This window comes from Sporichthyaceae bacterium (assembly GCA_036493475.1).
In the GTDB taxonomy this organism is placed as follows: Bacteria; Actinomycetota; Actinomycetes; order Sporichthyales; family Sporichthyaceae; genus DASQPJ01.
The window spans coordinates 1-48,466 of record DASXPS010000187.1; the positions used below are offsets into that span (position 1 = coordinate 1).

The 48,466-nt window shown below is 69.7% G+C and carries 43 protein-coding genes; 22 read left to right on the forward strand and 21 right to left on the reverse strand.

Annotated features, from left to right (window positions below):
* Positions 1-165: 165 nt before the first annotated feature.
* The 5 genes from VGJ14_18185 to VGJ14_18205 all read right to left on the reverse strand — a co-directional run bounded on the left by VGJ14_18185 (position 166) and on the right by VGJ14_18205 (position 4,487).
* Complete coding sequence (locus tag VGJ14_18185) at positions 166-333, reverse strand: hypothetical protein (GenBank protein ID HEY2834356.1); 168 nt, start codon at positions 331-333, stop codon at positions 166-168.
* Positions 334-549: 216 nt separating this feature from the next.
* Positions 550-1,812, reverse strand: coding sequence for a hypothetical protein (locus VGJ14_18190; protein ID HEY2834357.1), 1,263 nt, complete (start codon positions 1,810-1,812; stop codon positions 550-552).
* The gene (locus VGJ14_18195) at positions 1,809-2,033 is read right to left on the reverse strand and encodes a helix-turn-helix domain-containing protein (protein HEY2834358.1); all 225 of its coding nucleotides are present in this window, start codon (positions 2,031-2,033) and stop codon (positions 1,809-1,811) included. The genes VGJ14_18190 and VGJ14_18195 overlap by 4 nt, the downstream gene beginning before the upstream one ends.
* Positions 2,034-2,327: 294 nt before the next feature.
* On the reverse strand, positions 2,328-3,770 hold the full coding sequence (locus tag VGJ14_18200; protein HEY2834359.1) for a recombinase family protein: 1,443 nt from the start codon (positions 3,768-3,770) through the stop codon (positions 2,328-2,330).
* A 150-nt stretch (positions 3,771-3,920) separates the two neighbouring features.
* The gene (locus VGJ14_18205; protein ID HEY2834360.1) at positions 3,921-4,487 is read right to left on the reverse strand and encodes a thioredoxin family protein; all 567 of its coding nucleotides are present in this window, start codon (positions 4,485-4,487) and stop codon (positions 3,921-3,923) included.
* Positions 4,488-4,532: 45 nt separating this feature from the next.
* Between VGJ14_18205 and VGJ14_18210 the strand changes: the two genes are divergently transcribed.
* From VGJ14_18210 to VGJ14_18225, 4 genes are all read left to right on the forward strand, one after another.
* Positions 4,533-5,591, forward strand: a complete 1,059-nt coding sequence (locus tag VGJ14_18210) for a 2Fe-2S iron-sulfur cluster binding domain-containing protein (protein HEY2834361.1) — start codon at positions 4,533-4,535, stop codon at positions 5,589-5,591.
* Between the two features lie 78 nt (positions 5,592-5,669).
* The gene (locus tag VGJ14_18215) at positions 5,670-7,244 is read left to right on the forward strand and encodes a hypothetical protein (GenBank protein ID HEY2834362.1); all 1,575 of its coding nucleotides are present in this window, start codon (positions 5,670-5,672) and stop codon (positions 7,242-7,244) included.
* On the forward strand, positions 7,241-8,275 hold the full coding sequence (locus VGJ14_18220; protein HEY2834363.1) for a hypothetical protein: 1,035 nt from the start codon (positions 7,241-7,243) through the stop codon (positions 8,273-8,275). Before VGJ14_18215 ends, VGJ14_18220 begins: the two co-directional genes overlap by 4 nt.
* Entirely contained in the window at positions 8,272-8,550 is a 279-nt protein-coding gene (locus VGJ14_18225) for an MmoB/DmpM family protein (protein HEY2834364.1), read from the forward strand. Before VGJ14_18220 ends, VGJ14_18225 begins: the two co-directional genes overlap by 4 nt.
* On the opposite strand, the gene VGJ14_18230 is transcribed toward VGJ14_18225, so the two are convergent.
* Positions 8,531-10,270: a PEP-utilizing enzyme gene (locus tag VGJ14_18230; GenBank protein ID HEY2834365.1), complete on the reverse strand. Its 1,740-nt coding sequence runs from the start codon at positions 10,268-10,270 to the stop codon at positions 8,531-8,533. The two genes, VGJ14_18225 and VGJ14_18230, sit on opposite strands and share 20 nt — an antisense overlap.
* Before the next feature lie 37 nt (positions 10,271-10,307).
* Positions 10,308-10,958, reverse strand: a complete 651-nt coding sequence (locus tag VGJ14_18235; GenBank protein HEY2834366.1) for a TetR/AcrR family transcriptional regulator — start codon at positions 10,956-10,958, stop codon at positions 10,308-10,310.
* Between the two features lie 136 nt (positions 10,959-11,094).
* Here VGJ14_18235 and VGJ14_18240 point away from each other — a divergent pair, with 136 nt between their 5' ends.
* From VGJ14_18240 to VGJ14_18275, 8 genes are all read left to right on the forward strand, one after another.
* Complete coding sequence (locus VGJ14_18240) at positions 11,095-12,522, forward strand: aldehyde dehydrogenase family protein (protein ID HEY2834367.1); 1,428 nt, start codon at positions 11,095-11,097, stop codon at positions 12,520-12,522.
* A complete protein-coding gene (locus tag VGJ14_18245; GenBank protein HEY2834368.1) occupies positions 12,519-13,280 on the forward strand; it encodes an SDR family oxidoreductase in 762 nt (253 codons plus the stop codon). The genes VGJ14_18240 and VGJ14_18245 overlap by 4 nt, the downstream gene beginning before the upstream one ends.
* Before the next feature lie 3 nt (positions 13,281-13,283).
* Complete coding sequence (locus VGJ14_18250; protein ID HEY2834369.1) at positions 13,284-14,477, forward strand: cytochrome P450; 1,194 nt, start codon at positions 13,284-13,286, stop codon at positions 14,475-14,477.
* Positions 14,477-15,535 (forward strand): hypothetical protein, encoded by a 1,059-nt coding sequence (locus VGJ14_18255; protein HEY2834370.1) that lies wholly within the window; start codon positions 14,477-14,479, stop codon positions 15,533-15,535. The genes VGJ14_18250 and VGJ14_18255 overlap by 1 nt, the downstream gene beginning before the upstream one ends.
* 151 nt (positions 15,536-15,686) lie before the next feature.
* A complete protein-coding gene (locus VGJ14_18260) occupies positions 15,687-16,325 on the forward strand; it encodes a TetR family transcriptional regulator (protein HEY2834371.1) in 639 nt (212 codons plus the stop codon).
* The gene (locus VGJ14_18265) at positions 16,318-17,139 is read left to right on the forward strand and encodes an SDR family NAD(P)-dependent oxidoreductase (protein HEY2834372.1); all 822 of its coding nucleotides are present in this window, start codon (positions 16,318-16,320) and stop codon (positions 17,137-17,139) included. Before VGJ14_18260 ends, VGJ14_18265 begins: the two co-directional genes overlap by 8 nt.
* Positions 17,140-17,152: 13 nt before the next feature.
* The gene (locus VGJ14_18270; GenBank protein HEY2834373.1) at positions 17,153-18,076 is read left to right on the forward strand and encodes a hypothetical protein; all 924 of its coding nucleotides are present in this window, start codon (positions 17,153-17,155) and stop codon (positions 18,074-18,076) included.
* Positions 18,073-19,548, forward strand: a complete 1,476-nt coding sequence (locus VGJ14_18275; GenBank protein ID HEY2834374.1) for an NAD(P)/FAD-dependent oxidoreductase — start codon at positions 18,073-18,075, stop codon at positions 19,546-19,548. The genes VGJ14_18270 and VGJ14_18275 overlap by 4 nt, the downstream gene beginning before the upstream one ends.
* Before the next feature lie 82 nt (positions 19,549-19,630).
* Here VGJ14_18275 and VGJ14_18280 read toward each other — a convergent pair whose 3' ends face one another.
* From VGJ14_18280 to VGJ14_18295, 4 genes are all read right to left on the reverse strand, one after another.
* The gene (locus VGJ14_18280) at positions 19,631-21,082 is read right to left on the reverse strand and encodes a trypsin-like peptidase domain-containing protein (protein ID HEY2834375.1); all 1,452 of its coding nucleotides are present in this window, start codon (positions 21,080-21,082) and stop codon (positions 19,631-19,633) included.
* Positions 21,083-21,198: 116 nt separating this feature from the next.
* A complete protein-coding gene (locus VGJ14_18285; protein ID HEY2834376.1) occupies positions 21,199-23,361 on the reverse strand; it encodes a transglycosylase domain-containing protein in 2,163 nt (720 codons plus the stop codon).
* A 179-nt stretch (positions 23,362-23,540) separates the two neighbouring features.
* Positions 23,541-23,864: a hypothetical protein gene (locus VGJ14_18290; protein ID HEY2834377.1), complete on the reverse strand. Its 324-nt coding sequence runs from the start codon at positions 23,862-23,864 to the stop codon at positions 23,541-23,543.
* A gap of 139 nt (positions 23,865-24,003) precedes the next feature.
* Positions 24,004-25,587, reverse strand: coding sequence for a hypothetical protein (locus tag VGJ14_18295; protein HEY2834378.1), 1,584 nt, complete (start codon positions 25,585-25,587; stop codon positions 24,004-24,006).
* A gap of 216 nt (positions 25,588-25,803) precedes the next feature.
* On the opposite strand from VGJ14_18295, the gene VGJ14_18300 reads away from it, so the two are divergent.
* A complete protein-coding gene (locus VGJ14_18300; protein HEY2834379.1) occupies positions 25,804-26,754 on the forward strand; it encodes a hypothetical protein in 951 nt (316 codons plus the stop codon).
* A 13-nt stretch (positions 26,755-26,767) separates the two neighbouring features.
* On the opposite strand, the gene VGJ14_18305 is transcribed toward VGJ14_18300, so the two are convergent.
* The 3 genes from VGJ14_18305 to VGJ14_18315 all read right to left on the reverse strand — a co-directional run bounded on the left by VGJ14_18305 (position 26,768) and on the right by VGJ14_18315 (position 29,702).
* Complete coding sequence (locus VGJ14_18305) at positions 26,768-27,313, reverse strand: TIGR03086 family metal-binding protein (GenBank protein ID HEY2834380.1); 546 nt, start codon at positions 27,311-27,313, stop codon at positions 26,768-26,770.
* A 58-nt stretch (positions 27,314-27,371) separates the two neighbouring features.
* Positions 27,372-28,574, reverse strand: coding sequence for a hypothetical protein (locus VGJ14_18310; GenBank protein HEY2834381.1), 1,203 nt, complete (start codon positions 28,572-28,574; stop codon positions 27,372-27,374).
* 162 nt (positions 28,575-28,736) lie between these two features.
* On the reverse strand, positions 28,737-29,702 hold the full coding sequence (locus tag VGJ14_18315; protein ID HEY2834382.1) for a kelch repeat-containing protein: 966 nt from the start codon (positions 29,700-29,702) through the stop codon (positions 28,737-28,739).
* A gap of 116 nt (positions 29,703-29,818) precedes the next feature.
* Here VGJ14_18315 and VGJ14_18320 point away from each other — a divergent pair, with 116 nt between their 5' ends.
* The 3 genes from VGJ14_18320 (at position 29,819) to VGJ14_18330 (ending at position 32,444) form a co-directional block, all read left to right on the forward strand.
* The gene (locus VGJ14_18320) at positions 29,819-30,493 is read left to right on the forward strand and encodes a rhomboid-like protein (protein ID HEY2834383.1); all 675 of its coding nucleotides are present in this window, start codon (positions 29,819-29,821) and stop codon (positions 30,491-30,493) included.
* 3 nt (positions 30,494-30,496) lie between these two features.
* Positions 30,497-31,267 (forward strand): maleylpyruvate isomerase family mycothiol-dependent enzyme, encoded by a 771-nt coding sequence (locus VGJ14_18325; protein ID HEY2834384.1) that lies wholly within the window; start codon positions 30,497-30,499, stop codon positions 31,265-31,267.
* A gap of 208 nt (positions 31,268-31,475) precedes the next feature.
* Positions 31,476-32,444, forward strand: a complete 969-nt coding sequence (locus VGJ14_18330) for an NYN domain-containing protein (GenBank protein HEY2834385.1) — start codon at positions 31,476-31,478, stop codon at positions 32,442-32,444.
* Positions 32,445-32,496: 52 nt separating this feature from the next.
* Here VGJ14_18330 and VGJ14_18335 read toward each other — a convergent pair whose 3' ends face one another.
* Positions 32,497-33,561 carry a nitronate monooxygenase gene (locus VGJ14_18335; protein ID HEY2834386.1) on the reverse strand — a complete coding sequence of 355 codons (1,065 nt, stop codon included), beginning with the start codon at positions 33,559-33,561 and terminating at the stop codon, positions 32,497-32,499.
* Between the two features lie 56 nt (positions 33,562-33,617).
* Between VGJ14_18335 and VGJ14_18340 the strand changes: the two genes are divergently transcribed.
* The 3 genes from VGJ14_18340 to VGJ14_18350 all read left to right on the forward strand — a co-directional run bounded on the left by VGJ14_18340 (position 33,618) and on the right by VGJ14_18350 (position 35,953).
* Entirely contained in the window at positions 33,618-34,052 is a 435-nt protein-coding gene (locus VGJ14_18340; GenBank protein HEY2834387.1) for a TIGR03618 family F420-dependent PPOX class oxidoreductase, read from the forward strand.
* Positions 34,049-35,089 carry a TIGR03857 family LLM class F420-dependent oxidoreductase gene (locus VGJ14_18345; protein HEY2834388.1) on the forward strand — a complete coding sequence of 347 codons (1,041 nt, stop codon included), beginning with the start codon at positions 34,049-34,051 and terminating at the stop codon, positions 35,087-35,089. Before VGJ14_18340 ends, VGJ14_18345 begins: the two co-directional genes overlap by 4 nt.
* A gap of 108 nt (positions 35,090-35,197) precedes the next feature.
* On the forward strand, positions 35,198-35,953 hold the full coding sequence (locus VGJ14_18350) for a hypothetical protein (GenBank protein ID HEY2834389.1): 756 nt from the start codon (positions 35,198-35,200) through the stop codon (positions 35,951-35,953).
* 63 nt (positions 35,954-36,016) lie between these two features.
* Here VGJ14_18350 and VGJ14_18355 read toward each other — a convergent pair whose 3' ends face one another.
* The 5 genes from VGJ14_18355 to VGJ14_18375 are packed head-to-tail and all read right to left on the reverse strand — an operon-like array spanning position 36,017 to position 42,477.
* Positions 36,017-37,999 carry an efflux RND transporter periplasmic adaptor subunit gene (locus VGJ14_18355; protein ID HEY2834390.1) on the reverse strand — a complete coding sequence of 661 codons (1,983 nt, stop codon included), beginning with the start codon at positions 37,997-37,999 and terminating at the stop codon, positions 36,017-36,019.
* 45 nt (positions 38,000-38,044) lie between these two features.
* Complete coding sequence (locus VGJ14_18360) at positions 38,045-39,097, reverse strand: DUF5666 domain-containing protein (protein ID HEY2834391.1); 1,053 nt, start codon at positions 39,095-39,097, stop codon at positions 38,045-38,047.
* Positions 39,098-39,147: 50 nt separating this feature from the next.
* A complete protein-coding gene (locus VGJ14_18365; GenBank protein ID HEY2834392.1) occupies positions 39,148-40,386 on the reverse strand; it encodes an ABC transporter permease in 1,239 nt (412 codons plus the stop codon).
* Positions 40,383-41,144, reverse strand: a complete 762-nt coding sequence (locus VGJ14_18370) for an ABC transporter ATP-binding protein (protein HEY2834393.1) — start codon at positions 41,142-41,144, stop codon at positions 40,383-40,385. The genes VGJ14_18365 and VGJ14_18370 overlap by 4 nt, the downstream gene beginning before the upstream one ends.
* A gap of 1 nt (position 41,145) precedes the next feature.
* Entirely contained in the window at positions 41,146-42,477 is a 1,332-nt protein-coding gene (locus VGJ14_18375) for a biotin/lipoyl-binding protein (GenBank protein ID HEY2834394.1), read from the reverse strand.
* A 268-nt stretch (positions 42,478-42,745) separates the two neighbouring features.
* Here VGJ14_18375 and acs point away from each other — a divergent pair, with 268 nt between their 5' ends.
* Together acs and VGJ14_18385 are read left to right on the forward strand one after the other, a co-directional pair.
* Positions 42,746-44,728, forward strand: coding sequence for an acetate--CoA ligase (gene acs / locus VGJ14_18380; protein HEY2834395.1), 1,983 nt, complete (start codon positions 42,746-42,748; stop codon positions 44,726-44,728).
* 61 nt (positions 44,729-44,789) lie between these two features.
* Positions 44,790-46,196, forward strand: a complete 1,407-nt coding sequence (locus VGJ14_18385; GenBank protein HEY2834396.1) for an aldehyde dehydrogenase family protein — start codon at positions 44,790-44,792, stop codon at positions 46,194-46,196.
* 76 nt (positions 46,197-46,272) lie between these two features.
* Here VGJ14_18385 and VGJ14_18390 read toward each other — a convergent pair whose 3' ends face one another.
* The gene (locus tag VGJ14_18390; protein HEY2834397.1) at positions 46,273-46,866 is read right to left on the reverse strand and encodes a TetR/AcrR family transcriptional regulator; all 594 of its coding nucleotides are present in this window, start codon (positions 46,864-46,866) and stop codon (positions 46,273-46,275) included.
* Between the two features lie 269 nt (positions 46,867-47,135).
* Between VGJ14_18390 and VGJ14_18395 the strand changes: the two genes are divergently transcribed.
* Positions 47,136-48,466: ABC transporter substrate-binding protein (locus VGJ14_18395; GenBank protein ID HEY2834398.1), on the forward strand; the 1,331-nt coding region annotated here is incomplete at its 3' end.

Consider the following 48,466-nt stretch of genomic DNA (forward strand, 5'->3'; position numbering starts at 1 on the left):
CGGCCCTCGCGGCGTTGAAAGCCCGGATGGCCTTGTCCTGTCGCGTGGTGTGCTGGCGGTGGCTGAGCTTCGCCCTATGGGCTTTACGTGGCGCGTGGCACTCCTGGCCGGCGGGCGCGCTGCAGGTGCCGCAGGGGTAAGCCAGCACCAGGTCATCTATGCCGGTCATCGGGTCGCCCGTCGGTCACGCGCCGCCAGCTCGTTGGTGCAGGCCTGCCGGATCCACCGGGAAATATTCCCCTCGGTGTCCTCCTCAGCCGCCTCGATGATGGCTTCGGCAAGCGTCGGCGGCATAGAAATGTCGAGCAGGGCGCTATGGCTCTTTGTGCGCATTCTCATTCCTTTGTTTGAATTCCGGTCCATTTCCAGAATAGATACGTTGCGGTTCGCCCGCAACTAACTGTAATTCACCAGAATTGTGCGCGGTCTCTTGATGCACGGCATTCTTTTTCGGCGTCGATGTCCGCTACATCGAGGCCCACCTCCATGGCGCAGTCCGCCGAACGAATCGGGGAGGGCGTCGTCCGACGGGTGAGCTGGTGACTCGGGTCAGGCCGCGGGCTCGCGGGCTTCTTCTCCCTTGATCGACGCTTCGATACGAAGCAGTTGGGTCTTCAGGCGATCCACGGTGTGGAGCATCTGCTCGTACGTTTCGGTGTCCCCGGTCATTCGGGCATGGACGCCGTTGGCCTCCAGCTCGGCGAACATCTCCACCAGTCGATGGACCCACTTGGTCTGACGCACAGCCAGCCCCGGCCCCTTGTCGAAGGGTTTGGCTCCCTCGACTTTCTCCGCCGTCTGTCGCGCACTGGCGGCTTTGGCCTCTTGGACCCGGGCCAGGTACGCCGACCGAACGGCCTTGGCCGTGGGCCTCCCATCGGTGGCGTTCCACACGTCGGCCCATACGTCGCAGCGGATTCCCTCGGGAATTCGGGCGAGCTCCCGACACTGCGCCTCGTTGCTCGGCAGGGGAATGTCGTCAATTGGAGACATGCCCGCGAGCACCGGCACCACCGCGATCATGCGGTAGGCGTGGGCCCGGTGCATGCTCCACCGCTCGGCCACGTAATCCGCGAACGTCCGGTGGGTGGCGCGGTAGAGCCTTGCCGAGTGAATCTCGGCCAACGCCACGGCCACCTGCACGAACGCGTCGAGGCCCTCCGAAACGATCTGTTCGAGGTCGACCAGCCGGGCCGCCTCGCGCTCGGAGAGCGGCGCCCCCTCCGGCTCGACCAGCTCTGCCTCGATGACGTCCCCGTCGTCGTCGTGCCGGTCGGCCTCGATGAACGTGAGAGCCGCGCCCACCATGGCGGTGGTGACGTCGCACTTCTGTTGATGTTGTCGGCGTTGCCGGTCGATCGTGCGCGAGTGCGGTTGGCCCGGGACGAACGACGGCTCGGCCTGGTCGTCCTGCCCGGCCTCCTGCAGGATGTCCACGACGGCGCGGGCGGGGTCGGCCGCCATCTCGCAGATCGCGGAGTCGATCGCGTCGGCCAGGGTCTCCAGCGATTCGCGGGCTTCGTCGCGAGCGTCGGTGCGCTCCTCCGCGGTTACGCCGGAAGGGTCGTCGCGGTGCTCCTCGACCGTCTCCACCGCGGTCTCGGCGTCGTCCAGGGCGGCGAGGATGTCCGCGAGGGCATCGGCGTCCTCGAACTCCTCAGTGACAGCACGCAGCTCATCCAGGGCGCTGCGCGTCTTGGCCACGTAGAAGCGCTCTGCCCCGGCGACCTTGCGCACGGCTTCCGCCAGCGGGAGCAGCTCGGCAGCGATGCGGTCGGTGGCCGGTGCCTCCGCGACCGGCGCCGCGGTCACGAGGTCACCGCCGTTGCGACGGTCGGCACCCGACGGAGTAGCGCCTCCGCGTCCGAGCGCCGGATCCGGACCAACGTCGGGCCGACCCTGTAAGCCGGCAGGAGGCCACCGGCCACCCAGCGGCGCACTGTGCGCTCCGTCGTGCCGAACATCCCGGCCACCGCGCGCATCGTCATCAAGTCGGCCGCGGTGTTCGCCGCCGTCGTGCTCTTCCCGTCCATCGCGTTCCTTCGCCCCCGGTCGGACCCCGTGTCCGCCCTCGTCCTTTCAGGACAGCAGCGGCCAGGCGTGGACGTTGGCTGTCTCGCCGCGCTCGGAACGAACGCCGACGCTCGTCACGGATTGCGGTGCAGGTCAGCGGGGGTGCGTGGACATAACGGCCCGACAAGGCCAAGTGCGGGCTGGGAAAACTCCCGGCTGGCGATGGCAACAAGGCGGGCAATCGCGGAGTGTTAGGGAGCAACGACCACAAAAGGTGACGAACGATGACGGATCGTCAGTCGGCTTGGCTGAGTTCAGCCGGCCGCGTCCAGGCCCTCCGCCCATCGGACTGTGAACCGGTCGGTGTCTACACCCTTCCGACCGCGCACGCCGGGGCGCACCACGATGCGCTCTACGGCTTGCCGCACCAGCGCACGGCGCAGCCCTATCGGGTCGGCGCTGTCCTCCGCCTGATCCCAGGCGCCCAGGAACGTCAGCCCGGATGCGTGCCAGACCACTGCACCTTCACGCGGCGCAGCCAGCAGCTCCGTCCTGCGTGCCTTCAGGGCCTTCAGCTTCTCGCCCAGCACCTCCACGTCGTCCTCTCGGTCGTCATCCGCCAGCGCACCGGCCAGCTCGGTGGCGGCGGCAGCCAACGCTTCCTCGACCCGGGGCAACTCCTCCGGGGCCCCGGTGGTCACCGTGAAGTGTCCGTGGGGCATTGCGCCGACGTGATCCACCCACTGATCCACAATCCACTGCTCCAGCGGCTCAGCGCTGATGACCATAGGTTGCGGGCACTCACGGCTGGGACACTTGTAACAGGGCCGGGCGTTGCTCTGGTTGGCCCACATCGGGCCGCCGCAGCCGGAACACTCCAGCAGTCCCGCGCCGCTCAGAAGCCTTACAGGACTGGATTTCACACCGCGCGTGTCCTTGCGGCCGGGAGCCGCGCCGGTGGACATCCGCTGCCGTAACTGTTGTGACTGCTCCTCCGTCAGAATCGGATCCCAGAACTGCATCGGGTAACCCGCCTCATCGCGGATCACCTTGTCCTTGTGCGTCTGCTGGCCCAGCAGGCTGTACCCGGTCAGCACCACCTTGAGCGCTTGCACCGTCCACTTCTCCGCCCGGTGGGGTCGGTGGCCATTGTCGTTGAGCCACTTCACACAGACGTTGAGCGATGCACCTCCCAGCACATCGGCCACCACGCGCTCCACCGCGCCCTTCTCCTCCGGATCCACCTCCAGCACCTTGCCGCCACCATCTCGGTCCACGATCCGATAGCCGAATGGGGGAGTGCCGCCGCCCCAGCGCTGGCCCTTGCGTAGCGCAGCCCGCGAGGCCAGTACCCGTTCCCGGATCGTCGCCGCTTCGAGTTCGGCGAACACCGACAGCAGCTGCAGCATTGCCCGACCGCTGGGCGTGGAGGTGTCGAACGATTCGGTGCAGCTAGTCAGGCTGACGTTCTGCGAGGTCCACTCCTCCGTCAGCTCCGCCAGGTCGCGCACGGATCGGGCGATGCGGTCCACGCGCCACGTGAGCACGCCGTCGATGGCGCCGGTGACCGCCATGGCCCGGATCTTGGCGAGGCCCCGCCTGTCCAATCTGCTCTTGGTGGCCGACACGTCCACGTCGTCCTCGATGCCGACCAGCACCCAGCCACGGGCACGGGCCGTCTGCTCGATGAGGTCGCGCTGTCGCGCGATGCTGGTGGATCGGTCGGTGTCACTGCTCAGCCGGGTGTATCCGACCACGCGATTCGTGATGTGGGTATTCTACAGCCGCGCTGCCGGGACTACCCGGACACCGAGAGCATGGAGCTGTTCGCCGAGCGGGTCATCCCCGAGGTGCGCCGCCAGGTCGGCTGAACGCTTTCGGCGCTTAGCGGGGGCGGTTGTGCTTTGTCAGGCCGGCTCGTTGCCCGGCTTCCACTTGATGCCGCAGCCCATGCCGGGGATGTGCGGCTCGGGCACCGGGCGACCGGCCAACACGTGCTCGACCGCGGCCCGCAGGTCCGCGCCGGTGGCCGGACCCCCGGTGCTCGGCCGGGTCTCGTCGAACTGCCCGCGCCAGGCCAGCCGGCGCGCGGCGTCGTAGAGGAACAGGTCCGGGGTGCAGGCGGCGCGGTAGGCCAACGCCACCTGCTGCGAGTCATCCAGTAGGTAGGGGAAGGTGAACCCCGCGCGATCCGCCTGCGCGCGCATCCCCGCCGGACCGTCGTCGGGATACGCCGCGGTGTCGTTGCTGCAGATGCCCACCGTGGCCAGGCCGGCGGCGGACAGCTCAGCGGTCAGCGCGCCGAACGTCTTCTCGATGTGCTTGACGTAGGGGCAGTGGTTGCAGATGAAAGCGACCAACAGGCCGGGCGCGGCGCCGAGGTCAGCCAGCGCGACCTGCCCGCGGTCGATCGACGGCAACGCGAACTCCGCCGCCGGGGTGCCCAGCGGAACCATCAACGAGGTGGTAGCCATGTCCCGATCATGCCGCGTCGACCCGGGCGGCCCCACCGTGGTTAGGTGTGCGACACCCGAGGGGATGGGCGGTTGGTGTACGACATCACGGTCGAGCAGTTCGGCCACACCTTCGACTGCGCCGAGAACGAGACCATCCTGTCCGCGGCGCTGCGCAACCGGGTGTTCCTGCGCTACGGCTGCCAGCACGGCGGCTGTGGTGCCTGCAAGGTACGGCTGGTCGACGGCGACGTCGAGCTGACCGCGTCGAGCTACGCACTGCCGCCGCGGGAGCGGGACGCCGGCGCGATCCTGGTCTGCCAGAGCTATCCGGTCGAGGACTGCGTGATCGACGTGGCCGAGATGCAGCTGGGCGCCGAGGAGTTCTTTCGCGGCGACGGCGCCGTCGCGCGCGCGACCGTGTTGGAGTCGGTGGAGTCGCTCACCCCCAACGTCCGCCGCGTGGTGCTGCGCCATCCCGACCGCCCGATGGCGTTCGTCGCGGGTCAGTTCGTGAACGTCACGGTGCCCGGCCACGCCGTGGCTCGCTCGTACTCGATGGCCAACGGCTCCGCGGACACCGACCGCATCGAGCTGATCTGCAAGATGATGCCCGGCGGGCTGTTCTCCAGGTACGTCGACGAGCAGGCCCGGCCCGGAGATGAATTGATCGTGAACGGCCCCTACGGGTTGATGGCGATCCGGCTCTCCCACCGGGACATCGTGATGGTGGCCGGCGGCGCCGGCCTGGCCCCGCTGCTGGCCATGCTCACCGACCTGGCCGACAAGCGCTCCACCAACCGGGGGGTAACCCTGTTCTTCGGCGCGCGCAGCACCGCTGACCTCTACGCACTCGCGGAGATCGCCGCCCTGCAGGACCAGCTGCCGGCGCTCACGTTCGTGCCGGTGCTGCAGGCGCCGCCGCCGGGCTGGACCGGCGCGGTCGGCGTGGTGACCGATGCGCTGGCTGCGCATTCCACGGTCTGGAGCAGTCACGATGCCTATCTGTGCGGCCCGCCCGGCATGGTCGACGCCGCCCGTGACCTGCTGGTGGACCGCGGGGTGCGCCCGCAGAACGTTTACGCCGACGCCTTCGTCTGCACCGGGGAAACCCCGGCTCCCTGAAGTTGGAGCGTCCTCACAGGATTGGCGACGCCCGCGGCGTGAAACGATCCGGAACGAACCCAGCACGTCGGAGGATCCATGCCCTCGCTCGTATCCGCGCATGATCGGGTGAAGTCCGTCGAATGGACCCCGACCTACGTCGATCACCAACCGCGGTATCCGACCCGCTACAAGCTGCCGAAGAAAACCAAGGATCCGTTCCGCACCCTCGTCCGCGAGTACCTGACCATGGAGCAGGAGAAGGACGACCGGCTGTACGGCGGGTTCGAGGACGTGCTGTCCCGCACCGCCCCCGCGGCCGAGGCGGACCTCGGTTGGTTGGAGGGCATCAAGCTCGCGCTGCCGATCGTGGCCTACGGGGAGTACGGCGCGGAGAAGTGCCAGTCGATGCTCGTGGACACCGTGGACAACGCCGAATTGCGCGCGGGCTACCTGGCCCAGGCGATGGACGAGCGTCGGCACCTCAACCAGGAGATGTACCTGCTGCGTCACTTCGCCAAGCACGCCGCCGAGCCATGCGGGTTCGACCGCGGCATGCAGGTACGCGGGGACAACATTTTCGCCCGCGCCGGTCGGGTGTGCTTCGACAACTTCTACGTCAACGACCCGATCGAGTGCGCGCTGTCGCTGCAGGTCGTCGCGGAGACCGCGTACACCAACCCGTTGTTCATCGCGTTGACCCGGGTCGCCGCGCTCAACGGGGATCACGCCACCCCCGGCGTCTTTCTGTCCATCCAGTCCGACGAGGCCCGGCACTCGGCCAACGGGTACGCGACGCTGGCCGCGGTGCTGTCCGAGCCGGACAACCTGCCGATGCTGCAGGTCGACTTCGACCGCTCGTTCTGGCGCCTGCACGTGTTCATGGACCCGCTGATGAGTGTGCTGTTCGACTACTTCGGTCGCGGCCGGATGGACACCTCCTACAACAAGCTGTGGGAGGAGTGGGTGGCCGACGACTGGGTCGGCAACTACATCGGCAGCCTGGAGCCGTTCGGCCTGCAGGTGCCGAAGTACTTCGGGCACGCCGTCGAGCGGATGAAGTGGTCCGGGCACACCGCGGCGATGGTGGCGGCCGCGTCGTGGCCGTTGCACTACTGGCGCTGGCCGACGGTCACCCCGCAGCACATGGAGTGGCTGGAGAACTCCTACCCCGGCTGGTATGAGACCTACGGCCAGTTCTGGGAGGCGTTCAACCTGCTCGAGGACCCGAACATGGAGATGATCCCGCTGCAGGGTCTGTCCGAGCGGCCGTACTTCTGCCGCACCTGCGCGCTGCCGTGCGTGTTCCCGAAGATCGACGAGGCCACCACCCGGGTCCGCTCCTACGACGGGCGCAAGCACGCGTTCTGCTCCGCGCCGTGCGAGGAGATCTTCTGCCAGCAGCCCGAGCGTTACGAAGGGACGATGCTCTGGGACGAGGTGTGGGACGGCGTCGGCCTGGAGGAGTTCATCGTCACCCGCAACCTGTTGCGCGAGGACGGCCGGACGCTGGTCGCGCAGCCGCACACCAAGCAGGGCGAGCATCTGTGGACCATCGATGACGTGAAGCGGTTGAACTTCGAGATTTCCAACCCGCTGAACAACGTCACCGAAGCACCGGAGTTGGTGAAGCAGGCCGACGGGACGCTCGCCCGCGCCGAAGCAACGCCATGAGCGGTGCGTCGGCGGCCAAGCCGCCGCGGGACTTCAGCTATATCAACGCGCGGCGCAAGCGCCCCAGTGAGTACGAGGCCGTCAACCTGCACATCCAGCCCAAGCTCGGCAACTGGTGGGACAACGGCAACTCCTACCTGCGCACGCCCGAGGGCCGGGAGGCGTTCAGCGAGGACTCGTCACGGCTGCGGCACCCGGACTGGTACGACTTCCGCGACCCGTCCGCGTTGTGGCAGCGGCCGTACATGCGCATGCAGGCCGAGCAGGAACGGGCCATCGAGCGGCTGACCGAGGACGTCGCGGACAGCCTCGCCACGGACATCGACCCGACCTGGCTGATCGAGATCGTGCAGAACCACTACGCGGTCTGGTCCTTCGTCGAGTACGGGCTGTTCCGCGGCATGTTCTCCGCATCCCGCGAGGCCCTGTCCGACACCGTCGTGGCCTCGATGCTGTTCGAGACCTTCGACCGGGTGCGGCACTCGCAGGACATCGTCCACTACATGCTGGCGTTGGAGGAGAACGTCCCCGGCTTCGACGCCACCGGCGCGAAGGAGGCCTGGCTGGAATCCCCGCGCTACCAACCGCTGCGCCGGTTGGTGGAGGAGATCTCTTTCGGGGTCTGCGACTGGGGCGAGACCGTCGTCGCGGTGAACCTGTGTTTCGACCCGATCGCGACCGAGGTCGGGGTGCTGCGGCTGATCGGTGCGCTCGGCCCGATCCACGGGGACGTGGTGTCCAAGCTGATCCTCAACTCGGTGGCGCGCGACCGACGCCGGGAGCGGGCCTGGACCGAGGAGTTCGTGCGCATGGTCACCGGGCCCGACGTGCCGGCCGCCGCGGCCAACCGGGCGATCGTCGCGGAGTGGATCGACAGGTGGACGCCGCGGGCCGTCGAGGCCGTCGCTCCGCTGGCCGAACTCTACGAGTGCCTGCCCGCGGCCAAGGTCCCGTTCGGTGAGGTGCTCGCCGTGGCGATCGTGCACCAGCGCCAGGTCGTCGCCGCGCTCGGCGTGGACGGTGTCGGGTGACCGTTCTGGTGCTGATGAAGGGCACCGACGCGGACGCCACGATCGACGCGTTGGTCTGCTCCGGGCAGCAGGTCGAGGTCGATGACGAGGGTCCCTACTGGAAGCTGCGGTCGGCCGGGGACATCGTCGTGGACATGAAGGCGGTCGAGGAGGAACTCGGCCGGCCGATCACGGTCGCCACCTGGTTGGTCAGCCTGAGCACCTACGTCGGGTTCGTGGACAAGAGCGACACCCAGTTTGCGGTGCGGCACAACATCACGCCTCCAGGAGCGTGACGGTGCCGGTGGTGCCGTCGACCTCAACCAGGGCGCCGTCGGGGATCCGCAGGGTGGCGTCGATGGCGGAGACCACGCACGGGATGCCGAGTTCGCGGCTGACGATCGCGGCGTGGGAGAACGCGGCGCCGACGTTGACCACGACCGCGGCCGCGGCGGCGAACAGCGGTGTCCAGGACGGGTCGGTGATCGGGGCGACCAGCACGTCACCGGGCTCCAGGTCCTCGGCCTCGTCGGGGTTGAGCACGATCCGCGCCCGGCCGCGGGCAACGCCGGGGCAACCCGGCACCCCGGCCAGCGAGGCACCCGTGGCGAGCAGCTCCGCGGTGTGCGCGTCGCGGCGCTCCCAGGCGGTGTACTCGGCGGGCTGGCCGGCCACGACGAACGGCGGGATGTAGTCGAACAGCTCCAGGTAGACGCGTTCGCGCTCGGTCAGCGTGTCCGCGAAGGAGGCCGGATTCGCCACGTAGGCAGGCAGTTCGTCGGCGAACAGCATGAACACGCGCTTGGCATCGGGCAGTGCGCCGGCCGCGACACCGCGGCGGCCGAGTTCGAGCGCGGCCAGCCGAAGTTCGTGGATGAGCATGGCGCTGGAGGTGCGCTGCCGCTCCCGGGCCCGCACCCACAACGCACCGGCGTGCAGGGCGGCCTCGAACTGCGGCAGCGCCTCGTGGCCGGCCAACGCGGTCCGGATGCCGTTGGCGGCGGCCTCCCGCTCGGCGGCGCGTTGCGCGTTCTTCGCCTCGGGTGCCTCTTCGTCGGCGACCAACCGCAGTCGTTCGATCATGGACAGCGGCACCTCGGGTTCGGTGCTCCACGTCTGTGCGCGGATCTCCCACTCGCTCTGCCCGCGGAAGTCCCACTCGTCGAGGAAGCCGTCCAGGTCGACCCCGAACGCCTTGGCGTCGGGGGAGTTGAGCCCCTGCAGTCGGCCCAGCAGACCGGACACGCCCGCGTCGAAGGCGGCGGTCAGTTCGGCACTGGCGCGCACCTTGCGGGACAGCGTCCACATCCCGCGCGAGGCACCGGCGGAGTCCACGTCACCGATGCCGGCCACCAGCGTCAGCGACAGCTCCGGCTTGCCGATCGCCGCGCACACCTGCGCGACCGCGCCCAGGCCCACGCCGGCGGCGAGGCTGGCCACGATGTGGTTGCAGAAGAAGTGCCGCAGGTCGTCGTTGAACGAGGTGATCCGGGCGGCGAGCTCCGCGTCGGACAGTGACGCCAGGTCCGGGCGGGACCGGCGGATGTCCAGCACCCGCACCCGGTCCGCGTCGTAGGGCGCGAGGTCGGTGGCGCCGAGCACCGAGCCCATCAGCCACCCGCCGGCCTTCTCCGAGGCGGCCTCGTTCTCGTCGAAGTCGCGCTTCTCGGATTCGTAGGACGGGATCCCCGGCAGGTCACCGAAGTACTGCAGGTCCACCGCCTCCGGGGTGAAGCCGGGCACCCGCACCCCGAACAGCCGCATCAGCGACATGTTGATGTAGATGTAGCTGCCGAACACGGCGATGGGGTTGTGCGCCACCGCGCCGTCGTAGAGGTCGTGGTCCCACGCGCCGGTGGCCACATAGGCGTCGCGCCAACCCGCCTCGAGGTTGGCGAAGAAACCGGTGGATGCGTTCAGCGGGGTGACCGGGTCGGGGAAGATCTCGCCCACGTTGGCCCGCGAGGTGAGCGGGAAGACGGTCGACGCGGTGTCGTTGAGCGGCCAGGTGTGCACTGGGTCTCCCGGGAGAAGAGGCTGGATTGATGGAGCGTCAGACGGGGGGTAGGGCGCGATGCCAGACGTCGCCGATAACCCGGGCGATGCGTTGGATCTCCTCATCGCGGGGGGCTTTGTCGGGCAGACCGACCTGCACGTAGGCGACCTGTTCGAGCATGGCGCCGAGCGCCGCGGCGAGTTGCGGGAAGTCGCCGTCGCCGATGCGGCCGGTGGCGTGCAGACGTTCCAGCCAGCCCTGCGTGCGGGTGACGAAGTTGCCGCGCAGCTGCAGCCACATCTCGTCGAAGCCGTCGCTGCCCACCGCGGCGGCCTCGCGCATCACGCGCAGGATGTAGCGATGCCGGCTGTAGGTGCGCAGGTACAGCACGGTGTCCGCGGTGAGGGAGTCGGCGTCGGTGTGGTCCTGCAGACCGGAGCGGGCCTCGAGCAGTGCGTCCAGGCCCGGGCGCAGGGCCTCGAGGAAGATCTCCCGCTTGGACTCGAAGTGCCGGTAGAAGTTGCCCTGGGAAACCCCGGCGCGGGTGACGATGTCGGTGATCCGGGTGCGCTCGTAGCCGTACTCGGCGAAGCACGCGGTGCCCGCCTCCACCAGTTGGGCGCGGGTGCGTCGACCGCGGGCATTGCCGACCTTGGGCGCCGTTTCGACGTCCGGGGTGTCGGCCGGCGCGAACGCGTCGAACTCCACGCGGGCACACCTCCGGATCGAGTTCAGAATGCGACTGACGAGTCACACCGTACGCGCTCTCCGGCCCGCTGGGAAGCCTTGTGCTGTGCGTTGAAATGTGATTCGCTCGTCGCAAACAAGTCCAGGGAGGAGGCACGTGTCCGAGATCGAGGTGGTCAGCCCGATCGACTCCAGCGTGGTCGCCATCCTCGTCGAGACCGCGCCCGCCGACGTGCAGCGTGTGGTCCACGCGGCGCGGGCCGCCAGACCGGCGTGGGCGCGTGTCCCGGTCGAGGAGCGGGCCGCGGTATTGGACCGCTGGGCCGACGCGGTGCTCGCCGCCGGCGATGAGATCGCCGCCGCGGTCACCCGGGAGATGGGCATGCCGATGGCGTTGGCCCGGGCGACCCAGGTGGACCTGGTCGCCACCGTGCTGCGCAGCACCGCCGCCATCGCGCGCGGGTTCGCCTGGACGCAGAAGCACGACGGGTTCGAGGTGCACCACGTGCCCGCCGGGGTGGTCGCCGCGATCACGCCGTGGAACATGCCCGTCTACCAGTGCGCCACCAAGCTGGCTCCGGCGCTGGTGGCCGGCTGCGCGGTGGTGCTCAAGCCCAGCGAACTCGCGCCCACCGCTGCGACGCGCTTCGTGGAGTTGGGTCTGCAGGCCGGTGTCCCCGCCGGGGTGCTCGGCCTGGTGCATGGTTACGGCCCGACCGCCGGGGAAACCCTGGTCACCGCGGACGGCGTGGACGTGGTCTCGTTCACCGGCTCCGGCGCGGCCGGTGCGCGGGTCGGATCCCTTGCCGCAGCGGCCATTCGTCGGGTCGCGCTGGAACTCGGTGGCAAGTCGGCGAGCATCGTGCTCGACGACGCCGACCTCGACGACGTGCTGCCGCGCGCGGTGCGCGCGGCGTTCCTCAACACCGGCCAGGCCTGCAACGCCCCGACCCGGCTGCTCTACCCGCGCGCCGAACAGGCCCGGGTGGAGGCCGCCGCGGTGGCCACCCTCGCCGACCTTCGCATCGGCGACCCGACGCTGGACGGCACCGACCTGGGGCCGCTGGTCAGCGTCCGCCAACATGAGCGGGTCGCCGGCTTCATCGGTCGCGCGCTGGCCGACGGCGCCCGCGTCGTCGCCGGCGCCGCGCCAACCCCGCCGGGCGTCCGCTCCACCGTGAGCTATAGCTCACGCTCCGGCGGACACCCGGCGGATGGGTTTGTGCTGCCGCCGCCGTACATCGCCCCGGTGGTGCTCGGCGACGTCGCCCGGCACGCGGAGATCGCCCGCGAGGAGGTCTTCGGCCCGGTGCTGGTGCTGCTGCCCTACGACGACGACGCGGACGCGATCGCCGTGGCCAACGACACCGACTACGGTCTGTCCGCCGAGGTATGGGGGTCGGATCCGGCGCGTATTGCCGCGGTGGCCAGCGAACTGAGGGTGGGTCAGGTCAAGGTGAACGGCGTGCGCACCCGCAGCCGGGCCGGGGCACCGTTCGGCGGCTTCGGCCGCTCCGGGGTGGGCCGCGAGCTCGGCGAGTGGGGCCTGCTGGAGTTCTGTGAGGTCCGGGCGGTGCTGGCATGAGGATTCTGGTCACCGGGGCGGCCTCCGGCATCGGCCGAGCGCTGGCCGAGCAACTGTTGGCCGTCGGCCATCAGGTGGTCGGTGTCGATCGCGACGTCGCGGGCATCCCGGCCGGCGCCGTCCCGTTCCGCGTCGACCTCACCGACCCCGCGCAGATCGCCACCCTGGGCGAGCAGGCCGCGGACCTGGACGGTCTGGCCAACGTGGCCGGTGTCCCCGGCACCGCGCCGGCGGAGACCGTGTTGCGGGTGAACTTCCTCGGCACCCGGCGGCTCACCGAAGCGGTGCTGCCCCGGCTGCGGCCGGGGGCGGCGGTGGTCAACGTCGCCTCGTTGGCCGGTCGCCGTCCGGTGTGTGACGACGAGGTCGCGTGGCGGCTGCAGGCCGCCGCGGACGAGGAGATTCTCCGCTACGCCAAGGCGGAGGGCCTCGGCGGCAGCGACGCCTACGACCTGTCCAAGAAGCTGCTGGTGTCCTGGAGCGTGGCCACCGCGGCCGCGCAGTTGTCCCGCGGCGTGCGGGTGAACGCGGTCAGTCCCGGCCCGATCGAGACCCCGATCATCGAGGACTTCCGCACATCGATGGGGGCGAGCGTGGACGGCGCCGCGTCGGTGGTCGGCCGGCACGGCCGGCCCGACGAGGTCGCCGCGGCGGCCGCGTTCCTGCTTTCCCCGACGGCGTCCTGGGTGAACGGCGTCGACCTCGAACTCGACGGCGGACTGCTCGCCGCCCGTGCTGTTGCTGTCAGAGAGGATTGAGCTGTGCGCCCCGACCAGATCGACCTGATGGACCTCGACCCGTTCGTGCGGGCCACCGACGGCGACCTGTTCCGCGTGCTGCGCGATGAGGACCCGTGCCACTGGAACGACGAACCCGACGGCGGCGAGGGGTTCTGGTCGCTGACCCGCTACGACGACGTCAAGGCCGCGGGTTCGGACTGGGAAACCTTCTCCAGCGCCGGCGGTACCCAGATCCAGTCCCGTCGTGCGGAGGGCCACGGCAAGCCGTCCATCCACAACATGGACGCCCCGCGGCATCGCGACATGCGCGCGCTGGTGACCGCGGAGTTCACCCGGGAGCGCATGCTCCGGCTGGAACCGCGCATCCGTGACCTGGTCAGCCGCCACCTCGACGGCCTCGTCGCGCTGGGCGAGGCGGACCTGGTGGCCTCGGCGACCGCCCGCGTCCCGCTGCTGGTGCTCGGCGCGTTGCTCGGGGTGGATCCGGACCACACGTCGCAGTTCATCGCGTGGACCAATGTGATCTCGGGTCAGACCGACCCGGACTTCGTTGCCGACCCGTGGGTGATGGCCCGGACCCGGACCGAGATCTACGACTATTTCCACGAGGTCACCGCGCAACGCCGGGCCGAGCCCACCGATGACCTGATCAGCCTGCTCACCCGGGCCGACGTCGACGGGGTCCCGCTGGACCAGGAAGAGCTCGACGCCTACTACCTGCTCATGCTGGTGGCGGGCAACGAGACCACCCGAAACCTGATGACCGGCACCGTGCTGCTGCTGCACGAGAACCCCGAGGAATGGGCGCGGCTGACGGAGGGTCAGGTCAAGCCGAAGGTCGCCGTGGAGGAATTGGTCCGGGTGATCTCGCCGATCGTGTGCATGCGCCGCACCACCACCCGGGACGTGGAACTGCACGGGCGGGACATTCAGGCCGGGCAGAAGGTCGTGCTCTGGTTCAACTCGGCCAACCGCGACGAGCGGGTGTTCGCCGACCCGGACCGGCTCATCCTGGACCGCAGCCCGAACAAACACCTCGCCTTCGGCTGGGGTCCACACTTCTGCCTGGGCACCCACCTGGCAAAGCTGGAGGGCGAGATTCTGCTGGAGGAACTGATCAAACGGGACCTCTCGCTGGGCGTGACCGGCCCGGTGGAACGGCTGCGCTCCAACTTTTTCCGCGGCATCAAGAAGCTCCCGGTGAAGGTGGCCTGATGCTCACCGGCGCTGACGAGTGGTTCGTCCACCAGACCCCGGAACCGGCCGCGGTCTCCGGCACCGACCGCAACTTCTACGACCGTGCCTACTTCGGGGCATTCACCGCCGACGGGATCGCCGTCACCGCCGCGTTCGGCATCTACCCGAACATCGGTGTGGCCGATGCGCATCTGTCGGTCACCTTGGCGGGCAGGCAGCACTGTCTGCACGTCTCGCAGGTGCTCGGTGACCGCACCGCCATGGCGATCGGCCCGGTGCGGATTGAGGTCTGTGAGCCGCTGCACGAGCTCCGGCTGGTCGTCGAGGATGCCGAACTGTCCTGCGACCTGACCTTTACGGGGCGTCACTTCCCGATCGAGGAACCGCGGTTCATCCAGCGCATCGGCACCCGCTCGTTCATGGACTACACCCGCCTTTCCCAGGCCTGCGAGGTCAGCGGGACGGTGCAGGTCGCCGGTGCCGCGTACCGGTTGGACGCCGTGGACGGCCTGCGCGACCGGTCCTGGGGCATCCGCCCGGTGGGTGAGCGCGACCCGCAGCCGCAGCAGCCCCCGGTCGAGCCGCAGTTCTTCTGGCTGTGGACGCCGGTGCACCTGCCCAACCGCACGCTGTGGTGGCACGTGAACGCCGACGAGCACGGCCGGGCCTGGAACACGCGGCTGACCGTGTGCCCGCACGGGTCGGTTCCGGACAAGCACGTGCACGGCACCGCCACCATGGCGCTGGAGTTGGCGCCGGGCACCCGATGGGTCACCGCGGGCACGCTGACCGGCCTCACCGAGGACGGCGAGCGGCTGCGGCTGCGCTTCCGTCCGCACGCGCATCTGGAGATGCAGGGCATCGGATATCGACACCCGCAGTGGGCGCACGGCCTGGCGCAGGGGCAGTTCCGGCTGAGCCATGAGGTGCTCGACCTCGCCGCGGCGGACCCGGCGCTGCCGAATCAGTGGCACCGTCAGTTGCTGTGCGACGTCGAGGTGAACGGCGAGTCGGCGCCCGCCCGCGGCCTGCTGGAGCACCTGATCATCGGGCGCTACCACCCGTTGGGACTCTGACCACCCTCGCCCCAAAACGCCGCCCCTTAGCCCCGAAAGCGCAGAAGCGCGCGTAAATCCGCGTTGTTTTGCGCTCCGTTCTGCGCTTTCGGGGGGGTAACGGGGTGCGGAAGTGCTTGTGGGCGCCGAGTGTCGATGTTACAAATCTCGTATGGTTGTTTCATTGGTGGCGCGGGCGATCGGGGAGCGCACCGGTGGCGAGGCCGTCGAGGACCGCACCACCGACCGCATCATCGACGCCGCGTTGCGCCAGTTCGAGTTGTTCGGCGTGGCCCGGTCCACCGTCGAGCAGATCACCAAGCGTTCCGGGTTGTCCCGGGTCACCCTCTATCGGCGATTCCCCGGTAAGCAGTACCTGGTCGAAGCCGTGGTGCTGCGCGAGGTGCGCTCGTTCCTGGACCGCCTCGACGAGCGCCTGGACCAACTGAGCACGCCCGAGGAGAAGATCGCCGAGGGGTTCGTGTTCACCCTCGACGCCATTCGCAGCCACGTGCTGCTCGCCCGACTTCTCGACGCCGAACCGGAGTCGGTGTTGCGCTACTTCACCGTCGAGGGCGGGCCGGTCATCGCCGCCGCCCGGGACTACCTGGCCGACCGAATCGCCAAGGACAACCCCACCGACCGGCGCAGCAGCGCGGAACTGGCGCTGGCCGCGGAACTGACGGTACGTCTGGTGATCTCCTTCCTGCTCACTCCGGACTCGGTGGCACGGCTGGAAGAGGCTGACGCCGCACGGGAATTCGCCGGGCGCTACCTGGCGCCCCTGCTACAGGGAGGTGCCCATGCGTAGGCGTTCGCACAGTGCCAGGGCCGTGGTCACCGGCGCCGGCAGCGGGATCGGTCGGGCATTCGCGTTGGAGCTGGCCCGCCGCGGCGGGCAGGTGGTCTGTGCGGACATCGATGTGATTCGGGCTCAGGAAACCGCGGCGCAGATCGGGCCGCGGGCGTTGGCGGTGGCCTGCGACGTCGCGGTGTACGACGACGTGGTGGCGCTGGCCAAGCAGGCCGAGGAGTTCCTCTGCGGGCCGGTGGACCTGGTGATCAACAACGCCGGCGTCGGTTCCGGCGGCAAGGACGTGGGCGAGCTGCCGATCGAGGACTGGCAGTGGGTGCTCGGGGTGAACCTGTTCGGCGTTGTGCACGGCTGCCACGTGTTCACCCCCGGACTGCGCACCGCGGGCACCGCGGGCATCATCAACGTCGCGTCCGCGGCGGCGTTCGGCGCGATGCCGCAGATGAGCGCCTACAACGTCAGCAAGGCCGGGGTGCTCGCCCTGTCCGAGACCATGGCCGCGGAGCTGTCCGGCACCGATGTCGCGGTCACCGCGCTGTGTCCGACGTTCGTGCAGACCAACGTGGTGCGCGACGGACGCATCGAGAGCCAGGCCGTGGAGCTGGCCGAGAAGCTCATGCGGTGGACCGGGATGACCGCCGAGGCGGTCGCGGTGCGCACCCTCGACGCACATGACAAGGGCCGGCTGTACGTGATCCCGCAGCGGCATGCGCAGGTCCTCTGGCACCTCAAGCGGCACCTGCCGGCGCCCTACACGAAGGTCATGGGACTCGGCTTCCGCGCCGTGTCCGCCGTCGCCAAGAAGATCTGAGGAGCGAACAGCAATGGCGCTGGACCTCGACGAGATCCTCGTCAAAATCAAGGACCGGCAGTGGGCATTGGCCGACTTCTACTGGGACGCCCCCGGTGCCGAGCTGATCACCGACGAGCAGCGGCCGAAGCTCAAGGCGTTCATGGCCGACCTGGTGTGGATCGAGCAGGTCGGCGGGCGGGCGTTCGCCGCCATGGCGACCAAGACCGACGACGACACGCTGCGCGAGATCTACACCTACTTCCACGCCGAGGAGCAGCGGCACGCCAACGCCGAACTGGCGTTGATGAACCGCTGGGGCATGTTGTCCGAGGGCGAGATCCCCGAGCCCAACGTGAACATCCGGCTGATCATCAACTGGCTGGACCGCCACGCCGACTCCACCCCACTGGCCACGCTGGGCACCATCATCCCGATGCTCGAGGTGGCGCTGGACGGCGCGTTGCTGAAATTCCTGCTCGAGGAGGTGCACGACCCGCTCTGCCACCAGGTGTTTTCGAAGATCAACGCCGACGAGTCCCGTCACCTCGCGGTGGACTTCCACGTGCTGGAGACGTTGGGCGCGGGCCCGCTGTATCGGCTGTGGATCAACGGGTTGGGCACGCTGCTCACCCCGCGCACGCTGATCGGGCTGCTGTACTACACCCCGTTGCTGTCCAAGATGCGCGACAACATCATCGCGATGGGCCTGCAGGAAGACCGGCTCTATGACGCCATCGGCCGGTTCGGTCGGGTGGGCGACCGCAGCCCCACCACCGGACGCAACCCGGCTTACCAGGTGCTGCGCTATCACGGCGAGATGGTGGCCAACCGCAGCCACCCGTTCCACCGCTTCGTCGGCAACCCACTGGTCGCGGTGTCCGGGTACTACCCGCGCCGGTTGCTGCGCGGCCTGCCGTCGTGGATCTCCGAGCTCACCCACGAGCCCGCCGCATGAGCGCCCGCCGGGTAATTCCGCCCGCTACCACGCTGATCATCGGCGCCGGGTTCGCCGGGCTGGGCGCGGCGATCCGGCTGCGCCGGGCCGGGCACGACGACTTCGTGATCCTGGAACGTCGCACCGAGATCGGCGGGACCTGGCGGGACAACACCTATCCGGGTGCGGCCTGCGACATCCCCTCGGTGCTGTACTCCTACTCGTTCGCGCCGAACCCGCAGTGGTCGCAGTTCTACTCCGACGGCGAGGAAATCCTGCGCTACCTGCACCACCTGGTCGACGAATTCGACCTGGCACCGTACCTGCGGCTGGGCCGCAACGTCACCTCGCTGGAGTGGGACGAGCGGCGCGGCACCTGGACCGCGCACTGCGAGAACGGTGAGCAGTTCCGCGGGCGCACCGTGGTGTTCGCACCCGGCCCGTTGTCCAACGCCGGCCTGCCCGCGATGCGCGGCATCGAGGACTATCGGGGCATCAAGATCCATAGCGCCAAGTGGGACCACTCGATCGACCTGACCGGCAAGAAGGTTGCGGTGATCGGCACCGGTTCCAGCGCGGTGCAGATCATCCCGGAGTTGGTGAAGGACGCGGGCAGCGTCAAGGTTTTTCAACGCACGCCGGGGTGGGTGCTGCCGCGGCTGCAGTTCGGCACGCCGGGCCCGGCCAAGGCGCTGTTCGGCAAGGTGCCGTTCGCGCAGAGCGTGATGCGTCGCGCGGTGTTCGCCGCGCACGAGTCCATCGCACTCGGCGTGGTGTGGTCCTCGCCGGCCACCAAGGTGGTGGAGCGCGCGGCGCACCTGCAACGCCGCGTCCAGGTCTCGGATCCGTGGCTGCGTAGGCAACTGACTCCACATCATAAGATCGGCTGCAAACGCATGCTGATCTCCAACGACTACTACCGAGCGTTGCAGGCCGACAACTGCAAGCTGATCACCTGGCCGATCGCAACGCTGAGCCCGGTCGGCATCCGCACCGCGGACGGCGTCGAGCACCACGTGGACGCCATCGTGTTCGCCACCGGGTTCGACGTGGCCAAGACCGGCACCCCGATCCCGATCACCGGCCGCGGCGGCCGCACGCTGGATGAGGACTGGGCCGGTGGCGCGTATGCGTACAAGAGCATGACGGTGTCCGGCTACCCGAACCTGTTCTTCACCTTCGGCCCGAACTCCGGGCCGGGGCACAATTCCGCGCTGGTCTACATGGAGTCCCAGATCGACTACGCGGTGGCCGCTATCTCCCACCTTGTTGCCCAGCAACTGCACTCGGTGGATGTGCGTGCCGATCTGGAGCAGCAGTTCAACACCGACATCCAGAAGCGGCTGGCCCGCACCAACTGGAACTCCGGGTGCCACAGCTGGTACCTCACCGACGACGGCTTCAACGCCACCATGTACCCGGGCTTCGCCACCCAGTACGCCCGGCAGCTGGCCCGATTCCGCTCGGCGGACTACACGTTGCGCCGGGCGTAGCGCCGGTGGGGCGCTGCCACACACACGTCCGGCCGATCCGTGGCGATGCCCACGGGTCGGCCGGACGTCGGGGGTGGCTTGGTTACTGCGCCGGGCCGGAGCCCAGGGTCACCGTCGCGGTGTGCTTGGCGCCGTTGCCGTCGGTGTAGCTCACGCTGACCGGGTCACCGGCCCGGTGGGTGAGGATGGCGTCGGTGAGCGCGGTCGGGGAGTTCACCTTGGTGCCGTTGATGGCGGTGATGGTGTCGCCACCCTGCAGGCCGGCCTTCGCCGCCGGTCCACCGGAGACCACCTCGTCGATGAGCACGCCGTTGCCGTTGCCGGTGGCCCGGTCCGACCGGATCATCACGCCGAGGATCGGGGTGGTGCCGATGTGCACGCCGTTGGAGGTGTCGCCCTTCTCGATCGCCCCGGCGATGTCCAGCGCCTTGGCGATCGGGACCGCGTAGGCGGACGACGCCGCCGAGCGCAGCGAGGAGAACTCACCCGCCGTGTCCATGCCGACCACCTCGCCGGCCGAGTTCACCAGCGGGCCGCCGGAGTCGCCGGGCTCGATCGGGGTGGTGGACTCGATCAGGCCGCCCACCGACTCCGGGCTGCTGCCGTCCTCGCTGGTGGCGGTGATGCTCTGGTTCAGCGCGGTGACCGTGCCGGACGCCCAGCTCGGCGTGCCACCGGCGCCCTGCGCGTTGCCGACCCCGATCACCGCGTCGCCTACCTTGGCCGCTGTCGGGGCGATCTTGGCGGTGGTCAGCCCGGAGGCGTTCTGCAGCTGCAGTACGGCCACGTCATCGCCGCGGTCGTAGCCGACCACCACGGCCTTGTAGGTCTTGCCGTTGTCGACGTCGGTGGCGGTGATCGAGGTGGCGCCGGAGATTACGTGGTTGTTGGTGAGGATCTCGCCGTTCGGAGTGAGCACGATGCCGCTGCCCGCGCCCTCACCGTCGTTCAGCGTGACGTTGATGTCGACGATCGCGGGGGAGATGGCGGTGGCCGCGGCGTTGGTGCCGGTCGAACGGCCGGAGCCGCCGTTGCCGAGCAGGCCGCCGAGCGGGCCGTTGCCGCCCTGACCCTGGCCCTGCAGCATTCCCTGCAGGCCCTGCTGCAGGCCGCTGAACGGGTCGGACTGCCCGGAGCCGTCGTCCTGGCCGCTGCCGGCGCCGTTGCCGAAGCGGAAGCGTGGGAAGGTCAGGCCGGAGTTGTCCTGCTGCTGGCCGCCGTTCTGCGGGACGGTGACCGTGGTCGGGGTGGTCTGGTTGTCGTTGGTGGCGTGCGCCACCGCGCCGTGGAAGGCGAGCATGCTCACCGCACCCAGGACCGCCGCGATGCCGGCGATCACCGGGGTGGGCAGCTGCCGCGGCAGCCTGGACAGCGAGAACTGCCGGTGCTGCGTCGGCGGCTGCCAGGGCTGCTCGGGCTGCTGCGGTGCGGGTGCCTGCCACCACGGCTGCTCGGGCTGCGCCGGCTGCACGGGCTGCTCGGGCTGCCAGGACTGCCACGGCTGCTCGGGCTGCTGCCCTGCGTTCTCTTCCATGTCCCTGAACCCCCTGTCCGATGTCCCCAATGCGGCGACAGGACGATGATTGCCCGGCCGGCTTCGTGCGATCTGATGATCGGCTTTGCGCTATCTGTGGATCACCCGACGGAGCGTCACTTCTTCTTCTTCGGCGTGTCGCCCGGCGGGGTGTACGTGTAGGTGACGTGCGCCTTGCGCGGGTCCCCCTCGCCCTTGGTGCCGGTCAGCCAGTCCGGATCGGCGGCATGGAAGGTGGCCTTCGGTTGGCCGCGCAGCGCGGCGTTCATCATTTGCTGCCAGATCGGCGCGGCCACACAGGCACCACAGACCTGGTCATAGTGGGTGCCGCCGATGGTGATGTTGTTCATCTTGTAGCCGTAGCTGTCCGGATCACCGACCCAGATCGACGTCGACATCTGCGGGGTGTAGCCGGTGTACCAGACGGCGACCGCGCCGTTGGTGGTACCGGTCTTACCGGCCGCCTGGCGGTTGTCGTTCAACGTGGCGTTCTGTCCGGTACCACCCGGCTGCATCACCGACTGGAGCAAATTGGTGACCACGTCGGCCACCTGCGGCTTGATGGTCTGCGCGCAGTTCGCGCTGGGTGCCGCGATGGAGCTGCCGTCCGGGCGGGTGATCGCGTCGATGGCGATCGGGTCGCAGTGCTTGCCACGTGCGGCGAAGGTGGCGTAGGAGTCGGCCACGTTCAACGGTGAGACCTCGTTGATGCCGAGAGTGAACGGCAGGTACTCGCGCAGCGGCGTGCCGTCCGCGCGGTGTTGACCGGCCGCCTGGGCCATTTGCACGGTCTCGCACAGCCCGACCTTCTGCTCCATCTGCGCGAAGTAGGTGTTCACCGATTTGCGCAGCGCCTCGCGCATGGTGATCACCGGGCCGTACACGTTGGGCTTGTTCTCGTCGTTGGACGGGTGCCAGCCGTCGGCGGGCACCTTCTTGCCGTCGCAGCTCAGCTGCGAGTCGAATCCGCCGATGGAGAACGGTGAGTCGATCTTGTACTCGGTGCCGTACCCCTCGTCGACCGCGGCGGCCGCGGTGAACGCCTTGTTCGTCGAACCGTCCTGGAAGCCGTTGCTGCCCCCGTACGCGTGGTCGACGGCGTAGTCCACGGTGGTCTGCCCGTCGCCGGTGCCGTAGGGCCGGCTCTGCGCGATGGCCAGGATGCGCCCGGTGCCGGGCTCCACGGTGGCCATCGCGGCGGCCGCCCGGTCGGTCGGGTCGGTGCGGTCGGCGATCGCCTGGTCGGCGGCGGCCTGCGCCTGCGGGTTCAGTGTGGAGCGGATGGTCAGCCCACCGCGGTAGAGCAGATCGAGCCGCTCGGCCTCGGTGGAACCGAAGTCCGGGTCGTTGGCGAACACGTGCTGCACGTAGTCGCAGAACCACGGAACGGTCGAGGCGTCGCAGCCGTTGTGCATGCTGGACAACCGCAGGCCCAGGTCGCTGTTCTGCGCCTCGGTCATCTGCTCGGTGGTGATCACGCCGACGTCGCGCATGCGGGTGAGGACCAGGTTGCGCCGGGTCTTCGCGGCGTCCGGGTTGGTCACCGGGTCGTACTCCGTTGGGCTGCGCACGATGCCGGCCAGCAATGCCGACTCGGCCAGCGAGAGGTCGGCGGCGGGCTTGGAGAAGTAGTGCCGGGCGGCCGCCTCCACCCCGTAGGCGTTGTCCCCGTAGTAGGCGATGTTCAGGTAGTTCTCGAGAATCTGATCCTTCGTCAGCTTCTTTTCCAGCTCGGCGGCGTAGCGCAGCTCCTGCACCTTGCGCTCGATGGTCGGCGCATGTGCGGCGGCGATCTTGTCCGGGTCGCCGTCGGAGAGCTGGATGAGCAGGTTCTTCACGTACTGCTGGGTGAGCGTGGAGCCACCCTGCTGGCTGTCGCTGCTCTGGTTCTTGACCAGTGCCCGCAGGGTGCCCTTGAGGTCGATGCCGCCGTGGTCGTAGAAGCGGTAGTCCTCGATAGCAACCTGGGCCTGGCGCATCACCACCGAGACCGAGGACAACGGCACCGAGATGCGGTCCTCGTCATAGAACGTGGCGATGCGGGTGCCGTCCGCGGCCAACAGCACCGAGGCCGCGGCGGGCGGAATCGTCGGTAGGTCGGCGGGCAGGCCCTCGTAGTAGTCGGCGGCCTTGGTGGTGGCGATGGCGGCGGAGCCGACCATGGGCAGCACCGCGCCCATCACCAACGCGCCGGACACCACCGAGACGCCGAGGAACCACCCCGCGGCGCGCAACGTTTCCCCCGCGGTCCGTCTGCGGAACCGCCTTTTGAAGCTCATCCCCCGAAGCCCTCCCCGCCCGCCGGGCGCATCCCGGGCGGACGACCGCCCGGCGAGGCCAGATCAGAGTGGGGTTTGGATCTTGGTCGTGCTTGGGCCTTGGCCATGAATCAGCTGTGGACATGCGAAGGCCGGTCCGACGTGCCCTGCGCAACGTCGGACCGGCCAGTTCCAGGTTGTCAGGCAGCGCGGCGGTTCTGGGCGCCCTCCATGCCGTGCTCGACCATCGCGGCCAGTTCGAGGAAGACCCGCCGGGCCCCGGCCAGCATCTGCTCGGCCAGATCGAAGGCGTACTCCACGGCCTCGGTCGGGCGCGTCACCGCGGCCGGCAGGAAGGCACGGAAGGCGTCGGACGTGGCGGACACGAAATCGCTGACCGCGACCTCGGTGTGCTTACGGACCTCGACGAGGCTCGGGGCGGCTGTGCCCGCGGGCCGCGGGCGCTGACCGGGGTTGCGGCGGGCCGTGCTCTCGGCCGCGGCGTCGATGGTGGCGGTGGTCATGGGATTTCCTCCGTGTTTGCGACGGTGCGACTCCTCAAGACTCCGGTCGCCGGGCAAGGGAGGCCTGTCCGTGGCCGCACCGGGACATGAACAGCGGGGGAAACGCGGGCGTGGGAGTCACCTACCGCGCGAGTCGGCGTCAGCCCAGGGCGATCTCGCGCAGCGCGGCCCGCAACAGCGTCGCGGTGCCGTCCCAGGAGTCCGCCTCGGCACGGCAGAGACTTGCTTCCTCCTCGTCGCCGACCATCGATCCCTGCCGCCACTCGATGGCCTGGCGGGAACACTCGATGATCAGTGCCAGCACCAGATCGGTGTCGTGCCGGCAGATCCGGGCGACCTGCGCGGGGCTGAGCACGCCCTTGTCGGTGGTCAACTGCACGATGGTGGCCAGTGCCGGATGCAGCGTGTCCGGGTCGGTCCCGCCGTTCGGTTGGGCGGCGGCCTCGCCGTCCTCGAAGAACCGGCGACCGCCGATCTCCGCGCGCAGTCGATCGTCCATCTCGTCGGCCAGATGCATCATCACCCCGACCGCACCGATGAGCAGTTCGGGCACGAACGGGTCGCACCAGAGTTCCTGGTTGGCCATCACCCGGCCGCCGGTCCAGGTCAGCTTGGCGAACCGGATGGTGCGGTTGGCGCGGTTGATGCGCTCCAGGGCCAGCGCATCGCCGGGCGCACCGAGCAGCAGTGGCGAGAACAGCTCGACCACCGGGGCGTCGGCGGCGACCCGGACGAACACCATCGCGCTGCCCGCGCGGATCGCGATGTCCCCGTCCGCATCGCGCAGTACCGGCTCCTGGAAATGCTCGGCGAGCGTTCGCTCCACCTTGCTGCGCAGGTTCTCGGTGTCGCCGAGGGCGGCGGTCGGGATGAGGCCGGGCAGTTCCAGGAATGACGGGTGCGGCACGCCGAACACGTCGCGCACGGTGGCCACGGTCATCTCGACCAGACGGGCGGCCGAGGAGCGCGGCAGGTCCGCGACGAAATTCGCCGAGCCGATGGAGAATTCGTCGCCCGGCGTGGCATCCGGGGCCGTCCACCCCACCGCGAGCAACGCGTGGGTGCGCGCCTCGGACAGCCGCAGGCGGGCATCCAGGTACGCGTCGCCGGACACCTCGCCGCGGACGGAATCCGCGCCCATGCCGAGGATCTGCACGTAGGGCGCGGCGCCCTCCAGTTCGGCCGGGTCCAACGCGGTAGGCAGGCCGATGATCATCGAGTCGGCGGCGCCCAGGTCGGCGACGGCGCCGAGCAGACGGTCCGCGAAGGAGGTCCAGGCCGTGTCGATGGCCACGTCCAGGTCGAACGATGAGCTGGGCCGGCGGGCCATGCCGGCCTGCTCGGCGGTCTCCGGTACGCCGCCCCGACCGGGGCCCGGCGCATCCTCCTCGCCGAGGTCGTGAAAGGCGATCAGCACGGTGCGCCGCAAGGTCTCGGCGTTGCGGCAGGACTGCAGGTAGCGGACGTCGTCGCCGAGGGAGGCGTCGCCGAGCCCGGCCGCGCGTAATTCGGTGGCCACCCAGGCGCGGGCGTCGGTGTCGCGGATCAGCCAGCCGTCGCGCAACGTGCCCCACAGGTCGCGCACGAACTGGGTGGTGGGTCGAGCCCCGTAGCGGCGTTGCAGGGCGACCAGGGTGTCCTCCCCGACCAGGCTCAGTTCGGTGGCCAGCTCGTCCAGCAACTCCGGTGGGATCGACTCCCAACGGAACCGGTAGCGGGGCATCGGTAGGTCCTCTCGTCTTTCCCCTGACCTTACGCACGACTGAGCCGAGCGGACGAGGGCACGCTTTTCGCCCTCGATCCCGAGGCGATGGAAGTGCGTTGACGAGCGCAGCGAGGAACAGTTGTCCACAGGCGGCGCGATCTGCTGCGGACACCGGTGTCGGGACGGCAGGGTGCGGGTCAGCGGTCGCGTCGCGGCCCGCAGGACGGGGGAGAGATGTCGAACAGGCACCGGATGAAGGACACGTGGCACACCGGGACGGGGGCGTTCGACGCGCGGCTGTCCGGCCTGACGGCGCGTCAGTCACAGCAGGTGCGCGACCTCATGCGCACCTCGCTGGCCGAGCGGGGCATCGAGGTGGCGGTCTACGCCACCCATCTGCGGGCCACCGACGGCCGCCAGTTCGGGCTGAACACCATCGCCTCGATCTGCCACAACGCACGGGAGGCGGACTGGCCGCGGGTGATCAGCACGTTCCTCGACGATGCACTGACCCGTTTCCCGCAGCAGCCGCCGGCGCTGACCGCGGAGCAGTTGCGCGCCGGTACCCACCTGCGCCTGGCACTGGTCGAGGCAATGCCCGCGGACTGGGCCTCGTCGTATCAGTACACGCGCCGGTTGGGCGGCGGGTTGATGGAACTGCTGGTGCACCGGGACGGGGACTTCGTGCGCTGGTTGCGCGACGAGGACGTAGCCCTGGTCGGCTACGACGAGTTGATCACCATCGGGTTGGCCAACTTGATCGCGGCCGATTTCGACCACCTGGACGTGTTGGCGAGCGAACGCGGCCCGACCTATTGGCTGCGCGGGGAGTCGGGGTTCGTGGCGAGCAAGTTGCTGGTGCTGCCGGAGATCCTGCGCGTGCTGCCGTGCGCGGAGATCGACCCGGCGCACGGCGTGCTCCTAGCGGTGCCCACCCGGCACGACCTGGTCGTCACCCCGGTGAACTCGGGCGTGGTGTGGAACATAGCCAGGCTGATGTCGGTGGTAGCGCAGGAGTTCAGCAGCGGTGTGGCGCCGCTGTCCCCCCACCTTTACTGGTGGTGCGAGGGAGCGGTGCACCGGCTCACCGAGGTTGATCGCACGGGCATGCTGGAGCCCGCCCTGCCCGAGGAGTTCCTCGCGGTCACCGAGGGGCTCTGGGAGGGCGGCATCGACGCGGCATGACGCCGGCGACGAATCAGACCTCCCGCCCCACGAAGCACATGAGTTGGGTCACCGCGTCCGCGCCGGGCGGCGGTTCGACGGCCGGCCCGAACAGGCCCGGCCGACGGATCATCGCGTCCAGCGGCTTGAGCCCCTCCAGGGCACCGGCCGCGGCCTGCTCGTCGACCTTCTCATCCCCCCCGGTGGCCCGGGCCACGTCCCAGGTGTGGATGAGCATGTCCATGCACTGCAGACGCCCGATCAGCATCTCGTAAGGCATCGGGCCCATCGGGCCGTCGATGACCTTGCCGGCCCGGGCCGGGTCGGCCAGCGCGTCCTCGACGGCGGCGCGGGCCGCGGCCCACTCCGCGGGCACGTCGCTGACCTTGCGCTCCTCGTGCGGGACTTCGTTGACCTGGTTCACCCAGGCACGGGCGTTGCCGATCACGTGGTCCATCACGTCCTGCGCGGTCCAGTCGGGGCAGGGGGATTGGTTGCTCCACGCGCCGGGCGGCACGGCCTGCACCCGGGCGGTCAGATCGTCGGCCAGCTTCCGGTAACGCGCGAGAGTCTCGGACATGGGTATTCCCCCAAGGTGTCGACGGCCACAGTCATCGGCACCTTACGACGCGGCGTACTCAGCGCAGGATCCCGGTGTGCCCGAGTGAGTACCGGCCGGGCTGCGGCCACACGCACAACCCGTGCGGGCCGGAGCCCACCGGGATCTTGTGCAGCAGCTTGCCGCTCTGCGTGTCGACCACGTAGACCACCCGGTTGTACCGGCCGGCCAGCCACAACTGCTTGCCGTCCACGGACAACCCGCCCATGTCCGGGCTGCCGCCACCGGGCAGCCACCACTTATTCGTGACCTCGCCGGTGGCGAAGTCGAAGGTGGAGATCGAGCCCTCGCCGCGGTTGGTGACGTACATGGTCCGGGAGTCACGGCTGATGTAGAGGCCGTGCGTGCCCTTGCCGGTGGGGATGAACCCGGTGAGCTTGAACTGGTCACCGTTGAGTAGGAACAGGCCGTCTTTGTGCATGTCGGCCACGTACCAGGTGGACCCGTCCGGGGAGATCTTGATGTCCTGCGGCATGCCGCCGGGCAGCGGCAGTACGCCCAGCAGCGAATGGTGCTGCACGTCGACCTTGAGCAGTTCGCCGGTGAACTCGCAGGTGACGATCATGTAGCGGCCGTCGGGGGAGAAGTCCGCGTGGTTCACCCCGTCGCAGGGCACGTCGAGGATGTGTTGGATGGACATGGTGTGCGGATCGCGGAACACGATCTGCTTGTCCTCCGAGGCCATCACCACTGCGGAGCGACCGTCCGGGGTGAAGTACAGGTTGTACGGGTCGTGCACCGGTACCGGCTTGCCCACCTCGCCGGTGATCGCGTCGATCGGGGTGAGCGAGTTGCCCTTGTCGTTGTTCACCCACAGCGTGCGCAGGTCCCAGGACGGCACCACGTGCTGCGGGTTCAGCCCGACGTCGATGGTGCGGATGACCCGGAACGTGGTCGGGTCGATCTCGCTGACCGTGTGGCTGTTGGAGTTCGGCACCCAGACCCGCGGCGTGACGTCGGCCAGGAACGGGGCCAGCGCGCCCGGCCGGTCGGCGGCGTAGAGGTCATTCGGGTCCAGCGGTGCGGGCATGCCGGGCAGCAGATCGAGGGCCGAGTGCGCCCCGGCCGGCACCGGCCCCTCGTCGGGCTGGGAGTGCTCGGCCATCACCGGGGCGGCCAGGGAGTGCACCGTGGGTCCGGAACAGGCCGACAGCACCGTGAGCGCCACGAGGGTGAGCGTCGCGGCGGCATCGCGCAGGCGACGCGTAGGTGAAGCGGGCATGGAGGGGCGTGCTCCTAGGTATGGCCTTGCGATGACAACCGGTCCGCTCTCGGGCGGCAGTCGCGAGCCCGGTTCTTCGCATGGTCGGTTCGGTGCTTCGGCAGTCCAACCCAAGATGTCCAGTTTGGTGCTCTGCTTACCAGTTGCGTCCCGTGGCGAGTGTTATGGCACGGTTTGGACCATGAAAATCTGCAGCCTCGCCGTCTGACGACTTCCCCCGGCCACGGGGCCACCGCCGGGCAGATAGATCCGGTTGCCCTCCGCGACCGCCTCCACTCCCTGGACCGCGAGCGGCAGATCGGATCCCTGGCGCCAGTGGTCGGTGGCCGGGTCGTAGCGCCAGGTCTGGGGGTAGACCCGGGTTTCGCCGGGATCCTCACCGCCGAGCACCCAGAACGCGCCGTCCAGCACCACCCCGGCACAGGAGTTGCGGCCCGCGGGCAGCGGGGCGGCGGTGGTCCAGGCGTCGGTGGTCGGGTCGTAGACCTCGTGCACCTGCAGGCTGCCCGGCCGACCGCCCACGACGTGGATTTTTCCGTCCAGCAGCCCGAACGCGGTGTGGTCGCGGGCGGTGGGCATGGCCGCGGCGATGGACCAGGTATCGGTGGCCGGGTCGTAGACGTCGTGCCGGGTGACGTCGCCGTGCCCGTCGCGTCCGCCGATAAGGTGGATCTTGCCCTGCAGCAGCACGGCCGCGGCGGCCGCCCGGGCGTCGGGAATCGGGGCGCGGGCGTGCCACCGGTCGGTGGCCGGGTCGTAGCGGTAGACGCCGGTGGTTGCGCCGTGCGCGTCGTACCCGCCGATCGCATAGACCGCGTCGGTGGTGGCCACTGCGGCCATGTGGTCCAGCGCGACGGGCAGCGGGGCGGCGGCGCGCCAGCGTTGGGTGGCGGTGTCGTAGATCAGGTGGGTGGTGGAGGCCGGATGGCCGTCCACATAGCCGCCGAGCACGTGGATGCGGCCGTCCAGCAGCGCCACCCCGACCTCGCTGACCGCGGTCGGCAGCGCGGGACCGTCGATCCAGCTGCCGGTGCCGGGGGTGCCGGTCGGGGTGGGGGCGGAGGGAGGTGTCGCCGGTGTCGCCGAGGGATGATGGGAGCACGCTGCCAGCAGCGTGACGAGTGTCATTCCTGCGATGCTGCGGCGGACCGACACGGGACGCATCATGCCTGCCCGTGAGAAGCTGAACCGCACCAGCAGGCAGGGAACTTTCTGATGACCCGTCAGTTCGCTCGGTCCGGCCGATGAGCCGCGGCGCGCCGGCCCTCGCGCGCACCCGGCGGTGGACCCGGGCCCGACTGACCACAGCCGGCGGCTGGCGGGAGTTCGTCCGCGGTCGGGACGTCGCGGTGGCCTACGCGATCGCGGTGGCGGGGACGGAACTGGTGCTGGGTCTGCTGCCCGACGACGTGCATCAGCGCACGGTGATCCGGTGCAGCACGAACCTCTACAACCTGCACCACAGCCCCATGTTCGTGCTCGCGGCCAGCGCCTTCGTGGTGAACAACGCGCTGTCGCTGTGGCAACTGCCGATCCTGGTCCTGGCCTACGGCGCCGCGCAGCGCTGGGTGGGTCGGGTCGCCACGGTGATCGTCGGGATCCTCGGCCACGTGGGCGCGACGCTGTTCGTCGCCACCGTGATGAGCGCGTCGCTCGCCCGCGGCCGCCTGGAGCGCAGCGCCGCGCACGTGTCCGACGTCGGGATCAGCTACGGCCTGATGTGCATCTTGGGCTTCATCATCACCCGGGTGCCGGATCGCTACCGCCCCGCCTACATCGCCGCGTTGCTCGCCTTCGCCGGCGGACCGTTGCTGTTCACCCCGACGTTCACGGCGCTCGGTCACGTGAGCGCGCTGACCCTGGGGCTTGGTCTGGCACTGTTGGCCGAGCAGGTGTCTGCCGCCACGGTGAAGGAGTAGGTAGTGCAGGAGATCGTTGACGCCCTGGCCGGCGAGCACGCCGCGCTGCGGGACCGACTGGCCGGGCTGAGCCCGGCGGACTGGGCGCGGCCCTCGCAGTGCGCCGGGTGGAGCATCGCCGACGTCGTGCTGCACATGGCGCAGACCGACGAGTTGGCCGGGGGCAGCGCCAGTGGGGATCTGGCCGGCGGCGCGGCGCAGGCCGGCTGGGACCTGACCACGCTGGGCAACGACGGCCCCGTCGACTCCGACGTCATCGCCGACGCTGCGGTGGTCACCGGCCGCGGCATGGACCCCGCGGAGTTGCTGGCCCGGTACACGAACGCCGCGGACCGGATGTGCACGGCGCTGCGTGCCTGCGACCCGCGCGCGCCGCTGACCTGGGTGGTGGGCCGCCTGCCCGCCCGCACCCTGGCCACGACGCGGCTGGCCGAGTGCTGGATCCATGCCGGCGACATCGGTTACGCGCTCGGCATCGAGCCCGAACCCAGCGAGCGGTTGTGGCACATCGCCCGGCTGGCCTGGCGCACGCTGCCCTACGCGTTCACCAAAGCCGGCCGTGCGCTGCACGGCCCGGTTGCGCTGCTGCTCACCGCGCCGGACGGCAGCACCTGGCACTTCGACCACGACGAGCCCGCCGACACCGTGGTGCAGGGCGACGCGCACGCCTTCTGTCTGCTGGCCGCGCGCCGGGTCGGCCCCGCGGAATCCGGCCTCAAGGCCGTCGGCCCGGACGCCGACGCCGTGCTGGAACTCGTCCGCACCTTCGCCTGATCCCACCCGCCCCGGCTTCCCACCCCGAAAGCGCAGAAGCGCACGTAAAACCACCGCATTTTACGTACGCTTCTGCGCTTTCGGGCGTCAAACCGTGGGGCGCCGCAACCGAACGGATGAGGGCGGACGGGACATTCGTCCGTTCCCGGACCGTGCCCCCGGCGGGACAGTGAGCCCAGCGACGCGTGCACCGGGGAGGGTGGAGGCGATGCGGGCTTACTGTTCGCTGTTCATCGACGCCGGGTACCTGATGGCCGCGGTATCCACCCGGGTCACCGGGACCTCGCTGCGCAGCGCCACCGACATGGACGTGCGCGGTCTGCTCGACGACGTGGCGGCCCAGGTGCAGGCCGACTGTGGGCTGCCGTTGTTGCGCATCCACTGGTACGACGCGGGCACCAAGGCCGGCACACCCGACCTGCGGCAGCGGGAGATCGCCGAACTGCCCCGGGTGAAGGTGCGGCTGGGCCGGCTGGGCCACAACGGCGAGCAGAAGGGCGTGGACCTCAAGCTCGCCCTCGACCTCATCGCCCAATCCCGCAACCGGGTGGCCGAGGTCATCTATCTGATCTCCGGCGACGACGACCTGTCCGAGGCCGTGGAGGCCGCGCAGGAACTCGGCGTGCAGGTGATCGGGCTGGTGGTGCCCGACGAGGCAGGCGAGGCGATCGCGGTGTCCCGGCATCTGCGGCAGACCCTCGACCGCACAGTGCACATCGACGGCGCGACGATCGATGAACGGGTGAAGCGGGCGATGGTCCTGCTCACGGCCTTGCCGACGCCGACCGCCGCCATCCCCAGCCAGCCGGCGCCGCGGCCCACGCCGTTGCTGGTGACGCCCACGCGACCGGCCGGTGCCGCCGTGCTCCGGCTACCGGTGCCGCCCCGTTCGGTGCCCGCCTATGTCACCAGCACCGGCTCGGGGGGTAGCTGGCCCGACGAGGGCCCGCTGGAGGATGCCGTCCGGTTCGTCGTGGACAAGGTGGTGCAGAACCTGTGGCGCACCGCCGGACCCGGCCTGCGCGAGGAACTGGGCCGTGGCCGGCCGAACGTCCCGGCCGATATCGACCGCACGCTGCTCAACGACCTGAGCAACAAGCTCGGCAACTACGACCTGTCGCAGCCGGCCCGCTTCGCGCTGCGCGACGCCTTCTGGGAGAGCGTCGACCGCCAGTAACCGCGGGTGGCACCCACCACCCCCGAGGCGTCGAAGAAGGGTGAGCCATAGCTCACGCCTGCTCGGACGCCCACCGGGTGGCGACGGCGCGGAGGGCTTCCTGCGTCTCCTTGTGCAGCCGGGCGAGCACGTCGGCGGCCGATTCGGCGACCGCCAACGGGTAGGCCTGGCCGGCCCACAGGTGCAGGTTCTCCCGGTTGCCGGTCTGCTTGGCGTTGGCCCGCAGCGGTGCGGTCACGTGATGGATCTGCGGGTAGGCGCTGATCGCGTCGGCGTTGTGGCGTGCCATGAACTCGTTGCGAATGCCGCGGGCTCGCCGGCCGCTGAACGCACGGGTGACGGCGGTGAGCGGGCCGGGGGAGGAGATCGCCTCCCGGTGCACCGGCGCGGTGCCCGCCTCCGGGCAGAGCATGAGCGCGGTGCCGATGGCCGCCGCCGATGCGCCGGCGGCGAGCACCGCGGCAATCGCGCGCCCGGTGGCGATGCCGCCCGCGGCCACCATGGGTAGGTCGACCCGAGCGGCGACCAACTGAAGCAGCGTCAGAAGGCCGATATCGGCGGGGTGCGCATCGTCGAAGCTGCCCCGGTGCCCACCGGCCTCGAAGCCCTGCACAGCCAGGCCATCCGCGCCCACCGCGGCCGCCGCTTCGGCGTCCTCCGGACAGATCACTGTCACCCACGCCACGCCGCCGGCCGCGTGCACCCGTTCCACGTCCAGCGCCGAGGGGCAGCCGAAGGTGAACGAGACGATCGGCACCCGCCGCGCGCAGACCATCTCGAGCTTCTCGAGGGACCAGTCCTCGGCCCAGCGCGGCGCGCCCAACTCGACGCCGGCCGCGGTCGCCGCCGGCTGGATGCGGTCGGTATACGCCGCCACCCGGTCCTCGTCCGCCCCGTGTCCGGGCGGGGCGAACAGGTTCACGCCGAACGGGGCGTCGCCGATCTCACCGGTCAGCGTGTCCAGGTTGGCGGACAGCGCCTCGACGCTCTTGTAGCCGGCGGCCACGAACCCGAGCCCGCCGGCTCGAGTGACCGCGGCGCTCAGCGCCGGGGTGGACGGGCCGCCGGCCAGCGGCGCCTGCACGATCGGGACGCGAAGGGAATCGAGACTGAACACGTTCAGCACTGTACGAGCCGATGCGCCCTGCCGGTCCCAATGGTTAGCGTGCTCACATGGTTGCCATCCCCGCGCCGCTGCGCGAACTCATCGAATCCGGCCCGCTGGCTCACCTGGTCACCCTGGACCCCGACGGCTCGCCGCAGGTCACGATCATCTGGATCGGGCTGGACGGCGACGACATCGTCAGCGGCCACATGAACCTGTCCAAGAAGCTGCGCAACGTGGCGCAGGACCCGCGGGTGGTGTATTCGCTGGAGGCACCCCGCACGCCGGGGGTGTTCCTCGCCGAACACGCGGTGCTGCGCGGGCACGCGGTGGTCGAGGAGGGCGGCGCACACGCATTGCTCACCAAGCTCGGAAAGATCTACGTGGCCCCGGAATTCGCCTTCCCCAGCGCCGATCAGATTCCCGGCGTGCCCGCCGACAGCCAGGGCTTCATCCTGCGCACCACCGTGGACCGGGTCACCGGAATGGGACCGTGGGCGTGAGCCAGGAGTTCCCCGAACTGGGTTGCTACGTGCTGCCCGGTGGCGCGGCAGATCCGCGCGCCGCGATCACCGAGGTACAGACCGCGGAGGAGCTCGGGCTGGGCACCGCGTTCATCTCCGAGCGGTGGAACGTCAAGGAGTTGGCCTCGCTCAGTGGCGCGCTCGGTGCGGTCACCTCACGCATCCGCATTGCCACCGGTGCCACCAACATCAACGTGCGCCACCCGGTGGTCACCGCCGCCTGGGCGAGCACGCAACATCTGATGACCGACGGCCGGTTCGTGCTCGGCGTGGGTCGCGGCGTCTCGTTCGTGTTCGACATGTTCGGGCTGCGCGTGGCCACCACCGCGCAGGTGGAGGACTTCGCCGGGCTGATGCGCCGGTTGTGGAACGGCGAGGTCGTCGCGAACCACGACGGGCCGGTGGGCCGCTATCCGATGCTGGTGCTGGACCGCAGCTTCCGGCTGCACATACCGATGGCGCTGGTGGCCTTCGGTCCGCAGTCGCTGGAGTTGGCCGGCCGCGCCTTCGACGAGGTCGTGCTGCACACCTTCTTTGCCGATGAGACGCTGCAACGTTGCGTGCGCACGGTGAAATCCGCCGCCGAGCGAGCCGGGCGGGATCCGGACACCGTGCGTGTCTGGTCGGTATTCGCGACGCTGCCCGATGACCTGTCGCATGAGGAGATGCTGCGTCGCTCGGTCGGCCGGCTGGCCACCTACCTGCAGGTGTACGGCGACCTGCTGGTGCGCACCAACGACTGGGACCCGTCCGCGCTGCAGCGGTTCCGCGCACACCCGATCGTGCAGTCCTACGGCAGTGTCATGTTGGACGGCAAGGCCACCGTCGCCGAACTCGAGGCGCTCGCCGAGGTGATCCCGCCGGAGTGGTTGGCCCCGGCTGCCTACGGGTCGCCGGAGCAGTGCGCTGCCGCCGTTCGCCATCAGCTCGATCTCGGCGCCGACGCGGTAATCCTGCACGGCGTCGTCGCGCAGGACCTCGCGAAGATCGTGGCGGCGTACCGCGGAGGGGTGTGACGTGCGGCGTCGCATGGGGTCCGGCCGTCGTGTCCGTGGCCAGAAGTCGTCGATATGTGTCCACCGCCGCACTGGTGATCGTCCGACTCGACGTCTACGCTCCGGCGCATGAGCGCGCCGGCAGGAATCGATTACGACTGGGCCGTCCGCACCGGCGGCAACCTGACGAAGGGTCAGGGGCGGGCGCTGGCGCGTCCGCTGCTGCGCAGCATCGCGCGCTATCCCGGCCTGCGGCTGCGGCTGGCCACCGGCCGACGCGGCAACGGCGGCATCGATCTCGACACGCTCGCCATCCCGGACTCCCGGTTGGCGAAGGATGCCGAGGCCGAGGCTCAGGAGGTGCTCAGCGCGTCGGTGCGCGAGCACTCCTATCGGACGTTCCTGTTCGGCATGTCGCTGGCGGCGGTCGACGGCGTGGCCGTGGACGTCGAACTGGCCTACGTCTCCTCGTTGTTGCACGACCTTCACCTCGAGCACCCGACACCCGGCCGCTGCTTCGCGGTGGTCGGCGGCCAACGGGCCGAGCGCTTCGCGCTGGACCGTGACGTGCAGCCGGCGCGCGCGGCGCGCATCGGCGCCGAGGTCGCCGGCCACATCACGGCGGGCGCGATGGAGGACCTTGGTTCGCCGGGCGGGTTCGTGTCCGCGGGCGCCTTCGTCGACGTCTCCGGCGGCCGCATCGACGAGCTCGACCCGGCCTGGGTCGACGCCGTGCTCGTCCGCCATCCGCGGCTGGAGTTCAAGCGGGTTGCGCGCGCCGCGTGGGCGGCGGAGTGCAAGGCCGTCCCGAACGGCCGCGCCAACTGGCTGCGCGTGTGGGCGACCTTCCCGCTGCTGGTCCGCATGTCACCGTTCGACGAATGAGTCCGAAAAGCCGTGGCCGACGATCCCGCCGGATGGGATCGTCGGCCACGGAGCTTGTGGGGACTAGCCGCCGCGACGGGCGCCACCGCCGTTGGCACCGCCACCGAAGTTGCCGCCTGCGGCGCCGCCGGTGAAAGTGCCGCCGCCGAGGCCGCCGCCGCCGAAGCCGCGGGTATTGGTCGAGGTGTTACTGGCCGGCACGTCCTGGGAGGGGTCGGCGATGACCACCGACTGACCCGCCGTCACACCGCTGGTGATCTCGGTGACCGTGGAGCCCACCGCACCGGTGGTCACGGTCTGCCGGGTGGCCTTGCCGTTCTGCATGAGCACCACGAAGCCGTTGGCGCCGGTGCCGGTGGCGGTCACCGCGGAGTTCGGCACGGTCACCACGTTGCTGACCGCCTTGAGCGTGATCGCCACGGTCGCCGCGGCACCCTCGGCCAGGCCGTCGGCCGGGTTCGGTACCACGATGACCACCGGGTAGGTGCTCGACCCGTTGGAGCTGCTCGGCAGGATGCCGATCGAGTCCACCGTGCCCGCCGACGGGGCGCTCGCGCCGTCCGCGGTGACCTGTGCGGTCATCCCCTTCTTCAGCTTCGCCGCGGTCGTGGCGGGCACGTCCAGGCTGACCTTCACCGCGCCGTTGCCGAGGATCGTGATGGTGTTCGACGTCGACGCGCTGGAGCTCTTGGTGATGCCGACGCTGCCGACGATGCCGTCGATCGGCGCGGTCAGCACCGCCTCTTCGCGGTCCTCCTGCGCGGATTCCAGCGCGGCCTGCGCGGCGAGGATCGCCGCGTTGTCCACCGCGACGCGGGCGGCCGCGTCGACCGGGTCGAGGGTCTGACCGCCGCGACCGCCGCTGCCGGAGCCGCCGGTGGTGGTGGAGGCGCCGCTGCCGGTGCCACCGGTCGAGCCCTTCGAGCCGGTGCCGGAGCCGCCCTTGCCGGTGGAGCCGGTCGCGCCGGTCCCAGTGCCGGTGCCAGTGCCGGTGCCGGAGCCGGTGCCGGTCCCAGTGCCGGTACCGGCACCGCCGGTGTTACCGGTCGGCTGCGCCTTGAGGTTGGCCACCGCCTGGTCCATGGCGGTCTGCAGCGCCGTTTCCTTGGTCTGCACGTCGTTCTGGTCGGTGGCGACCGCGTCCTGCAGGTCGCTGACCGCCTTCATCGCGTCGATGCAGGACTGCAGGTCTGAGGTCGACGTGGAGTCGCTGGTCTCCACCGAGGTGGTGTGGGTCTCGCTGTCGGAGGACGGCGTGGCCGACGGGGTCGGGTCCGCCGAATCGGTGGGCGCCGCGCTCGGGTCCGACGTCGGGTCGCCCGACGGGTCCGGGCTCGGGGTGCTGTCGCCCGAGCCGGTGTCCGTCGAGCCCGCGTTGAATACCGGGTCGCACGCGGTGTCGCGGGCCTTGACCGCGTCGCTGACCTTCTGCAGGTCCGCGGTGGCCTTGGCCAGCGCGGTGACCACAGCCCGGGTCGGGGCGGCCAGGTCGACCCCACCGACCGTGGTGCTCGCGCCGGTGCCGGTGCCGGCTCCCTTGCCGGAGCCGGGCTTGTCCGAGCCGGTGCTGGGCGTGGGGGAGGGCGACGGGGACGGTGTGGACTTGGTACTGGAGCTCGACGAAGAGGAGGTAGTGCTGCTGCTCGTCGAGGCGTCCGCGGCGGTCTGGTCGGTCTCCAGCGTCGCCTTGGCCCTGGCCAGCGTGGCCTCGGCCGCGGTCACCGCGGCGTCCAAATCGGACGGGTCCAGCTCGGCCAGCACCTCGCCCGCGGAGACCTTGTCGCCGCTGGCCACCTCGACCTTCTTCACCGTCCCGGACACCCCGAACGAGGCGTCCTCCTGGGTGAGCTTGGCCACCGTGCCGGTCAGCGTGACCAGCTGGTCCACCGACCCGACCGAGGCCAGCCCGGTCCGGTACTCCGGCGCGCTGTCCCCGTGCCCGGCCCAGGCCATGCCCGTGCCGGTGATGACGATGCCGCCGAGCGCGATCGGCACGCCGCGGCGCAACAGGACCGTCTTCCGGTCACGCAGTACGGAGGGCAACATCTCGGTGGGCCTTTCGGTCTGTCGGATCGATGGACTGACGCTGCGTCAGGAGCTGGTGGTGCCGGTCGCCGCCCCGGCACCCGCGCCGTTGCGTCGGCCGCCGAAGCCACCGACCGTGCCGGTGGTGCACGAGCCGTTCTCGGCGGGGCGCAGCGCGATGGTGGTCGCGGTCAGCGTGCCGTTGCTGTCCGTGGAGCCCAGCGCGGTCACGCACTTGCCGACCTTCAGGTCCGACGCGGAAGCCGACGCGGACTTGGTGTAGGTGGTTGCCGAGGACAGCGTCACGGTGCGGGTCACCGTGGTCATGGTCGGCGTGGACGACGCGGCCGAACCCGCGGTGCCGGTGGAGTTGAACTGCGGGCGCTGCGTCTCCACGGTCACCGTGTCGCCGTCGATCTTGGTGATCGTGCCGTTGGCGCCACCGCCACCGAAGCCGCCGCGCGCACCCTGCCCGCGGCCCTGGCCGTTCGGGTTCTGGCCGTTCGCGTTCTGCCCGCCGGTGGCGCCCTGCGCGTTCGGGTCGCCGGTCGGGGCCTGGCCGGTCTGGCCGCCATTGGCGCCCTGGCCCCGGCGGCCCTGGCCGCCGTTGCCGCGGGCACCGCCGACGCCGGCACCGCCGAAGCCGCCGTTGCACGAGCCGCTCACCGGGTCGGAGATGCTCACCGATCCGGCGGCGATCGGGGTGGAGTCGTCGGTCTGGGTCGGCGCCGCGTTGGCGTCGGTGGACTGCACCGGGCGCACCGAGACGCACTTGCCCACCGCGAGGTCGGACTTGGCCGCGCTCACCGTCTGGCTCATCGTGGTCGACGCGGTGTAGGTGACCGCGGTCTGCGTGGTGTCGCTCTGCACCTGCAGGGTCTTGCCGGAGATGTCGGCGATCTTGCCGTTGGCGCCGGGAAAGGCGCGGCCCTGGCCGTTGCCCCCGGTGTTGTTGCCGGCGGCGCCGTTGTTCGCGCCCGCGGCGTTGTTCGAGTTGTCCGGCGCCGAGGAGGCCGAGGCCGAGGTGCCGCCGCCGCAACCGGCGAGCAGCAGCACGAGGCCGGCGGCCGGCGCCGCGGCGAGCGCCGCGCGATTGGTGCGCAGGGTGGACAGTGACATGGTGGGCTCCCCCGAAGAAAGTGGTGGGTAATCAGCAGTAGACGGGTGGATCAGGGCGTGCGCAGCGCGTCGATCGGCGTGAGCTGGGCGGCTCGCGCCGCCGGGTACACCCCGGCCACCGCGCCGATCGCGAGGGACACCGCGAGGCTGCCCATCGCCACACTCGGCGAGACCGTGACCGGCTGATCGATCATCCGGGGTAGCGCCCCGGCCAGGCCGAGGCCGAGCCCGAGGCCCAGTGCGCCACCGGTGAGGCCGAGCGTGCCGGCCTCGGTGAGGAACTGGGTGCGGATGGCCCGCGGGGTAGCGCCCAGCGACTTGCGCAGACCGATCTCCTTGGTCCGCTCGGTCACCGAGACCAGCATGATGTTCATGACGCCGATGCCGCCGACGAGCAGGGAGATGGCGGCGATGCCGGCCAGCATCACGGTCAGCGTCTTGTTGGTGGCGTTGGCCGCGGTCACCAGCGATTGCTGGGTGGTGATGGTGAAGTCGGCGTTGGCCGCGGTGACCCCGTGGTTGGTGGCCAGCGCCGCGTTCACCTCCTGGTAGGCCGCGGACAGCGTGTCCCGGGAGGCCGCCTGCACGTAGATGGTGGACACGGTGCCGCGGGCCGAACCTGCCGCGACGCGGGTCGCGTAGGTGGTGGACGGCATGATCACCTGGTCGTCATCACTGGTGGAGGACGTCGAGCCGATCGAGTCCAGCACACCGATCACGGTGAACGTGGAGCCGGCGATGGACACCGACTGGCCGACCGGATCGCGCCCGGAGAACAACTCCGAGGCGGTGTCCGGACCGAGCACGATCACCGAGTTGGAGTCCGTGACGTCGGCGGCGGTGATGAACCGACCCTCCGTCAGTTTGCGCTCCCGCACGGACAACCACGACGGGCTGGTGCCGTACACCGGCGAGGTCCAGGTGGTGGACCCCGCGGTCAGGTTCTGCGACCCCCCGGAGACCGCCGCCACCCCGGACACGTCCGGCGCCACGTCCTTGGACGACAGCGTGTTGGCGTCGGCGGTGGTCAGCGTGGTCGCCGAACCCCGGCCACCGCGGAATCCGGTGGAGGTGGTCGATGACCCCGGCGCCACGATCAGCAGGTTCGAGCCCAGGGCGTCGATCTGGTCGCGCACCTGCTTCTGCGCGCCCTGGCCGAGCCCGACGGTCACGGTGACCGCGGCGATGCCGATCAGGATGCCGATCATCGTCAGGCAGGAGCGCATCCGGTGCGACCGAATCGCCTCCAGCGCGGTGCGCGTGGTGTCCCGCGCCTTCAGCCGGCTCATACCGAACCGTCCGGGTAGCGGAAGTTCCAGTTGGTCTCATCGGTGGTGATGACGCCGTCCGCGATGCGCACGGTGCGCTGCGCCGCGGCGGCCACCTCGGCGTCGTGGGTGATCAGCACGATGGTGCGACCCGAGGCGTGCAGGTCCGCGAGTAGTGCGAGCACGTCCGCGGTGGACTTGGAGTCCAGGTTGCCGGTGGGCTCGTCGGCCAGGATCAGCGCCGGCTCGGTGACCAGTGCCCGGGCGACCGCGGCGCGCTGTTGCTGACCACCGGACAGCTCACCGGGTCGGTGATCGATCCGGTCGCCCAGCCCGACCCGCTCCAGGGCCCGGATGGCGCGCGCCTTGCGCTCGCCCCGCGAGGTGCCGCTGTACATCAGCGGCAGCTCCACGTTGCGCCACGCGGGCAGCGTGGCCAGCAGGTGGAACTGCTGGAACACGAACCCGATCCGCTCGTTGCGCACCGCGGCCAGCGCGGTCTCGTTCATGGCCGAGACGTCGATCCCGGCGAGGGAGTACGAGCCCGCGGTGGGGGTGTCCAGGCAACCCAGAATGTGCATCAGCGTGGACTTGCCCGAACCCGACGGCCCGACAATCGCCACGTACTCCCCGGCCTGCACGGTCAGGTCGATGCCGCGCACGGCCTCCACCGAGACCGGCCCGGAGTTGTACCGCTTGCGGATGCCGTCCAGCTGCAGGATCGGCACGCCCGCGCTGCCCCAGTCGGAGGACAGCGATTCGGTGATCGCGGTTGTCATGTCAGCCGCCGCCACGGTTCGCGCGGCCGGTGAAGGTGCCACCGGCGCCGCCGGTGAAGGTGCCGCCACCGCCGGTGAAGGTGCCCCCGCCGACGCCCGCGCCACCGAAGGCGCCACCGGTGCCACCGGTGCCGCCGGTGCCACCGGTGCGATTGCCGCGGTTGCCGTTGGTGTTGCCGGTCGCCGGGCCGGCGCGGTTGACCGTGATGCGCACCTGGTCGCCGTCGGACAGCCCCGAGGTCACCTGGGTGCTGGCGCCGTAGGCGGTGCCTACCACCACCGGCACCGTGGTGTCCTTGCCGTTGACCACCTTGGTCACCACGGTCTGCCCGTTCTCCTGGCGCAGCGCCGCGGTCGGCACGGTCAGCACGTCGGGGATCGACTTGGTGACGATGACCACGGTCGCGGTCTCGCCCGGGTGTAGGTCGGTCGGGGTGCCGGTGACCTTGATGGTGACCGGGAAGGTGGACGAGCCACCGGAGGCGGTGGAGGCCACCACGCCGACGGAGTCCACCAGGCCGAAGATCGGCGAGGTCGCGCCGCTGGGCGTGATCCGTGCCTGCTGGCCCTTCTTGATGTTCGCCAAATCGGTCCCGGAGACCGAGGCGTCGACCTCCCAGGTCTTGGTGCCGACGATCTCGATGCCGGAGGACGACGAGCCCGAGCCGGAGCCGGAACCCGATGAGGTGCGCGACGAGCCGGTCGAGCCGCCACCCGAGCCGGACACCCGGTCGCCCTTGGCGAGACTCACCGAGGCGACCGTGCCGCCGATGGTCGCCTTCAGCGTCGCGTTGCCCAGGTCGTCCTTGGCCTGCGCCAGCTTGTCGTCGGCGGTGGCCAGCTGGGCCTTGGCCGAATCGATCTGGGTGGCCGAGGCGGCGGCGTCCTCCGCGGCGGTCACCTGCGCGGCGGCGGAGTCGCGGTTGGCCTGCGCGATGTCCACCGCGCGGGAAAGGTCGGAGTCGTCGATTCGGGCCAGCACCTGGCCCTTCTTCACGGTCTCCCCGACGGTCACCTTGACCGAGGTGATCTGACCGGAGACGGCGAAGTCCTGATCGGCGATGTTGGCCGGCTCAATCGTGCCGGAGGCGTTCACGCTCTGCTCGATGGCCTGCGACGAGACCGTCGACAGGATCGAGCGCGAGGTGCCGCCACCGTTCGTGGCGCTGTCGCCACCGCGAGTGATCGCCCAGGCGCCGGTACCACCGGCCGCCGTCAACACCACCACGGCGCCGATCAGCGCCTTGCGCCGGCGCCGGAACAATCCGCGCCGCGGGCCGCCGACTGCCGTCGCCGCAGCCGTTGCCTGCTCATCCTGCTCAGCGCGCAGCATGACCACCCGCGCCACCCCCCGGTGGAAATTCGGGACGGACCTCCCGTCCCTACGACAGCTAGGATCGCCACACTCGCTTGGCGGTTCCGGTGTCCCTGCCTTGAATTGGCTGTGGGGCTCTATTCACAGCCGGCGCATAGTCCAATACTGGTTCCACCCCATTTGACCTGGGCTTTTCGGGGGAGGTATAGCCCGGGCCCAACGGTGGAACAGCTAAGTGATAGACCGTGTTGCCACCGAAGGCCCCAGTCCCGGGAGGAGCCCCCGCATGTCCGATCAACCCGCGTTGGACGCACTACTGCACGAGAGCCGAAGGTTCCCCCCCTCCGAGGACTTCGCGAAGGCGGCCAACGCGCAGCCCGGCCTGTACGCCGAGGCTGACGAGGACCGCTTGGCGTTCTGGGAGAACGCGGCCAAGGCCCTGACCTGGGACGAGCCCTGGCACACCGTGCTGGAGTGGGACGCGCCGTTCTCCAAGTGGTTCATCGGGGGCAAGCTGAACGCGGCGGTGAACTGTCTGGACCGCCACGTGGCGGCCGGCCGCGGGGACAAGGTGGCCTACCACTGGATCGCCGACGGGGACACCGACCGTCGCAGCATCACCTATGCCGAACTGACGAAGATGGTGTGCAAGGCCGCGAATGCGCTGACCGAACTCGGCATCCGCGCGGGTGACCGTGTCGCTATTTACATGCCGATGCTCCCCGAGACGGTCGCGGCGATGTTGGCCTGCGCCCGGTTGGGCGCGGCGCACACCGTGGTGTTCTGCGGCTTCTCCGCCGAGGCGCTGCGCGGCCGCATCCTGGACTGCGACTGCAAGGCAGTGATCACCACCGACGGGCAGATGCGGCGCGGTGCGGCGACGCCGGTCAAGGCCGCCGTGGATGAGGCGATAGCCGCGTGTCCGAACGTGGCGAACGTGCTCGTGGTGCGCCGCACCGGCGGCGAGGTGGACTGGACCGAGGGCCGCGACGTGTGGTGGCACGAGGTGGTGGACCGCCAGTCCGACTCCCACGAGGCGGAAGCCTTCGACGCCGAGAACCCGCTGTACATCATGTACACCTCGGGCACCACGGCGAAGCCGAAGGGCATCCTGCACACCACCGGCGGCTACCTGACGCAGTGCGCCTACACGCACAAGATGGTGTTCGACCTCAAGCCGGAGACGGACACCTGGTGGTGTGCCGCGGACATCGGCTGGGTCACCGGGCACAGCTACATCGTCTACGGGCCGCTGTGCAACGGCACCACCTCGATGCTGTACGAGGGCACGCCGCACCCGGCCGATCAGGACCGCTGGTGGAAGATCATCGAGGAGTTCAAGGTCTCGATCCTCTACACCGCCCCCACCACCATTCGCACGCTGATGAAGTGGGGCCACCAACTGCTCGAGCCCTACGACCTGTCCAGCCTGCGATTGCTCGGCTCGGTGGGTGAACCGATCAACCCTGAGGCCTGGATCTGGTACCGCACGTACGTCGGCGGCAACCAGACCCCGGTGGTGGACACCTGGTGGCAGACCGAGACCGGCGCCATCATGATCAGCCCGCTGCCCGGCGTCACGGCGAGCAAGCCCGGTGCGGCCATGCGCGCGCTGCCCGGCATCAACGCCGAGGTGGTGGACAACGAGGGCAAGACGGTGGGCAACGGCGGCGGTGGCTTCCTGGTGCTCACCGAGCCGTGGCCGTCCATGTTGCGCGGCATCTGGGGCGACCCGGAGCGCTACAAGGAGACCTACTGGGCCCGGTTCTCCGACCAGGGCTACTACTTCGCCGGGGACGGCGCCAAGCTGGACGACGACGGCGACCTGTGGCTGCTGGGCCGGGTGGACGACGTCATGAACATCTCTGGGCACCGCATCTCCACCACTGAGGTGGAGCACGCCCTGGTCGGTCACCCCTCGGTGGCTGAGGCCGCCGTGGTCGGGGCCACCGACGCGACCACCGGGCAGGCCATCGTCGCGTTCGTGACGCCGAAGGGCAGCGTGGCCGACAGCGAGAGCTCCGGTGACGAGTTCGTCCAGGCGTTGCGCAATCACGTGGCCAAGGAGATCGGCCCGATCGCGAAGCCCCGGCAGATCCTGGTCACCCCGGAGCTGCCCAAGACGCGCAGCGGCAAGATCATGCGCCGGTTGCTGCGGGACATCGCGGAGAACCGGACGCTGGGCGACGTCACGACGCTGCTCGACCCGAGCGTCACCGACGCCATCCGGGGCCGCATGTCCGAGGGCACGGCGGGCGACGAGGCGTAGCACGTAAGTTGCTATAAACTGTTAGTTATTCACGATTAACTGCGACCCAGGGACGGCTGTCATGACCTCCGTTGCCGATCAACCCACGGGCACCGTGGCCGAGTTCAGTGCGCAGGAAGCGACCGATCTGGTCGCCCGCCTGCGCGCGACGCATGCCACCGGCCGCACGCTGTCCTACGAGTGGCGGCGTCGCCAGCTCGAGGGGATCGTCAAGCTGGTCAGCGAGCGCGAGTCCGACCTCGCCGAGGCACTGGCAGCCGACCTGGGTCGCACCCCGCACGAAACGTGGTTCGGCGACGTGGCCTCCACCGTGGGTGAGGCCGAGTACGCCATCAAGCACTTGAAGAAGTGGATGCGCGCGAAGCGGGTCGGCGTGCCGTTGTCGTTGATGCCGGGCAAGGCGGCCTACCACTACGAGCCGCTGGGCACCGTGCTGATCATCGGGCCGTGGAACTACCCCTTCTACCTGACGCTGGGCCCGATGATCGGCGCCATCGCGGCGGGCAACTGCATGGTGGTCAAGCCCTCGGAGCATGCCCCGCGGGCCTCGGCCACCCTCGCCCGGCTGATCCCGGAATACCTGGACTCCTCGGCGATCGCGGTGGTGGAGGGCGAAGCGGCGGCCACCACCCGGCTCATCGAGGCGAAGATGGACCACGTCTTCTTCACCGGTGGCACGGAGATCGGGCGCAAGATCGCCCAGGCCTGCGCGCCGCTGCTCACCCCGTGCACGTTGGAACTGGGTGGCAAGAGCCCGGTCATCGTCACCAAGAATGCCGACCTGAAGGTGGCCGCGCGGCGCGTCGCGTTCGGCAAGCTGCTCAACTCCGGGCAGACATGTGTGGCGCCGGACTACCTGTTGGTGGAACGCAGCGTGCGGGAAAAGTTCGCCGAGTTGCTGCAGGCGACGATCTCTGAGTTCCGGGCCGGTGAGCCGGACACCCAGCGCATCGTGAACGGTCGCCAGTTCTCCCGGCTCAAGGGCCTGTTGGACGGCCAGCAGGTCCTCGTCGGCGGCAAGGAGAGCGCCGATCACACCGCCCTGGAGCCGACCGTCGTGCTCAACCCCGATCGGGCATCAGATCTCATGCAGAACGAGATCTTCGGCCCGATCCTGCCGATCATCGACGTGGACTCGCTGGACGAAGCGATCAAGCTGGTCAACGAGGGCGACAAGCCGCTGGCGGCCTACATCTTCAGTAACGACAAGCGGGAGATCCAGCGGGTGTTCACCGAGGTGCCCTGCGGTGGCGCGGTGGCCAACCACATCGCGGTGCACGTGCTCGCCCCGCAGCTACCGTTCGGCGGCGTGGGGGCCAGTGGCACCGGTGCCTATCACGGCAAGTGGGGCTACGAGGCGTTCAGCCACCGCAAGGCCACGCTGATCATGCGCACCCGGCCGGACCTGAAGATGGTGTACCCGCCGTACTCGGAGCGGGACAAGAAGCTCCTGCGCAAGCTCGCCTAGCCCGACCCGTACCGCCGAAAGCGCAGAACCGCTCGTAAAACGGCCTGTTTTTACGCGCGCTACTGCGCTTTCGGTGTTAAACGGGGGCGACGGCGGGCGCGCCGATGAGCACGTGCAGGGCCATGGATTCCAGTGTGCGGCCGAGCGTGTCCGCACTCAACCGGGTCTGGAACTCGGTCGCCGATTGGATCAACGCGATCGCGCCCTGGCACATGGTGCGGGCTTCCTCGACGCTCAGCTCCGGGCGCTGCTGACGCAGCGTGCGTACCCATTCCTCGGTGTAGAGCCGCTGCAGGTAGCGCAGGCGGTGCCGGTCGCCGGGAGGCAGGCTGCGGAACTCGGTGCGCCAGGTCTGAATGTTCGCGCCGTGGTTGAGCACGAACTGCACGTGGTTTGCCACCATTGCCTGCAGCGCCTCGACCGGATCGTTGATGGAGCGCACCAGGTCGACCGCGTCCTCCAGGTGCGCGGTGATCGCGTCGTCGAGCACCGCGATCAGCAGTGCTTCCTTACTGGGGTAGTGGCGGTAGAAGGCGGGGCCGGTCAGGCCCAGTTCGCCGCTGATGTCGTTGATGCCGACCGCGTGATAGCCGCGCCGGGCGAACAGCCGCGCGGCCGCGGTCATGAGCTCCCGTTGTCGCGGGGTGCGGTTGCCAGTCGGGTGATTCACAACTAACACGCTAACACGCCCCACAAGGCCGGCCGATCCCGCCCTTCAGATTCAACCGCTTACAGGCATTTGACCTGCATAAATGAGCTTGCCGCCGCGACCGGGCCGAGGAACGAAAGGGGACGCGGTGGCACGGATCGGTTGACAGCAATGTTAGTAGCGGTTAGCGTCTGGACATTCCCCCAGTGCCTGCGAGAGGGCAGACAGCTATGTCGACTAGAACCAGGCCCCGTCGGCTGATCACAGCCGTCGCGGCCACCGTCACGGCGATGGCGTTGATCGCCGGTTGTGGCGGGTCCCGAGTGGCCTCGAGTGCCGACACGGCAACGCAATCCACGTCCGGCGACACCGCCGCATCGAGCACGGACAGCGGCGCGGCAGCCAACACCGGCGCCGCAGCTTCCACCGATACCGGCAGCGCCCCGGCTGCTACCGACACCGGCAGTGCGCCGGCGGCGAGTTCGACCGTTGCCAATGCCGCTGCTCCTGCGGCCGCCACGAACACCGACGCTGTTACCAAGGGCGCCGCCACGTCCACCAAGGCGGCCGCGAAGGGCGCCACGAAGACCAGCGCCGCCGGCGCGGCAGTCAACAACGCCAAGCTCGCCGGCGCGGGCGCGACGGTTGCCCAGAATGTGGCCAGTCAGCAGATCTTCGGCGGCAAGGCGCCCTGCCAGCCGGCCAACCTCAGCCCGATCAACATCGGAAACGTCTCGACGCTGTCCGGTGTGCTCGGCCAGCTGTTCGCCCCGGTCGTGCCGGGCCTGAAGACCTTCGTCGCCGCGCAGAATGCCTGCGGCGGTCTGAACGGTCACCCGATCAGGCTGTTCGTCGAGGACGACCAGGGCGACCCGTCGACCGCGGTCACCAAGATCAACGACGAGATCAAGAACGCCAAGGTCCTGGCTTTCGTCGGCAACATTCAGGTGCTCACCGTGGACGCGGTCGTCGCCACCATCAAGCGGGCGGGGATCCCGGTCATCGGTGGGGACATCACCAACAACACGTGGTTCAGCAACCCGCTGATGTTCCCGCAGGGCTCGCCCCCGCAGGCCATCTCCTACGGGTACACCGTGGCCGCCACGGACTACTTCAAGAAGAAGAGCCTGGGCGACATCTGGTGCCTCGAGGTACCGCAGGCCTGTGCCCAGATCGACAAGGCCTTGAAGGAGATCGGGCCCCAGGTCGGCGTCAACGTGGTCAAGACCACCCAGGTCTCGATCACCTCGCCGAGCTACACGACCCAGTGCCTGGACTTCAAGAACGCCGGTGTCGAGGTGCTTGCCATGACCTTCGACGCGGCCTCGCAAAACCGGCTGGCCAAGAGCTGCGACCAGGTCGGGTTCCACCCGAACTGGGCCGCTTACCCGCTGGGGGTGGGTAACGAGAAGCAGTTCCTCGGCAGCCCCCTCCTGGGCAACACCTACGTTCCGCTGAACACCTTCCCGTGGATGGGCAACGAGACCCCGGCCGAGCAGTACTACCAAGCCTCGGTGAAGAAGTTCAACCCGGGATTCACCTCGGGTGACGCGGCCAGCCTCGGCTGGACCGCTGGTGCCCTGCTGGTCGCGGCGTCGACCAACCTGTCGGCGAACCCGAG

Excerpts from the sequence above, each read along its gene's own strand:
- VGJ14_18255 (HEY2834370.1), top strand. The coding sequence starts at position 14,477 with ATGCTCACCGGCGCTGACGAGTGGTTCGTCCACCAGACCCCGGAACCG.
- VGJ14_18300 (HEY2834379.1), top strand. The coding sequence starts at position 25,804 with ATGTCGAACAGGCACCGGATGAAGGACACGTGGCACACCGGGACGGGG.
- VGJ14_18305 (HEY2834380.1), bottom strand. The coding sequence starts at position 27,313 with ATGTCCGAGACTCTCGCGCGTTACCGGAAGCTGGCCGACGATCTGACC.
- VGJ14_18270 (HEY2834373.1), top strand. The coding sequence starts at position 17,153 with ATGGCGCTGGACCTCGACGAGATCCTCGTCAAAATCAAGGACCGGCAG.
- acs (HEY2834395.1), top strand. The coding sequence starts at position 42,746 with ATGTCCGATCAACCCGCGTTGGACGCACTACTGCACGAGAGCCGAAGG.
- VGJ14_18195 (HEY2834358.1), bottom strand. The coding sequence starts at position 2,033 with ATGGACGGGAAGAGCACGACGGCGGCGAACACCGCGGCCGACTTGATG.
- VGJ14_18320 (HEY2834383.1), top strand. The coding sequence starts at position 29,819 with ATGAGCCGCGGCGCGCCGGCCCTCGCGCGCACCCGGCGGTGGACCCGG.
- VGJ14_18310 (HEY2834381.1), bottom strand. The coding sequence starts at position 28,574 with ATGCCCGCTTCACCTACGCGTCGCCTGCGCGATGCCGCCGCGACGCTC.
- VGJ14_18245 (HEY2834368.1), top strand. The coding sequence starts at position 12,519 with ATGAGGATTCTGGTCACCGGGGCGGCCTCCGGCATCGGCCGAGCGCTG.
- VGJ14_18315 (HEY2834382.1), bottom strand. The coding sequence starts at position 29,702 with ATGACACTCGTCACGCTGCTGGCAGCGTGCTCCCATCATCCCTCGGCG.
- VGJ14_18350 (HEY2834389.1), top strand. The coding sequence starts at position 35,198 with ATGAGCGCGCCGGCAGGAATCGATTACGACTGGGCCGTCCGCACCGGC.
- VGJ14_18370 (HEY2834393.1), bottom strand. The coding sequence starts at position 41,144 with ATGACAACCGCGATCACCGAATCGCTGTCCTCCGACTGGGGCAGCGCG.
- VGJ14_18365 (HEY2834392.1), bottom strand. The coding sequence starts at position 40,386 with ATGAGCCGGCTGAAGGCGCGGGACACCACGCGCACCGCGCTGGAGGCG.
- VGJ14_18265 (HEY2834372.1), top strand. The coding sequence starts at position 16,318 with ATGCGTAGGCGTTCGCACAGTGCCAGGGCCGTGGTCACCGGCGCCGGC.
- VGJ14_18285 (HEY2834376.1), bottom strand. The coding sequence starts at position 23,361 with ATGAGCTTCAAAAGGCGGTTCCGCAGACGGACCGCGGGGGAAACGTTG.
- VGJ14_18215 (HEY2834362.1), top strand. The coding sequence starts at position 5,670 with ATGCCCTCGCTCGTATCCGCGCATGATCGGGTGAAGTCCGTCGAATGG.
- VGJ14_18360 (HEY2834391.1), bottom strand. The coding sequence starts at position 39,097 with ATGTCACTGTCCACCCTGCGCACCAATCGCGCGGCGCTCGCCGCGGCG.
- VGJ14_18295 (HEY2834378.1), bottom strand. The coding sequence starts at position 25,587 with ATGCCCCGCTACCGGTTCCGTTGGGAGTCGATCCCACCGGAGTTGCTG.
- VGJ14_18220 (HEY2834363.1), top strand. The coding sequence starts at position 7,241 with ATGAGCGGTGCGTCGGCGGCCAAGCCGCCGCGGGACTTCAGCTATATC.
- VGJ14_18375 (HEY2834394.1), bottom strand. The coding sequence starts at position 42,477 with ATGCTGCGCGCTGAGCAGGATGAGCAGGCAACGGCTGCGGCGACGGCA.
- VGJ14_18280 (HEY2834375.1), bottom strand. The coding sequence starts at position 21,082 with ATGGAAGAGAACGCAGGGCAGCAGCCCGAGCAGCCGTGGCAGTCCTGG.
- VGJ14_18275 (HEY2834374.1), top strand. The coding sequence starts at position 18,073 with ATGAGCGCCCGCCGGGTAATTCCGCCCGCTACCACGCTGATCATCGGC.
- VGJ14_18205 (HEY2834360.1), bottom strand. The coding sequence starts at position 4,487 with ATGGCTACCACCTCGTTGATGGTTCCGCTGGGCACCCCGGCGGCGGAG.
- VGJ14_18185 (HEY2834356.1), bottom strand. The coding sequence starts at position 333 with ATGCGCACAAAGAGCCATAGCGCCCTGCTCGACATTTCTATGCCGCCG.
- VGJ14_18355 (HEY2834390.1), bottom strand. The coding sequence starts at position 37,999 with ATGTTGCCCTCCGTACTGCGTGACCGGAAGACGGTCCTGTTGCGCCGC.
- VGJ14_18330 (HEY2834385.1), top strand. The coding sequence starts at position 31,476 with ATGCGGGCTTACTGTTCGCTGTTCATCGACGCCGGGTACCTGATGGCC.
- VGJ14_18340 (HEY2834387.1), top strand. The coding sequence starts at position 33,618 with ATGGTTGCCATCCCCGCGCCGCTGCGCGAACTCATCGAATCCGGCCCG.
- VGJ14_18260 (HEY2834371.1), top strand. The coding sequence starts at position 15,687 with ATGGTTGTTTCATTGGTGGCGCGGGCGATCGGGGAGCGCACCGGTGGC.
- VGJ14_18290 (HEY2834377.1), bottom strand. The coding sequence starts at position 23,864 with ATGACCACCGCCACCATCGACGCCGCGGCCGAGAGCACGGCCCGCCGC.
- VGJ14_18385 (HEY2834396.1), top strand. The coding sequence starts at position 44,790 with ATGACCTCCGTTGCCGATCAACCCACGGGCACCGTGGCCGAGTTCAGT.